Here is a 56607-nt window from a genome sequence, read left to right as displayed (position 1 = left end):
TCAATCACGTTGCCTGCGTACATCACCACGACACGGTGACACATTTCCGCAACGACCCCAAGATCGTGGGTAATGAGGAGAATGGATGTGTCAGCTTCCCGGTTGAGTTGGCGCATCAGGTCCAATATCTGCGCTTGAATCGTCACGTCGAGCGCAGTAGTAGGCTCGTCTGCAATCAAAAGCGCTGGATTACAAGCCATTGCCATCGCAATCATGACACGCTGCCTCATGCCTCCAGAAAGCTGGTGCGGGTATTCATCGACAATCGCCTCCGCTCGAGGAATTCCGACTCTTTTCAACATCTCAATCGCACGTGCTCTTGCGTCCTTTTTGCTCGCTTTCGTATGTAATCGGACTGATTCTCCTATCTGGTCTCCAATCGTAAACACCGGATTTAAAGACGTCATCGGCTCCTGAAAGATCATCGCAATTTCATTTCCGCGGATGTCTCTCATTCGCTTTTCGTCGACAGATACGAGATCCTCCCCCTTGAATTTAATCGAACCTCCCACGATTCTCCCTGGGGGATTGGGTACTAACTTCATGACGGAAAGGGAGGTAACGCTCTTTCCGCAGCCGGATTCGCCTACGATACCGACTACTTCTCCTTTTTGTACCGTGATCGTCACGCCATCAACGGCAGGGATTTGGCCGCGGTCCGTGAAAAAGTGCGTTTGCAGGTTTTCAATTTGTAGGACAGGATGTGACACGTGGCTCACCTCTCTCACCGAAATATACTTCCAAAATAGACCTATCCATAGACATTATGTCATTTATTCAATTTTTTCGCAACACAATAAATTCTAACTATTACCTTTTTACTGACTAAAAAGAATATTTGACTCTCGCTTGAAAATTATGTAAAGGAATTTTATGATAACCCTTTCATTGTTGATGTAGCCTCACTTGCACTGTTTAAGCAGATCGCATGAAGCATCAGTGGTCACATGCAAAAGACCCGCCTGTACGGGTCTTTTGTCACTGGGGCTTTCTGCACCCCTTCTTTTTGCGCGTAAACCATTTTCACGGTTCAAAAAAACTCCCTACCCAATCGACAAAACTCTGCGCCCCACTTTTAATGCTTCCACCCAAAGTCAAACCAATCCGACTGACATAGTTGACCATTTCCTTCGGGTTGGCAGTCTGAACCTGCTTGCCCATTACCGCGATCTCCACTTGTCCTTGATCCACTTTTTTGATGGAAAAGGTTTGCGCCTGCCCCTCTGGCACCCCACTCACCTTGGATATTCCACGCTCAGCCGTTTGCAATCCCAAAACTACCCCGACCAGCAAGATGATTAATAGTCCAGTTAGCTTCATCGTCACGTTCATGCCCGTCACCTCTTTGCAGGCTCGTCAGAAACTGGTTTGCCTACTTTTTCAGCTTGCTGATAATAGGCTGCGAAAACATCTGCCAATGCTTCTGCCGTATTCCTGCTTTCCTGCACGCTGTTTTCCGTACCACCTATTTCTATTAACAGGCTTCCCGGGGAGAGTGACTGATTATACTCGCCATGATCCGTTTTTGCGCCTTTTTCCATCACGCCACGCGAAAGCTCTGGGTACATTTTTTCCATCAACTCATGCAGCTCTGTTGCAAACGCCTCATTTTTCTCGTAGCTTTTGTTTCTTTTTCCGATGACGAACAATACTCTTCCATACGTTTTTCCTTTGATCGTGACCGTCGTACGCTCTCGTGGCGCTGTGTCTCGATGCAGATCGAAAAAGTAGTACAGTTCCTTGTTTTTCTCTGTTGCCGCTTTGACCACTTGCAAAGATTCCGCGTAGGAAAAGGAGTAATGCATTTTTTTGTTCAATAGCTGTTGATAGATGTCGTCGGTGCTCACATCGGAACCAATGCCTCTGTCATTCAACGCTTCTGATAAGTACTTGCTGATTAACGATATATTTCTCGTAGGATGATCGACCGAGGTTCCCACTGACTTCGTCTCACTAAACCACGATTCCCGGTTGTGCGAGTTATAGATGTAGACGATTTTTTTACCGTCCGTGATTGAATTGGGCACAGGAGCTGGCTTTGCTTCACCAGACTTGGTGGTATCCTCAGGCTTTGGCTCTACGATTGGAACTACTTGCGATTGATCTGCTACCTGTTTTGGATGGGCGGGATACTCCAAATAAAAATCTGCGAGAGAAGCCCCCTTTCCCTGTACGACAAATCTGGCATCCTCTGTTGTCACCATCCCAGGCAGCTCCCTGCCTAGCAAGCTGCGCAAGTCTCCCGGCTGTATATTGGTTGCCAAGCGAAAGAGAAAACCCGTTACGCTATTCGTGCGATCATCAGCCTGTGCTTGCACGGTTTCGGACAAAACCGGAATTTCCTGCCCCATCCATCCCAAAATCGCCAGACTGGAAATATGAGAAGCGGCCTGTTGAATGGCGGAGGACGAAATTGCGATTCGATTCCCGCCGAGCGAAAGCACTCCTGTCATGACAAACAGGAAGGCGGTTATAAATGAAAGAACAACGAATTGGCGTTGAATGAGGGTCGCCATCAGTCTCACTCCTCTAGCTGTAGCATGGTTGCACGTCGGGAGAACTTTCCCTTTCCCTCGCGCTTGTCTATGCTTTAGCTTATGAGGCTCATAGAGACGATAGAACCCTTTTCTAGCTTTTCTCTCTCACTCTAGCTTTTCATGACTTAGTGGGTATACGAGCCGCTATTTTCTTCATTTACGGCACTGTGCAGGGCGCGATTCAGGCCTGTTGCGATCACATTTGCCACACCTTCAATAAAATCGTCAATTTCTTTTGGCGTGACGACCAGGTCCTGTCCAAGCGGCCGGAGGACCTCATGAATCAGTTGCCGTTTCTCTTCTTCCGGCAGTGAGCCTACCAATCCCATGAATGTCTTACGGGATTCCAAGTCAGGCAAATCCTCTTCGGTATACGGTTCCTTACGCTCTGGCAGCGTACTCAATGCCAGTTTGTTAAACGCCCGCTTGCTCTCCACCATGGATTGTCCAAAATGCCCCAGCAAGTATGTAATCGCATCATTTACAATCGTGGAGGCAAAAACGACCGTAGGGACTCCTATCGCAATCACAGGAACACCAAGTGTCTCCTGATCAATCGCTTTGCGCTTGTTTCCGACTCCTGATCCGGGATGTATCCCTGTATCCGATATCTGAATCGTCGTGTTGACCCGGTGCAGCGCGCGGGACGCAAGAGCATCTATACAGATGACAAAATCGGGTTTGCTTTTTTCCACGACGCCAAAAATAATCTCACTCGTCTCTATACCCGTAATCCCAAGGACGCCCGGTGATAGCGCACTGACTTCCCGATACCCTTCTCCAACGGTTTCAGGCGCCAGCGTGTACAGATGGCGTGTAATCAACAAATTTTCCACAACCATTGGTCCAAGCGCATCGGGGGTCACATTCCAGTTACCCAGACCAACGACGAGAGCCTTTTTGTCCTCTGTGATCCCCAGTTGTTTGAGAAACATCGCAAATTCGGCGGAAAAGCGCTTGGCCACCTGCTCCTCAATCGATGTATCGTTATCTCGCAGCTTGGGCACTTCAATGGTTAGGTAATGCCCCGGGAGCTTGCCGATTTCCTTTCCCGCTTCCTCTGTTTCCACATGCAATCTCGTTACTTTCACATTGGGCTCGCTATCGTCAGCTTGCAGCCAAATGCCTTCAATATCACTCTGGTTTTGCTGCTGAGCAAGCTCGTGGGCCTCCAAGGCCAGATCCGTACGAATGGAATAACCAGACAAGTCAATGTTATGTGCCATGTTCATCAGCTCCTTTGATCCGAAGTGAAAAAAGTACTGACCATTTTGTTCCTGCTACTAGCTTGCTTGAATCCTGCATTTTTATTCCGAATCCTTTCTTGCAAATGGGTTCGCCCCATGCTAGAATTACTTTGTTGTATGACTGTATGTCTATGGTCGTATTAAGGAGGTGACACACATGCCAAACATTAAATCCGCGATTAAACGCACCAAAACAATCGAAAAGCGTCGCGCACACCGCGCTTCTCAAAAGTCTGATCTGCGTACTTCCATCAAGAACTTTGAGAAAGCTGTCGCTGCTTCCGATGTAGCATTGGCGAAATCTACTCTTCTGGTGGCTGTGAAAAAGCTGGACAAGGCCGCTTCGAAAGGTCTCATTCATAAAAACGCAGCAAACCGTCAAAAGTCTCGTTTGATGAAAAAGCTTAACGTTCTGAGCGCTCCTGTAGCGTAAGAGACCAAGCGCCAAAAAACCCCGTGAACATCTTGTTCTAGGGGTTTTTTACTTTGAAAAATCGTCACGACCGTTTTGTTCGTTCGTCGTGTGCACGTGCAATAAATAATTCGAGGGCGAGGCGCTTGTCCACTTGCCCTGACTTCATCCGGAAATCTTCTTCGGCCAAGATCCCCAATAGTTTTTTCAACGACTCCTCAGAAAAATGACGCGCTTGCTCCATTGCTTTTTTCACCGCGTAGGGATGCATTTTAATCATGCCTGCCACTTGTTGCTGTGAATAACCACGCGGGGCCAATTGCTTGACATGCAACAGCATGCGGAACTGCCTCGCCAAGAGAGCCAGAAGCTTGATCGGCTCCTCTCCTGTTTTCATGCAGTCGTACATCATCCTGAGTGCCTTGTCCAATCTTCCCGAAGCGACCTGTTCAATCAGCGCGAATACATCCTGCTCCAGCGTACGTGCTCCGAGCAGCTCAATGGCGTCATCCGTGATGCTTTCCCCCACCCCGACAAACAGAGCCATCTTTTCGATTTCCTTGTCCAGTAGACGCAGCTCGGCTCCTACTCGCTCCACAAGCTTCATGGTCTGCTGACGATCAATTTTCGCCTGGTATTTACCCACTTGCCGCTCTACCCATCCGTATAAATCCCCGTCTTTTAGCAACGGAAAAGGGATCACTTTCGCTTTTTGCTGCAACGTTTTAACCAGCTTTTTTCGTTCATCGAGCTTGTCCGCTTCTGTATGTAGAATAAGCGTGGTGTAGGGAGGCGGATTTTGCAAATAATCCAGCAGAGCATCTGGGTCACTTTCTACCTTCGTCGAAGGCTTACTTCCTGTTAAAAAGTAGGCTTGTCTGGCAATCACTAATCGATGCTCGCCCATAAACGGCAAGGTTTCCGCATCCTGCAGAATTTCACTCAATCCTGTTTCGGTGCAATCATACACGCTCATATTCAAATCCATAAATTCTGGATCAATCATTTCTTTACGAGCCAACGCCAAAAAATCTTCGGCCAGAAAAGACTCTGGACCGTATAAGACGTAGATCGGCGAGAATTGTTTTTGCCGTATTTCGCGAATAGCCGATAGGAGTGGCATACGTTTTCTCCCCTTTCCTTCTTCTTACCTGCGTTATTATAGCACATGTTGATGAGAGCAACGCGAAAAAAAAGCCGCTACCAGTGAATCGGTAGCGGCTTTTTCATCCGTTGGCACCTCTATGTAAACGTTTAGGGAAAAGCCCCGGGATTCCTCCTCCCCAAACGGTAAGCAGGGGGTGCTTGATAATGTACTATACGCAGAATCCCCGCAAGCGGTGCCGGTCCATACGCGGAAAAAAGTTAGTCATTATCTTTATTTTTTTTCTTCTCTTTATTTTTTCCCTTGTCTTTCTCCTCTTGCTTGTCCCCGCCGTCGTCCTTTTTGTCATTAGCAGGTTCTTTGTCTTCTCTGTCCGGATTCTCATCCAGTCCGATCGGCCAGCCCGATGGTTGATCATCTGTCATTACTGGCGGTGGAGGTACAACTTTCTTCGGTGGCTGTGGCGGATTCGTTTTCTTCGGTGGCGGCGTCTGCTTTTGAACGTTCTTTGCCGGTGGCCTTTTACTCTTCGTCGGAGTAGCCGATTTAGTAGACTTTTTAGTCTTGTCCTCTTCCTCTTTTGAATTCGATGATATTGGATTATTGCTTGGAGGAGTGGGAGCAACTGGCTCGAGGGTTTTAGGTTGTTCCACGACCGCTGGCGTCATGTCCGTTCCGTTCTGGAACGAATCGACTTCTTGCTTTTTACCATCACCGCCCGAGAAAAGCATGCCAACCAATAAGCTGGCAGCGACGGCTGTACTACCAAGACTAGCCATCCACACTTTCATCCGCTTCCACTTTTTTGATTCCGGCAGCGAAGACGACTCACGCTTAACTTCCAGAGTGGGCAGGATTTCCTCGTTCACCGTAGATTTCACCGCAGCAGGCTTTGCAGCGGCTGACTCCAGCTTGGGCAGGATAGAATCTACGATGCTGATCGGAGGTACGACAGGGGGTAGATGTTCTAATTGTTGTGACACATCTTTCAAACGGTTGTACATAAGCTGCAGGTCAGTATCTTTCTGGATCAAACGATGGAGTAGTTGCTGCTCTGACTCCGACAAATCTCCATCCAAATCCCGCTGCATGAGTTCAAAAATCTCTTCGTTGGTCATCAACCGATCCCCCCTTTCTGGTAGTCGTACAACAGCTCCTGTAACTGTTGCCTAGCCCGAAATAAGTACGACTTTACCGTGTTAAGCGGCAAATCTAGTGCCTCCGCTATTTCTTGATAAGATAAATCCTCCAGATAGCGGAGTACTACAACCATCCGATATTGCTTTGGCAATCTTCCGATGGCTTCCTGGATGTCATTCGACAGCCCGGTGAGAAGGATTTCTTCTTCTACGTTGTTACGATCAGGAATGATCAACTCGTGCTCGTCAATTGAGACCGTTTCCTTCTTCGCGCGAAATTTATCCATACAGACGTTGCTGACAATGCGTTGTACCCAGGTAGAGAACTTTGCTTTTTCCTGATAGGTGTCCAACTTTCGATAAATTCGAATGAGGACTTCCTGGGAGGCATCGAGCGCGTCTTGTTCGTTCCCTAGAATGTAATAAGCGCTTCGGTAAACGGAGGTCTCAATAGATCGAAGCAGTTCGACTAGCGCATCATGATCCCCGGATTGCGCCATCCTGATCAACTCTGCTTCATGCATATTCTCTTCTCCCCCCTACAGACGGTTCGCTCATTGAAAAAGTTGCAAACAGATTATGTATCCAATATTTGGGGCTGCCAATATAATCCCGTAGGTGTAATAACCAGCGTAATCGCTCCATGAGCATCAGTCCTGTACACGGCAGAACCCGATTTTTTTAGGCGATGCAGCACTTCGGGCGAAGGATGCCCGTACCGATTTTTCAACCCGGCAGAGATTACAGCAGCTTTTGGTGCTGTGACTGCAAGGAGCTCTTCGGTACTCGAGGTATTGCTTCCATGATGGGCTACTTTCAAAACATCCACAGAAGTCAAACCGTTTTGAACAAGCTGACTTTCCCCGTCCTTTTCAATGTCACCTGTAAACAATACAGTCTTGTTGAAAGCAGTCAGCTGGAGTGTTACGGATGCATCATTTCCTGAAAAAGTCGATTCACCCGGGTGCAGCCACTTCCACTCGATTCCTGGTGCATCTGACCATGATTGACCCGGAAGCCCGGTTAGTATCGGAACTCCTTCTTGTTGGAAAAGTTGGACAATCTCACCCTCCAATTCCGAAGGTGCTGTTCCATTCACCAATACCTCTCCAAAAGAAAAATGAGGAACAAGCGATTTGAATCCCCCGATGTGATCCAGATCGCCATGCGTCATGATGACACGATCGATTTTCTCGATTCCTCTGGCCATCAGAAACGGCAAAACGACGTCTTTCCCCACCTCAAATGGGTCACGTTTTTCCATCCATGGTTCAGCAGCTGGGAATCGCATTGTCCCACCCGCATCCATTAAGTATACCTTCTGATCACCAATTTCGACAACGATGGAATCCCCTTGTCCGACATCAAGGAAGGTAATTCGCACTTCTTCGACTCCTGAAAACGGCTGTCTGGCCGCTACAATGAACGAGAGAAATATAACGAAAGTAAGCATTATATCACGCTTTCGATGATAGCCCAACCTCCATGAAATGGGCAGAGCACCCAAAAATAAGGTATACAACGCAAGCCACCACCACGAAGGATGCGGCCAATAGGTAAACGGAAGCCTCATTTTTTCAATAGCAAACAGCGGGAGATGAATCCATTTCAACATTGCCGTCGATAACCAAACGGGAATCACCGCCAAAAACGGGTGGACGAAATCGAGGACAACGGCAATATACCCGAATGGTAGCGCAATGGCCGAGAGAATCGGTGTCACTATCAAATTGACCAGCCAAGACACAGGTGAAAACAAATGAAAATGGTAGATGAGAAACGGAAAAGAAACAAGCTGAGCTGACAAAGTAACCGCCAGCAGTGTACGAATCCAGACAGGTACCCGAACAAACACATGCAAGCTGTATGGCACAAAAATGATTAGACCAAGTGTTACCGCAAAAGAAAGCTGAAAACCGACATGCCACAGCTGATACGGATTCATCAGCAGCATTAGGATGAGCGCCCCAGCCCAGACGTCTTTGCCATCCAACTTCTTTCCAAATACCTGGCAGAGAAGCCCCACACTTCCCATCAGTCCAGATCGGATCGCGGACGCGCTGGCTCCCACCAGAAGCACATACCCGATCAAGAACAAAATCGTTACAACAAATGCTAGTCGGCGTCTGATTCCAATCCGCTCCAAACACCACATAAACATAGAGCTGACCAATGTCACATGCAAACCGGAAATCGCGAGGATATGACTTAAGCCCAAATTCGAATACATCGCCGCAAGCTCGGGGTTCACCTCTTGTCCAAGACCAAGCAGGAGCGACTTCATATAACCCGCTGTTTCTGGATCTGTAAATAATGATTCAATTCGCCTTGCACCCGAGTCCTGCCAATCTTGGAAGCTCGCCCAAACAGAAAAAGCAGGTGTCATCTCAACCGCTTGATAGCTTGTTTCCCCTGTGACATGGACACCTTGCCAATACAAATAGCTGGCGTAGTCGAAGGCATGAGGATTGCGCGCAGGAGCTGGTAAGGATAGTCGGATCGGAGCCGCGATAACACTCCCACGTCTCCACTGCTCTATTTGTATGGCTTCCTGGAAAGAGGCAAGTTTAACACGAAGCGCGATTTTCTCGAGAGACCAATGCTCGTTCTGATCACGCTCGTTTTCACCCCATGATGTTATTGTGACAAAAAATCGTGCTGCATCCCCGTCACGTCTCACAGGAGAATCAATGACACCTTCTATCCAGATGGTCTGCTCCCTTTCTGCTAATGGTTTCACTTCAGAGCTGTGGAGATTCTCGTACCCATAAAAAAAGAGACCTGCTAGAATAGAAATAAGTGAGTAGCACGCAACCCATTTGCGGTATGGTAACGGGATACATGCAACGAGTGCCCACAGTAAGCCTGCGGCCAGTAGCAGCCAAGCAGGATGCAAATAGGCGGACAGAATGAGGCCGATCATCATCGCTAGGCTTGCTATCCATACTGACACTGTAATTCCCCCGTCCTGTTCTTTCATGAACCGTTATGTCGAACGATTCATGGTCTCCTAAGGGAGTATATCTAACCGAATGGGGACAAAAATAGAAAAGAAGAAAGGCTAATTCCCTTGTAGAATCAGCGTTTTCGAGGTCAATCACTGGCATTCATAAGAGATTGCGTTGATTGTCGATACATGATAGAGTTAGCAGGAGCAATCCAGTGAGAGGAAGAGTCATTTCTTATGTGCGGAATCGTATCACTCTATAACAAGCGGCAAAAGCCTGTTCAACAAGAAGCGATTAGTGCAATGACGGGTGTCATCCTGCACCGTGGTCCAGATGACGATGGTTTTCACCTTGAAGACAACATCGCCCTGGGCTTTCGTCGTTTAAGCATCATTGACGTGGAAGGCGGACATCAACCGCTGTTTAACGAAACACGTGACATCTGGATTATTGGTAACGGCGAAATCTACAATTACAAAGAGTTACAGCAATGGTTAAAGGACATCGGTCACGTTTTCCACACCGATTCTGATATTGAGACCATCCTCCACCTTTATGAAGAGGTAGGAACAGATGCACCTAAGCATTTACGCGGGATGTTTGGCTTTACGATCTACGACTCCCGTAAAAAACGTCTGTTTGGGGCACGCGACCATTTTGGAATCAAGCCTCTCTACTATGTTGAGACGAATGATTCGATCGGGGTTGCCAGTGAACTCAAAAGCTTGCTGGAGCTGCCAGGCTTCAAGCGTGAAGTGAATCCAACCGCTTTTTATCACTATTTGACGTTCCAATATGTACCTGATCCTGAAACGATGTTTGCTGGCATTTACCGTATACCTCCTGCACACTCGTTCGTGGTTGAAAACGACCAGATCAAGTTGGAAAGATACTGGGATGTAGAATTCAAGCCTGATGAAAGCAAGCCGTTCTCTTATTTTGTTGAGGGTACGCGCAGTGTCATGCTTGAATCTGTCGACAAACACCGGATTAGCGAAGTTTCTCGTGGAGCCTTCTTGTCTAGTGGTGTTGACTCTAGCAGTATCGTTGGGATGTTGCGTACATTCGAGCCAGTCAAATCTTTTTCTGTCGGCTCGGATATTCCTGGTTATAGCGAGCTCGATTATGCGAAGCGAACCGCAGCATACTTGGGATCGGAGCATTTCGAGCGCGTGATAAACGCCAAGCAGTACATGGATGAATTGCCAAGACTGATCTGGCATCAGGACGAACCGGTAGCAGACCCATCTGCCATCTTGCTCTATTTCGTAGCACAGATGGCGAGTGAACACGTAACCGTTGTATTGTCCGGTGAAGGTGCAGATGAATTTTTTGGCGGATACAATATTTACAGAGAGCCTCATTCTCTCAAAATGTTTTCCGGAATGCCTGGCTGGATGCGCCAATCCATCGGATACATGGCAGAACGCCTCCCTGATCAGGTAAAAGGGAAAAACTTCCTCATTCGCGGGTCGAAAACGGTTGAGCAGCGCTTCTTCGGAAACGCGCTGATTTTCAGCGAAGAGATGAAAAAGCGCGTCGTCATGGAGGATATTACCCGTTCGGAATCGTATGTATCTCCTTTCACCATTACAGAAGAGATTTACAAACGCGCTTCCGAATATGATGATGTGACCAAGATGCAATACTTGGACATTCACACTTGGCTCAGAGGCAACATTTTGATGAAGGCCGACAAGATGACGATGGCCAATTCTTTGGAGTTGCGAGTGCCTTTCATTGATCTGAAGGTATTTGAATTCGCCGCTACCATTCCAACCAAGTACAAAATTGCCAACGGCACGACCAAGCACGTGCTTCGTGAAGCGATGAAAGACTTCTTACCACCTGAGATCCAATCGAGAAAGAAGCTGGGCTTCCCTGTTCCGACTCGTCATTGGCTCAAAAACGAATTTTACAAATGGGCAAAAGAGATCATTTTTGAATCCAAGGTGGATAATTTGATCAATAAGGCCTATGTGCTCTACATGCTCGATGAACACCGCGAAGGCAATGCGGATTACAGCCGCAAAATCTGGACGATCCTGGTCTTCATGCTGTGGCATCAAATCTTCATTGAGCAAAAGCACAATTTTGAGCCTTATGTCAGCCCGAACGTAGACCTTCGCCGCAAGAAAAATTCTTCGCTGCAGCATATCGGCTAACAGCGAGAACACACTAAATAGATTTGCAGACCCTCTCTTACTTTTCGTACCATCGTTCATAGAGAACAAGTTCTCTTTATGAACGTATCGCTACGTGAAGGACGGGAGGGTTTTTTGTTATGGTGTTGGAATGGTGGGAGCGTTATCGCCGTATCCTCTTGCTGACTGCAGCTGTTCTGTTTGTCGGTTGTAGCTATTGGCTCTATCAACGCGACCAATCGCATAAGACTGCCGAACTACCGTTGCATACTCCAGCTTATGCAGCATCAGATGTTGAAACAAAAGAACGAACAGATGATTCAGTAGCTGCTCAACCTACCAAGCCGGTAAAAGCAACGCCGGAAAAAGATAAGGATAAGGAACCACTCCCCCCTCCTCTCTATGTCGATGTGAAAGGGCAAGTGAAAAACCCCGGTTTATACCAATTTGAACCAGGTACGCGTGTCGCAACTGCCATCGAAAAAGCAGGAGGAGCACTGCCTGATGCTGATCTGGTCCAGATCAATTTGGCAGCGCCGCTCGCAGATGGAGCTGCTCTTGTCATCCCGGCTAAAGGGGCAACCGTGCCAGTCTCCGCATCCATTGGCCTTGTACAATCTGCTGCAAGCGTATCCACCATTGGTGCCTCTACTGTCATAAACCTCAACACGGCAACTACCGAAGAGCTCATGAGCCTTCCCGGAATTGGAGAAGCTCGTGCAAAGGCAATCGTGGATTATCGGTCAAAACAAGGGCCATTTCGTTCAGCGGATGACCTGAAACAGATTGAGGGAATTGGCGAGAAGATGTTTGCACGGATAAAGGATCGGCTGGTGGTACAATGAGATCCGGTCATGATCATAGGTGCTTCTACATAGAATGGGAAAAGAATATCGGAGGGAGGTATGCCCATGAATAGAATTGGGTTCATTGGTACGGGCAGCATGGGCAGTATCTTGATTGAATCATTACTGTCAGCCAAGGCGCTGACCCCTGGTCATGTCATTATCAGCAACAGAACCCCTGCGAAGGCGCAAAAACTGGCAGAAAAACATCCCGGGCTCATTGTCGCGCACAGCAATGCCGATTTGGTCAAAGAAGCTACAACGATCGTGCTGTGCGTCAAGCCACTGGAATATAGCGTGATGCTCGAACAAATCGCTCCTGCCTTAACGCCAGACCACCTGTTGATTACAATCACCAGTCCGATCAAGCTTGCGGATTTGGAGTCTCAAGTTCCTTGTGCCGTTGCCAGAGTCGTTCCTTCTATAACAAATGCTGTCATGAGTGGTGTCAGCTTGTGTGAATTCGGATCACGAATTCAAGAGGAACAGCGTCAATTCATACGAAGTCTGTTTGCGCATATTAGCTCCCCTATTGAGATTTCAGAGCCTTTTTTACGAATTACTTCTGACATTGTCAGTTGTGGGCCAGCGTTTATCAGCTATATTTTGCAGCAAATGATTAAAGAAGCTGTTGAAGAGACGGGTATTTCCACAGAGGCTGCTACCTACATGACTACGCAAATGCTAATTGGGATCGCAGATCTTTTGCGGGAAGAAGCGTTCACCCTCCCTAGTCTCCAAAAAAGGGTCTGCGTGCCCGGAGGAATTACTGGGGAAGGACTGATTCCTTTGCAAGACGGTATTCCTGGTCTTTTCGCCCAAGTATTTCGCCGCACACAAGCGAAGTTTGCCGAGGATCAGGAACTGGTTGCACGAAATTTGAACAATCAGCCGCATTAGCGTATGACGAAATAATCGTGGATTGACGAAAAAAGGAGTGGATACCTGTCACTCTCAGGTTCCACTCCTCTTCTTATTTCTTGTCGCCCTTTTCTTAACGAACGACGATATTTACCAGTTTGCCTGGAACAGCGATGACTTTGACGATCGTTTTTCCTTCGATCAGTTCGTTAATCATCTCGTTGTTTTTCGCCATCTCTTCCATCTGTTCTTTCGTCGAATCAGAAGCGATGAGCAGCTTTTCTTTGTTTTTGCCGTTAATTTGCAGGACGATTTCTACCTCGTCTTCAACCAGCTTCGCTTCGTCATACGTAGGCCATGCTGCGTATGCCACGCTCTCGCTGTGACCGAGTTTTTCCCACAGCTCTTCACCCAAGTGCGGAGCGATTGGAGACAGCATTTTTATAAAGTCCTCCATGAATTTCTTCGGCAGAACTTCTGCTTTGTACGCTTCGTTTACGAATACCATCAATTGAGAGATACCTGTATTGAAACGCAGGCCCTCGTAGTCTTCTGTTACTTTTTTCACAGTTTGGTGGTACACGCGCTCCATGCCAGCCACGTTGGATGTTTCCACGATTTTTTCGTTCAGCTCACCGTTGTCACCCACAAACAGACGATATACGCGATCCAGGAAGCGGCGTGCGCCATCCAAGCCTTTTGTCGACCAAGCGATCGATGCATCCAGTGGTCCCATGAACATTTCGTACATGCGCAGTGTGTCGGCACCATGGCTGTCGATGATATCGTCTGGGTTTACAACGTTGCCTTTGGACTTACTCATTTTCTCATTGTTTTCACCCAGGATCATCCCTTGGTTAAACAGCTTTTGGAATGGTTCCTTGGTTGGTACGACACCGATATCGTACAGGAACTTGTGCCAGAAACGAGAGTAGAGCAAGTGCAGTACCGCATGCTCTGCACCACCAATGTAAATGTCGATTGGCAGCCATTCTTTCAGTTTGTCTGGATCAGCCAATGCCTTGTCATTGTGTGGATCGATGAAGCGCAGGAAGTACCAGCAGCTACCCGCCCATTGCGGCATCGTGTTTGTCTCACGGCGTGCTTTCATGCCTGTTTCCGGATCGACAGTGTTGACCCACTCCGCGATGTTTGCCAATGGCGATTCACCTGTACCGGATGGTTTGATTTCTTTTGTTTTTGGCAACATGATTGGCAGTTCGGATTCTGGAACGACTTTCATCGTGCCATCTTCCAGGTGGAGAATCGGAATTGGTTCACCCCAGTAGCGTTGACGGCTGAACAGCCAGTCGCGCAGACGGTACGTTACCTTGCGATTTCCTTTGCCTTCTGCTTCCAGCCACTCAATCATTTTGCTGATCGCCTGTTCTTTGTTCAAACCATCGAGCATGCCGGAGTTAATGTGCTCTCCGTCGCCTGCATACGCTTCTTTGGAGATATCTCCACCAGCGATGACTTGCTTGATTGGCAGATCGAATGTTTTCGCGAACTCATAGTCGCGTTCATCGTGCGCTGGAACCGCCATGATGGAGCCTGTTCCGTAGCTGATCAGCACGTAATCTGCAATCCAGATTGGCAGACGCTCGCCGTTAACCGGGTTGATCGCATACGCTCCGGTAAATACTCCTGTCTTTTCTTTTGCCAGATCAGTACGCTCCAGATCGCTCTTGCGCTTCGCTTGATCCAGATACGCTTCTACTGCTTCTTTTTGAGCTGGTACGGTAATTTGTTCAACCAGCTTGTGCTCAGGAGCCAGTACCGCATAGGTTGCCCCGTAAAGAGTGTCTGGACGAGTCGTAAAGACGGTAAAGGATTCATCATGACCTTCGATACCAAAGGTTACTTCTGCCCCTTCAGAACGACCGATCCAGTTGCGTTGCATTTCCTTGATGCTCTCTGGCCAATCCAGTTCATCCAGGTCAGCGAGCAGTCTTTCCGCATACGCAGTAATTTTCAAGACCCATTGCTTCATTGGGCGGCGTTCTACTGGGTGTCCGCCACGCTCACTTTTTCCATCAATGACTTCTTCGTTCGCCAAAACCGTTCCCAAAGCAGGGCACCAGTTTACAGCTACCTCGTCAATATAAGCCAAGCCGTGCTCATACAGCTTCGTAAAAATCCATTGTGTCCACTTGTAGTATTGCGGATCAGTTGTGTTAATTTCACGATCCCAGTCGTAGGAAAATCCGAGCGACTTAATTTGGCGACGGAAGGTGTTGATATTGTGCTCGGTGAATTCCGCCGGATCGTTTCCTGTATCGAGCGCGTATTGCTCCGCTGGCAAGCCAAACGCATCCCAGCCCATTGGATGGAGGACGTTATATCCTTGCATCCGCTTCATGCGGGACAAAATATCAGTAGCCGTATAGCCTTCCGGATGTCCTACGTGCAGGCCAGCTCCAGATGGATACGGGAACATGTCGAGTGCGTAAAACTTTTTCTTGCCTTCATCCTCGGAGGTTTTGAAGGTCTTGTTCTGCTCCCAATATTGCTGCCACTTCTTTTCGACATTGCGATGACTGAATACCATGGTAAAGCACTCCCATCTTAAAATAGGTAAAAATTAAAGAAAACCTCACATCCCAGATCGCTCTTGCGAAAGGGACGAGAGGTTGTTTACATTCCCGCGGTACCACCCAGATTGGCAAATGACAAGCATTCACCCACTTGTTTCATCCGTATCGGGGATAAGTCGCTCACCCTTACACAGTCATGACTTGGATGACCTTGGGGGCAAGTGCTGGGAGGTGAGTTCAGATAGATCCGGGTTGACTTGCACCATCCGTCAACTCTCTGTGAATGCTCGAATCCGATTCCTACTATTCCTCTTAAACGCGTCGAAATCTGTAGTTATAACGCCATTATAGTCAATCCGAACCAATCATGTCAAACTTTTCGGCTTGCGGGCTGAGAAAAATAGGCGCTCACTCGCTTCTTGTGGTGGCAAATCCGAGTAATCAGCGGTGATGATGATATCTGTGAAGCCAGCATCTGTCAGCCAGCGCATCAGTTGGACAGGCTGATAAGCCCTTTGCCAATGCTCCTCTTCCATCCGCTCGTACAAGCCGTTTGGCTGACGAATGAAAAACGTTAACTGATGCTCTACCTCTAGTCGCAGTGGGTCGCAAAAACATTGCCAAATGTACGAAACTTCATCTTCCACATGTGTGAACGTCTCGTCTCCGAAAATGTGCAGCATCTTGTACGGACTGTGCACATCAAACAGAAAGCTCCCACCAGGCGCGAGATGGGCGAAAACGCGCTTGAACGTTTCCTGCACATCCGCTTCCTCTGTAAGATAGCTCAATGAATCACACAAGGAGATGACCGCATCCGCTTCTGGCAAGGACAGCTCCCGCATATCCTGCTCCACCCACGCTACTTCTACTTGCTCCTGCCTCATTTTGTCATAGGCGATTGCAAGCATTTCTGTTGAGAGATCCACTCCCGTAACACGGTATCCCCGCTTGGCGAGTGGGATCGCAATCGTGCCAGTCCCACAGCCAAGATCAATGACCCGCACAGGCTTCTCTCCCTTTTTCCAAAGACGCTCGACCCAATCCAGCCACTGGTCATAAGGAGTATCCGCCATCAGCCTGTCATATACAGCGGCCATATGTGCGTATGCCATCTGTCCTTACCCTTCCGTGCTGAAGGAAACTTCCTCTGCGTCCTTCCACAGGCGCTCCAGGTTGTAAAACTCGCGATCTTCGCGATGGAAAACGTGAATGACGATATCGCCCAGATCAACCAGTACCCAGCGACCTTCATCTGCTCCCTCGATACCGCGGACGTCAAAGCCGTTTTTGTGGGCTTGGTCACGAATTTCGCGAACAATTGCCTGTACTTGACGCTCGTTGTTTCCGTGGCAAATCATGAAATAGTCTGCGATCACAGACAGCTTTCTAATATCGAGCACCTTCAAGTTCTCTGCTTTTTTGTCCTCTGCTGCCTTCACAACCAACTGGGCCAAATCTTCTACTGTTTTAACCATCAAAACCCTCCTTCTCTCCCTTTGCGGGAAACCAAATCGTTATAGGCCGTCAATGTCAACGGGAAAACTGTCTTTTGCTTCTCTATCAAAAATTGAATGGTGCCTCCCAAGGCAAGTGCCAGGGCGGCATCCAAATCATGCATGGCTTTGGCGCGAATAAAATCGACACCGGGGTAAACCCGGTTTGGTTCTATATAGTCTGCCACACAGACGACTTTTTCTAACAGGGACATGCCAGCCCGCCCCGTCGTATGGTAGCGAACAGCTTGTAAAATATCTGCATCCGTTACACCTAGGTCAGTCTGGATCACAATCGCTGCTGCAAAGGCGTGCCACAGCTCTTTTTCCCCTTCCAAAAGCTCTGTAGGCATATCGTGGCGAACCAGAATCTCAAACATTTTTTCCACGGGCCAGCACTTACAGTAATCGTGCAACAGACCTGCAAGCTCGGCTTTGTCAGGATCAGCCCCGAATCTCTCTGCCAGCTCGCGAGCCGACGCAGCCACCCCTAGCGTGTGATTGTAGCGTTTTTCATGCATTTGTTGCCGTACGCGAACGAGAAGCTCTTCCCGATTATCCAAAAGTCTCATAGATTCGGTTCTCCTTTATATAGCGCTCCACGGCATCAGGTACAAGATAACGAATGCTTTTCCTGGCAGCTGCCTTCTCGCGAATCATCGTGGAGGATATGTCCCAAACAGGCATCTCCACAAATGTGACGTCCTCGCTCGATTTTAGGTCCAGTTCGGTTCCTGGTCTCGCTAGACCTATAAAGCGTACCATATGAATCAGCTCTTGGTACTGGTACCATTTGGGCAAGATTTTTACCATATCTCCCCCCATGATAAAGGAAAACCGGCAATCCGGGAACTGCCTAATGAGCTGAGTCATCGTATCATAGGTGTACGATGGCCCTTTTCTTTCAAACTCTATATCTGTAACACGAAACACCTGGTGATCAGATACGGCCAGCTGAACCATTTGCAAGCGGTGATGCGCCAGCGTCAGACTCTCTCTTTCTTTGTGTGGGGGAACGTGTGTAGGCATAAACCAGATTTCATCCAGGCCCGCTTGCTCTCTGGCTTGTTCGGCCGCCAGCAAGTGCCCACAATGAATCGGGTCAAACGTTCCTCCCATGATCCCTACTTGCTTGATTGTCTGTCTCATTGCATGCGGGTCACTTACGGAAGCTTGATCGTCTTGTTCTCCCGAGACTCTTTGTACAAGACAACTGTATGGCCAATCAACTGCACAAGCTCTGCTCCAGCACCTGCAGCGAGATCTTCAGCCACTTGATGTTTATCGTCATTATTGTTTTGCAAAATCGCTACCTTGATCAATTCGCGTACTTCCAACGCTTCTTTGATCTGCGTGATCATGTTTTCGTTTACGCCGCCTTTTCCAACTTGGAAAATAGGGGTGAGATGATGTGCTTCTGCGCGCAAAAAGCGCTTTTGCTTGCCGGTCAACATCGGCAATGCCTCCTTTTATATCCTGCCAATCAGGTTGTTTTCTTTAATTGTTGCAAGACGACCTCACGCATAACCCCAGTTGGTGCTCGCTCGCCCGTCCACAGCTCGAATGCCAGTGCCCCTTGATTCACGAACATACCGATTCCGGAATGAACAGTGGCTCCGATGGCACGCGCTTCTTTGAGCAGACGTGTTTCGAGCGGGTTATAAATCAGATCGCTAACAGTTAAACCGGAATGAAGCCACTCTGCTGGCACAGGTGTCTCCTGCACGTTTGGCAGCATTCCGATTGATGTCGTATTGATCAACAGCGAAGAGTCCGCGATAGCTGCTTCCCCTTCGCCCTGTTCTACGATTTTCGTAGGTACAATCGTTCCGACATGCTCAGCCAATACCGCGGCTCTTTCCCGGGAACGATTGATGATGCGAATTTCCTTGACTCCTTGTTCAGCCAAGGTAAACGCCACAGCTCGCGCAGCGCCTCCAGCCCCTACCATGGTTACCACTTGCTTTTCAAGAACGATTCCCGTCTCTTCCACAAGCGAACGAACATAGCCCATACCATCTGTGTTATAGCCGATCAAGCGTCCATCACGAGAAACGACGGTATTAACGGCACCGATTCGTTTGGCTAGTGGATCGATTTCATCCAGCAACGGCATGATAGCGACCTTGTGGGGAATCGTGACGTTAATCCCTTTTAGGCCTAACGCGCGAATACCCGCGACTGCATCTTCCAGATTTTCCGGTTCCACATCGAACGCAGCATAGGCAAATCCCAACCCGGTCTCTACAAAAGCTGTATTGTGCATCATCGGTGATTGTGAGTGGGAAACTGGATGCCCAAACAGGCCAACCAGTTGTGTTTTGCTTGTAATCATGGAGCTTTTCCTCCCCGGACGTCTCTCTATAGCATATGGCAAGGGGCAAGGCTAACTCGACTTTTCTTGTTTAAGCTAGATCAGCCCTTTGCGCATCCCAACACTTACGCCTTTAGGTGCATGCACGACAACACTCGCTTCGTGTTTTCCTTGGATGCTGACCCAGCCCAAACCGGAAATTACGATGTCAGTGGTCGTGGTGGACTTGTTGATTTTAAAGGTGTGCTTCACAAATGGTGGAAGTGCTTTCGCAGCTTCCTCCCCTGTTGGTGGTACCAGCAAGGTTCCATGGTGCTTTTGCATCACTTCGTCTGCTTTCTCCAGCTTCGTCCGGTGGATGTACAGATCGTTGTCGACATAGACGATGAACGGCTGTCTCTCTCCGCGTACGAAGTCGATACGGGCTAAACCACCCAAAAAGAGCGATTGTTCATCATCGAGCTGATACACCTTGGAGTTGATTCGGCTGGTCGGGGTAATCTTTCTCAGATCAGTCGGGGATACCATATGTCCGATCTGGTCGCGATTAATGATTCCCGGCGTATCAAAAATGGAGCGGCCATCCTCGAGCGGAATCTCGATTTTGTCCAGTGTCGTACCAGGGAATGGCGAAGTGGTAATCTCCAGCTCAGCCGCACCGTAGTCATGCAAGATGCGGTTGATCATGGTCGACTTTCCTACGTTGGTCACACCGACAATGTAAACATCGCGGCCTTTGCGCAGCTCTCCAATGCGATTCAACAGTTCATCGATATGAAGCCCTTTTTGCGCGCTGATCAGTACAACATCCTCCGGGCGCAGTCCGCGTTCTTTTGCTTCGTGCTGCATCCAGTTGCGTACACGGTTCAGGTTGATGTTTCTCGGCAGCAGATCAACCTTGTTACCCACGAGCAAAATCGGATTCTTCCCGACAAAACGTGGCAAACCCTTGAGCCAGGAGCCCTGGAAGTCAAAGATATCGACTACCATTACGACAAGAGACTCCGTAGAGCCGATGCCATCCAAAATCTTGAGAAAGTCGTCATCGCCCATTCCTACGGGAGCTACTTCATTATAATGCTTGATGCGATAACAGCGCTGACAAATGATTACCTTTCTGCCAAGCGCGGATTCAGGTGCATAGCCAGGCTTTTTTGCATCTGCTGTCTGAATGGCAATCCCACATCCAGCACAAGAGCCATGCGTTTGTTCCGTCATGCTTTTCTCCTCCACGAAACCATTCCTTTCCTCTCCATCCAAATAAGGGCCACACGCTCCATCTGACGATTAAAGCGCGTCCAAAAACCATCCGTCTGGGCTACAGGAACAACCAGGATCGTATGAAATCCTAATCGATTTCCTCCCAGCACATCGGTAAACAATTGATCGCCAATGACAACAGTCTCAGCGATGGTTACATTCATCTGCCGCACTGCCTGCAAAAAGGCACGGTTTGTCGGCTTTTTGGCCGCATAAATAAACCCGAGATTTAATGGGGCACAGAAGCGGTCTACACGCTCCTTTTTGTTGTTGGAGACAACAGTGACCTGTATGCCTGCCTCATGCATGCGAGCAAGCCAATTGATGACCTCCTCGGTTGCATGTGGCCTGTCCCATTCCACCAAGGTATTATCCAAGTCTGTAATCACCGCACGGATGTTATTTCGTTTCAATTGATCTATGTCAATGTGATGGATTGATTCGACGAACTGACTAGGCATCAGCTTCTCTAAAAACACGGGGCACCTCCAAATGATGTGAAGCAATCAACCGCGATTTCGGCACTTACTATACCATAATCGACCACTTGGTTGCAAAACAAAAAGCATGATCACCACTTGCATTGCACTCTCATCCTGTGTAAAATGGCGTTACCAAGAAAACTATTTTTGTTTTTATGGTTTTCTATTCCGTTGTTTTGGCTGGGGGTCGGTTGCAATGAAAAACCGGATCATGAAAGGTTTCATTGAAGAGATTCGCGATAAAGGCATGAAATTCTCCATGGATGATTTGGCGAAGCGGCTCGGTATTAGCAAACGCACGTTATACGAGCACTTCTCATCCAAAGTGGAAATTCTGGAAACAATCATTCAGCAGTCCTTTGAAGAGGGCGATGAAAAAACACAGCAAATTCTCGCAGACGACAGTCTCTCTCTTATCGATAAAATCAAAGGCGTCATGATGGTTTTACCGACACACTATGAATTTTATGATTTGCGCATCCTCGAACAGATGAAGCGCTATTATCCTGAGCAATATGCCCAAGTCGAGGCTTCTCTATCCGAGGATTGGCAAACGCTTCGCGTCCTTCTCGAGCAAGCGATTCGAGAGGGACTCATCGTCAATATGGACGTCACGCTCATGCTGAAGGTCATTGTCGATGCGCTGAATTCAACACTCGACCAGCGCTTTTACATGAAAAACCAGATTACAGTCTCAGAAGCGCTTTCCGCTATTGTAGATGTCCTCTTGTTTGGATTGGTACCAGCGGATAAAAGGTAACAAATGACTCGTGGTCATCCCATTAACATCGGAAGACCACGAGATCGTTCTTTGTAAGAAAACCAATAAAACAAAAATAGTTTTTATAGTTGAGAGGTGTTCCATCATGTCCATTTTTACACAAATGACTAAACAACAACGAATCGGACTTTTGTTTGTCATCCTGATCCTTTTCATCGATATGTTACTGTATAGCTTATTGATTCCGATTGTTCCTTATTTTACGGAAAAGCTACAGCCATCCTCTACAATGATGGGCGTGCTGTTTAGCAGCTATGCGATCGCAATGCTGATTGCCACTCCTATTTTCGGGCCAATATCCGATCGGATCGGCAGACGGAGCATGCTTTTGATCGGCTTGCTCGGCCTTGCTGCTTCCACGTTATTGTTTGCTTTCTCAGAAACAATGGCCTTGTTGATTACCGCACGTTTTGTCCAAGGTATCGCTGCTGCGGCTACATGGCCAACTGCCCTTGCCCTCTTGGCGGATTTGTTCCCATCCAAAATGCGCGGAACTGTAATGGGAATTGCATTGACGGCGATTTCGACCGGTACATTGCTCGGAGCGCCGATTGGCGGATGGCTGTTTGAAATCAGTGACCATCGCATGCCTTTTCTGGCAGCAGCAGCCTTTACCGTAATCAACATTGTGCTGGTCTTCTTGTTCTTGAAGGAAGACGCGACGAAAACTGTCAGCGAAAAGCTTCATGTCGGTGGATTCATCCGCAATCCGCAAGTCATCTTTATCGCTGGGATCGTCCTGTTGGCTGAGATCTCCCTTTGCTTGCTGGAACCGACGTTACCCGTATTTTTTACAGAGAAACTCAGCATGACGCCGACAACGATTGGTCTTTTGTTTGGGGTCATGACACTCGCGTACGGAATGATCGCCCCAGTTGCCGGCTCTCTTTCTGGCCGCATGAATCCGTATAAACTCATGTTTGGTGGAATCATGACGTTGGCTGTGTTTCTGCCATTTTTAGCGTGGGCCGACTCCCTCTGGCAGGCAATGCTCGCAATGGCCCTGATTGGAGCCAGCATTGGTTTCACCTTATCGCCTACCTTGGGTACGTTAGGGGCCATTATTGACCAAGGAGGCAGCGGTGCATACGGCACAGCCTACTCTCTTTTTAATATGTTTCACGGGATCGGAATGGTTGCAGGCCCACTGGCAGGGGGAATTTTGACGGATTTACTTCCTGTATCGTCTGCCCTCCTAATCGTCGCAGCATCCATACTTGGCTTCGGCATTTTACTATTTGTCCAATTAAAAGCAAGCAAATCCACCAGCCTCAGTATCAAGGAAAGCGAGATGAAATTTTGAGCTTGTCGATTCGTGAAATTACGAAAGAAAATTGGCGCCAAATTGCCAGCTTGACTGTAACAGAAGGTCAACACTCCTTCATCGAAAGCAACTCTTTTTCCATCGCCCAATCAGGGTTTGAACCGGAATGGATATCATGCGGTCTGTATGACATGGACATCGCTGTCGGTTATGCCATGCACGGGATCGACGTAGAGAATAGCCGAATTTGGCTGGATCGCTTTATGATTGATGGTCGCCATCAGGGGAAGGGTTACGCCAAAAAGTTTCTGCGCATGCTCGTTGAAGAAATGGGCAGACGCTACAGCTGTACGCGCATTTACTTGAGTATTCATCCTGAAAACGAGTTCGCTCGAAAGCTGTATGAGTCGTTAGGCTTTACCTCCAATGGCGAAATGGATGGACCGGAGGAAGTGATGGTCCTCGACTTGACAATGGAATAGAAAGGCACCTCCTCTGTCGATACGGACGAAGGGGGTGCCTCTTGTCGTTATCGTTGACTTTTCCGTGCTTCCATCAGTCGCTTGACCTTCTCAGTCGGAGTCCAGCATTGAAATCGATAGTCCGGACGCGTCTCATAGGTCAGACGAGAACATCGATAGCTGACTCCTCCCGTACCTTTCTCCACGCGAAAATGGATACAGGTCGCACAGCAATGAAAGGCATTCTCTGTCTCCACTGTTCTCCCTCCCTTACCTCCCCAGCTTCCACGAAAACATCGAGAGCTGTTCGTACCGCTCCCCTTGCTGCTCGGCAAAATTCGAAAAGCCTACACCAACTAATCGAACGCCCGCTGTATAGTCAAAAGCGTCGAGCAAATCGTCCAACAGCTCCTGCCAATTAGCCCCAGCCACAGCCTTGTGCTGCTTGGTTCGTTGGGTAAAGTCCGCGTACTTGATTTTTAGCGTAATCGTCTGGGGCTCGACCCCTTCTTCTCGGATATCCTCTTCGACCTCACGCAAAAGGGAGGTAGCAATCGGCGCAATCGCATCTCTGTCAAACAAATCAAAGGGCAGAGTCGTTTCGCGGCTCGATGATTTCGGCGCGCGGTCCATCTCAATTTCGCGATTGTCTTCTCCCCTCGCCCGGTAATAGAGGGAACGACCGAACTTTCCAAATAATGTAGTGGCCTCATCGAGTGAAAGCCGCCAAAAATCCTCTACCGTCTCAATCCCCTTTTTCGCGAGCAGCTCTTGTGACTTTTTGCCGACTCCATGCAAAGTGCCAATTGGCAACGGCCGCAGCACATCCAAAGCCTGCTCTGGTCGGATGATGACAAAGGCATCCGGCTTTTTCAAATCACTGGCAATCTTAGCCAATGACATATTGTAGGAAAGTCCGATGCTGCAAGTAAGTCCGGTCTCTCGTTTGATTCGCCTCTTGATATCGCGGGCGATGGGTACCGCATTCTCATAATGGGACACGTCCAAATAAGCCTCGTCTAGACCCACTGTTTGATAACGTTCTGTATAAGAAGTAAATATCTGTCTGACTTCAGCAGATTTTTCGATATAACGGCTATAGCGGACAGGCAAATAATAGCCTTGCGGACATTTCTTCCTCGCCATGGCGACAGGCATTGCGGAGCGAACACCGTATTTTCGTGCCTCGTAGCTACAGGTCGATACGACACCTCGATTGCCAGTTCCCCCGACAATGACCGGCTTCCCCCGAAGTTCAGGACGATCTAACTGCTCTACACTCGCGAAAAATGCGTCAATATCCAAGTGAAGAATTTTTTTCATAGGGATAACCACCAAACATACATTCTCATTTCTATTATCCCTGTTTTGGTCCATTGACGCAAGCGAGAACGTCCTAGGCTTGGTTTTCGATTACCTGTAGCAGCTCTGATACTGGAGGATTTCCTTTTTTGGCGTAGATGATCGTTCCGTTGTTGCCTATGATATACACAATACGTTGCTGGAAAAACAATCCGAGAACCTTGCCGACATCATACGCTTTTCGAATGGATTCGTCTTCATCCACGATCAATGGAAATTCATAACGGAACTTATCAGCAAACGAGCGCTTTTTGTCCATGCCACCGGGATTGACACCAAAAACGAGGGTATTTGCTTGTTCGATTTTCTTGTAGTGATCCTGAACCGCACATAGCTGCTTCGTGCAAATCGGGGTATCATCGCCCGGATAGAAGATGAGGACAATATTTTCTTTGCCGATGTGATTCCTAAGATCAATGGTTCCTTTTGTGCTCGTCGCCGTAAAGACGGGAGCCGAGTCTCCGACCTTTAACATTTCTCTCACCTCTATCCTCAGTATACAGGGGCTTTCGGAATGTCAAAATTCATTCGCCCATCCCGATACTTTGTGAACGGATCTTTCTCCTCCCCCATAATCCATACCTTTCCTTCCCATACATGTACGGTTTCAGCATGTTCAAATCTTTGTCCACCCTGCTCAACTTCAAACTTCATTTCAAGAAAGGCAGTATGCCCATCTTCGTATCTAATCTTTGTGATCTCAAAGTCTTTCATTTTATACTGTTGAGCTTGTAAGAAGGCGACCTTTTTCATATAAAATTCTTTCGCTTCCTGGTTACTTAACGTTGTCCCATCAACTGGGTGCCTGCCGTTAGCATCATAAAGATAAAGCATCTCGAAAGCCGTTGCGTAGTCTTCATCGATTAGCGCTTGATAATAATTTGTGGTTATCATTTTCATTTCGCGTTCAGCAAAATACTCTGCGAAAAGAAACCTTGGAAAAACGAGTAGAAAAAGCAAAATAACAACAATTATTTTCTTCAAATACTCACCTCACGAAAATCCAGTCTCTTACGTGAAGTTCGATTCTGCTTGTCATTTATCCTTGTTTCCCTACACTTCTACGGGGAAGCCCTCCCACACGCAAAAAACCGCTCTGGGCAATCCCAGAACGGTTTCTCTCATTACGACTCTAGTTAGTCGCTTGCAGCTTCAACTGCTTTATCCGAGCAACAAATGCCTCGGCAATCTTCAACATGTCGTCGTCGTGTGCCCACATCCGTTCTGGATGCCACTGTACGCCCACATGTAGCCCGTCGAGGCTTTCCATCGCCTCAATCACACCATCAGCCGCGCATCCTGTGACTTTGAAGCCCGGTGCTATGTCTTTGACTGCTTGGTGATGAGAGGTGTTCACGAGCACCTCTGTCTTTCCGAGGGCATCCGCTACAAAGCCAGGTTGCAGCGTAATCTTGTGCGCCCCGTATTGCCGTGACCCCTTCTGTGCATGCTGTAATGCTCCTGGTACTTGACTCGGGATATCTTGAATGAGGGTGCCGCCACACGCCACATTCAAAATTTGCATCCCGCGGCAAATGCCCAGGATTGGCTTTTTCAGCTCCAACGCAATCTTGATAATCTCAAGCTCTGTGATGTCTCTTTCGTAATTGATATCGCCCAGCCCTTGCAGCGGGTCTTCGCCGTACAAATGCGGCGCAGGATCTTCACCACCGGACAAAATCAAGCCGTCCAGCGATTCGATCATCTCACGAAACGGAGCATCCTGAATCGTCAGCAGTGGCAAGATCAGTGGAGTACCGCCACTGCGCGCAATTCCGTTCACATAGCCTGAACCTACATAGAAAAACTGGTCGAGATCGTTCTTCGGAAAATACATTTTCGTACATGCCACACCAATGATCGGACGCACGCCAGTCACTCCCTCATAGACTCATGATTACTTTTGATTGGAAGCGTACTTGAAATCGATGAACCCGAGTGCATCTACTACCACATCTTTAACGCTATCCTGCTTCACCCACGCATAGGTGAAATAGTAGATGGGCAACGCAGGCATTTCATCCATGACGATTTGTTCAGCTTTCTTGAGGATTTCCTTGCGCTTCGCTACATCCCCTTCTTTGGCAGATTGCGCGAGCAAATCGAGGAACTCCTTGTTTTCCCATTTGGATGTATTCAGTCCACCCTTGAAGACCTCCAGGAAGTTGATCGGATCGTTGAAATCGCCAATCCAGCTACCACGACCGATGGTGAAGTTCCCTTGCTTCATGTCCTCACGGTGAACCTTGTTCTCTTTGTTAACCAATTTGACTTCGATGCCAAATGCTTTGCGCCATTGATCCTGAATGACTGTCGCAATACGTGAGTTGACCTCTGATGTATTGTATGCAATCGTGATCGGTGGCAACTCTTTGATCCCCGCTTCTTTCATACCTTCTGCCAAGAGCTTCTTCGCAGTCTCTACATCGCCGTCTTTGATGTAGCCCTCTGGCGTGAGTGCCATGGTCGGCGGGAGAATACCCGTCGCAGGCGTGCTCTTGTATGGTACGACATTATCGGAAATTTCCTGACGATTCACTGCCGTAGCAAATGCCTGACGAATCTTTTTGTTGTCAAACGGCTTTTGCTTCGTATTAAAAATGTACCAGTACGTACCCGCTGTTGCTTGAGCTTGCATCTTTCCGGATTCTTTCAGCGCATCCAGTGCATCCAGTGGCAAATCGCCCAGTGGTGAGCCCGCCCAGTCCAGATCACCTTTTTCAAACATCGACAGCTCTGTATTGGCATCCTCGATCATGTTCAACGTCAGCTTGGACAATTTGACAGCGTCCTTATCCCAGTAAGAATCGCTCTTTTCGAATTCGATCTTTGATTTGTGCTCCCAATTTTTCAAGCTGAATGGCCCGTTTGAAATGTACGTCTCTGGCTTCGAAGCCCACTCTTTGTTGCCCTCAACTGCTTTTTTGTTGACCGGAAAATAGGTGACAGACGCAACCAGTCCCGGGAAAAACGGCGCCGGGTTTTCCAGCGTAACCACGAGTGTCTTGTCGTCTGTTGCCTTCACGCCGACATCTTCTGCTTTTGCCTTGTTGGCGTTAAAGGCTTGCCCATTTTTCAAATAGTACATCTGATACGCGTAACCGGAAGCGGTTTTCGGGTCGAGAACCCGTTTCCATGCGTATTCGAAGTCATGAGCCGTAACCGGATCTCCATTGGTCCACTTGGACTCCCGCAGATGGAAGGTGTACGTGAGACCATCAGCGGAAACCTCGTACTTCTCTGCGACCGCCTCTTTTAGCTCGCCTTTTTCATTCAGGCGCAGGAGGCCATCAAATGCTGCACGGGCAACAGACATCGAAGGGATATCTTCTGCCAGTCCAGGGTCGATCGTGCTTGGCTCACCTGAATTCAGGTTGACCTGCATTGTTTGGGGGGCGCTACTCTGCTCCTGCTTCGCACCTGTCGTCTCCCCCGTGTTGCTTGCTTGCGGTGTTCCACAACCAGCGAATGCTAAACTGGTTAATAGAACAGCACAAAATGATAGTTTCTTCCACGTATGCAACAGCAAAACCCCCATCTTCGAATAATTCTTCTTGATTGTTAGGAGCATGACTAAATAATATTATCTTGAGAAAATTTTGTCTACATCGAAACAAAAGGAGATGGGTCTACATGTTATCCAGTCTTTTTGCCCAAATATCCAGTCTGATCAAGGACGCTGGCGGGGAATGGGGAATCTTTTTCGAAGATTTGCAAACCGGCGAAACATTATCCATCAACGAAGATCAGCGCTTCTATGCAGCCAGTGTGATCAAAGTCCCGATCATGACAGCTGTTTTTGCAGAGGCGTATGCAGGCAAGTTTGCCTTCGAGGACAAAATCAAGCTGCGTACAGAGGATCTCGTTGGGGGTGCAGGTGTTCTTCAGCATATGACTCCCGGCACTGAATTTACGATTCGCGACCTGGTTACCCTGATGATCATCCAAAGCGACAATACGGCGACGAACATAATGATTGATCTCGTGGGAACAGAGAGCATCCGCAACGCGATGCAAAAAACCGAAATGACAAACAGTCGCTTCTACAACAAGCTTATGGTCGTCCCAGCCGAATTGGAAGGATACAATGAGGTGACGGCAAAAGACATGGGAAGCCACCTCCGCTACTTGGCAACAGGAAAAATCATCTCCTACGACAGCTGTTTAAAAATGGTCGCCATCTTGAAGACTCAACAGCACCGTGAGCGCATCCCCTTCCTTTTGCCTGACCCGGACGGTAATGTGATCGGGACGATTCCGAAATGGGAATTCGCCAACAAGACTGGCTCTGTAACCAAAATCACGCATGATGTCGGAATCCTCTACGTCGGTTCACACGCTGTCACTTTGTCCATTTTAAACAAGGGACTCGAGCAAAAGGACGCCGCCAACGTCATGGCGCAAATCGGCAATCTCGTTTATCACATATATAGTCAGAAAGCGTAATCCATGTGGCCTGCCATCTCCATTGGCGGGCTTTCTCTTTCTAACGTTGAATGAGAAAAAACAAGCAGGCATTCCTTTCTCCAAGGAACACCCGCTCGTCATTGACTTATTCTTTTTCCAAAATCAGCTTGGCAACGTTCATCGCGCTAGAGAAAGACAGCTCAGACAGTTGGCCTTGTCCTTCACACCAGTCACCCGCAAAGAACAGGTTGCGGTAATCCGGCATGAAAATCGGCATTGGCTTCTGATTCATGGTCCATTTGATCTCCTGTACGACTGCACGAGCAGAAACGCGCGGCACAACCAGTTGCTCACGCCAGCCTGGGAAATGCTTGTCATACAGGTTTTCAATCTCTTGTTTGCGGATTTCGGCCGCTTCCTTGTTTCCTACTTCATCCTGACGCATGTAAGCAGTCGCCTGCAGCAACTGCCCGCCTTCAGGTACACAAGTGCGGTCATAATACGAGATATCGGTAATGAAAATATTGTTTGCTTTTTCGTAGATGTAGGAGAACGGTACGTCAATTCGCTCTTTCAAGCCAATGTCATACACCATAACAACCGTTGGCTCGTATTCAGCATGCTGTGCAACCGCATGTTCCAGGCGCGTCTCCGCAAAGACCTTCGCCATTTCCTTCGGCGGAATACAGCAAATAAATTCATCCGCCGTAAATTCGCCCTCCGGTGTCACCACTCCAACCACACGGTCATTCTCTACTTGGAACTTTTCTACTTTGGTTTTGATCAGAATCGTACCCTGATTTGCTTCAATCACACGCACGAATTCATTGATCAGTGCTTGCCAACCGCCACCGATATACGCTACCGGTTTATTCGTTGTGAACAAACGGCTGTAGTAAGAAAAGAAAACGTCAGAAGGAATCTTTTCAGGCTCACGCGTGAAGAAGTTGGAAGAAGCAAGCGTCAACATCATTTCTCGCACTTCTTCGTTGACTTGCTTTTTCTCCATCCACTTTTGAATCGACATATGTGGATGGCCTTTCTCCATTTTTAGCATCGTTTTCAAAATCTCAAACGTGAACAATACTTTGTCCATACCTTTTAAGAGCTTCGTTTGGAAAAGTCCTTGTACATTCGCCGGAACTGCAGTCAGATCGCTACCAATATCGTACTTGGCTTTTGTCGGATTGAAATCCTGCCAATCGATGTTCAGACCCAATTCTTTTTCAAACGTTCTCAAAACGGAGCTGTCGCGAGCATAAATGGCGTGGGCACCGAAGTTGAAGTTAAATCCTTTGATCTTCAGTGTAACGGCACGTCCACCCAATTGACCGCGTTCCAAAACTGCAACTTTTTTGCCTTTCGACGACAGGTAGGCAGCGCTGGAAAGACCAGCAAGTCCTCCACCTACAATAACAACGTCATAGTGATTGGTTGTCATACACAATCTCCCCTACGCACTAGCGATGTTGAATACATAAACTAAACCCTATCCTAGTCTAAGGGATGGATAAGGTGGAAGTCAACTATTATTGAACTGTGTCTATTTTTATACTGTCTTATACCAATATTTACCTAATGAACCAGCTTGTTTACCGCTCTTCTTGAAGCAGTATGCCCCGCTATCCGCTGTATATCCAACCAACGAAAATACCATAAAAAAGCCCTCTCAGCAGGAATCTGCTTGATAGAGGGCTCAAACGCAACGGGAAGGAGCGAACTAATCGTTTCGCCGAGTCATTTGCTGCCAAACGGTTCCGCTTGCCGCCTCGCCGCTTTCAATACGCTGGACGGCCATTTGGACTTGCAAGCTGACCTCGAACTCGGGATCGTTCTGTGCGGCACGCAAAGCATCCAAGGCCGTTTCGTCCCCCACCTCAAACAAGTAACGAGCGGCACGCCAGCGTACCAGCTTGTTTTTATCCTTCAACGCCTCACACATCGGCAGAATTGCGCGTGTGTCACCTAAGTCAGACAAGGTATCTCCCGCTGTGCGTCGTACAGAGACGGAATCATCGCGGAGCGCTTCAAACAACAACGGGAAGACGTCATCTCCGCCAATCATGCCCAAATACACAACGGCCAGCCTGCGAATCGACGGCTTGCTATCACGAAGCGCTTTTTCTAAAACAGGCAAATCCTCTTCAGTAGGCTCCATTCGATCCAGCGCCTCATATCTTTTTTGCCAATCCGGATCATCGAGCATCTCCAGCGTAACGACTTTCTTTTCGCGCACGACTGGCTCTGGGGTTTCCCCGGGACCAAGCGCCATGGCCTGTTCCACTATTTCTTCCACGCGGCTCTCCGGATAGGAGGCATCGACTTCCAGTGCGACCTCCTCACCAATCTCGCGCAAATCGCCATAGCGTACGCCATGCTCGACCCATTTTCGCTCCATGATGAGGTTAGGCGACGCAGATCCCGCCCGCACGGCTGCCTGTCCAAAACGCTCTGGCAACGCTGCACGAATCTGCTCCGTTCCCATGGTCACCTTGACCTGCATCGGAACTCCACGGAACATTTGAATGTACACTTGCGCCTCTCCAAATGCCCCCGCATCTTCGGCAGACAGGTCAGGAACAGCTGCTCCTCCACCTGCATGCAAAACCTCGCGCGCAACCGTCAAAATACGTTGCCAATCTGCATTGGACTTTCGCTCCAGCGCAAGAAAATCTGCCGTATGAAAAATGGAGGTAACCCCTTCGATCTCCAAGAGCTTGTTCATGAGTTCTGGTGCTTTACTCGTATCTTTCTTTGTATAGACATGTTGGACCCCATCCGGCAAACGCTCGTCTACATTCAGCTTCATGACGTTTGGACTCGGCGTCGGTTCGATGGACAACAGCTTCATAATGAGTCACTCCTTTTTACAGCACACTTGCTTTCTCTTCTATCGTAGCATGGAACTTAATACGTTTTCCAACCCGAGAGATAGAGAAGTGCAGTTTGCCCCCTACAACGCCAGCTTGTAGTAATCATTGGCCGACTTTACGAAAAAGCCGCATGATTCATACAGCCCCAAAGCATTGCTGTTTTCACAGGCTACCTCCAGTGATACGTTCTGGTATCCTTCTTTCCCCAGCATCTCGATCGTTTGCGCCAAAGCCTGGCGTCCATATCCTTTCCCTTGGTAATCCGGGTGGACACAAAATCCATAAATAAACGCCTTGCCCTCATCCTTGTTCACGCTTATTTTGCCAATGGCCTTATCATCGACAATCATCAAATGCGTGGTGGCCTTTGGATCACCCGCCATGTTTTCGGCCATTTCCCTTGCACGTTCTTCCTCCATTTGAAAGCCATGGACGTTTAGCCAAATCAACGTTTCGTAGTCACTGGCGATCTCCGGTCGAAGCAGCACGTTTCCAGAAACCGTTGCTCTTTGCTTCTCCCCCAAATCCATCCAATATTCCGAGAATTGATATTCCCCGCCGATTCGCTCCATAAATGACTTACCGTTCTCCGATTCTCGCTGCACGATAAACAACTGCGCCGGAATGCCTCTTCGTCTGCATGCATCTGCGGCTTGTGCTTGCAACGCTGTGAATATGCCTTTTCTTCTGTAGGCTGGGTGGACCATGCCGCTCACTTCTGCCTCACCGCCATGAAACACGTAGAGCCCGAGAAAGCCAACGAGCTTTCCGTCCGCATAACAGACAAAGTCCTCTTCATGCTCTCCCGAACGCTTTTCCAGCATCCCCGGGTTTACTTTAAGATCAATCCCATCCTGCTCATTGCAAATCCCAACCAATTCCTTAATTTGTGCCAGTTCCTCTGAGGTGAGTGTTCTTCTTGCCGAGATCGTATACGTCATCGTGTAAGCACCCTTTCTGATTAGAAGTATCGTCGTTGCAATTGGGCGACGATATCCTCCAAATTATTAGCGACCTGCGGAATCGAATAGCCTACGTAAAGAGGCGAGGTAACAAATCTCGGAACCACTTTGGCGATCAGTTTTTCTCCCCAATGGTAAAAGAAAAAATTATAGCTTTGATGACGAGGATTGACATGAGTCAGTATCCAATGTGCTAAAATTTGTAAGTAGTCTGCCATTTTTGGCAGTCGATCGAAGTCCGAAAGAATGACATTGTATTCAAAAAAACCTGCACGCGGATGCGTAGACAGATTGCATTCAACCCCCGCCTCCTGATCGATGGTCATGCCAATAAAATCACTGTCTTTTACTTGATCCAGATAGTCATAGTCGTTTAATCCGACGATTTGCATGTGCGGATGGCGAATGCTCCCTCCGGAATACGGACCGTGGTTCTTGAAAAACAGAACGGAACGATAAGACTTGCTTTGCTCTATTTCAAGCCACTTCTCTACCCCGAATGCCAGCAATGCACGTACATGCTCTTTGGAATAGACAGACCAATCCCCTTGGCATTCATCCGTCTCAATCAAAACAGTCTGATGTGTATCCTCCAGAACAGGGAATTTGTTCATGAGCCAAATCATGGAGCCCCGCTGCTCCAAAACATCGGTGAGACTGTTTCGATCACAAAAAGGACAGGCCGTTTCCGTGTTGTTTACACTCACTGGCTTTTTTCTGCCGATTTGCATGTTAAAGTGCAAGTGCGTCTGCTTCATTCCCTTGTCCCTCCAGTTTGTGCTTACTTCCACTTTACACGCATTTTCTGGGAAAATCATGACGTTTTTTGCCTAGACGACACTTTTAAAAACGCAATTAGGCTGCCTATTTTTCAATGACTATGGCGTTTGTTTCTTTTTTTATCTCAAATGTTTTACATACAATGGGAAGCAGTGAAACCTGGAAAGGTGTTGGAATTGGATGGAGAGATCATTTTATTATCCTGTTAGCTGGAGTGAGGCTCAACATTACAAAGCGTTGCTTGATCAAGAAGGAGTCCCTTATGAAATTCAATCCCCGCTCGATTTGCCTGTCTTGGAAGAAGGTAAGCTCGCCATCGTCTTTCCTTCCATTCCATTACGTATGTACGTCTGGGTGCGAACCTTGTTCTATCGTGACGGACTACGCTATCCAGATACGTTTTCATTAGATTTCAAACTCCATTAATCATCAGAGAAAAGGTACCGGTTCCGTTGGTTTTCATAAGATGGTAAAAGCGGCATTTCGTATCGTTTGTGGGGGAGGTGAAGAAGCTGCCGTCCTACAACATCCGCATCTCGATTGCGAAGCTACGGCTCGACCTGTTCGATGGGAACCGACTCATCCGTTCTTATCCTGTTGCCTTGGGCAAAATTGCCACATCGACACCTCGAGGGGATTTTACCATCATCAGCAAAGTCCCCTATCCGAATTCCTACCCGGGAGGTCGTTTGAGTGCTTTCGGCACCTTATGGATGGGACTAAGTAAGCCACACTATGGCATTCACGGTACGAACGATCCTTCTTCTATTGGCAAATATGTATCTCACGGCTGTATTCGCATGTTCAATGAGGACGTGAATGCGCTGGCAAAAATCGTGCCCATAGGTACGCCCGTTCGAATCAGACAGCAATAAACAGAAACAAAGACCCGCCCTTTTAAACCAAGGCGGGTCTTCTTCACATAAGATGAGTCTTTTTCGTTCTTTCTGCTTCCGTTCCATCCGATTCCAAGTATACAAGAAATCTTCTCGCTTGCTTGTACATGATCGATAACGTCATTTCCCTGATCTTGTTCATGATCACTTCTTTATCCTCTGGATGAACTTCGGAAGAGAGCTGTTGTTCTTGCAGCTCTAGGTAAGACATCACCCATTCCGGGTCTAACTTATAGGCAGGCAACGACAGCGACTCCTCTACTCTAGTAATCTACTCTAGTCTACAGGTGGATGCGTCGCATTCCCAGCCCTCAATTACTGGCTACGTCACTAATTATTTCCCTTGCTCCAATTCCTCTACCATTGCAGATAATTCCGCCCAACGCTCAATAGTGGCTTCCAGCTCTGCCGCCACTTGCTGCTCTTCTGCATAGAGCTTTTCAATTTTGCCGTAATCGCTGCCAGATGCTGCAATCTCTTGCTTTAGCTTGACGCTGCGGTCTTCCAAAGCGGCGATCTTGCCTTCAATCGCATCCCATTCCTTCTGATCCTTGTAGGACAGCTTGCGCGTGCGATTGTTGCCGCGATTAGCCCCGCTGTTGCTTTGCGCCTTTTCTCCCTGTTGATCCGCTTCTTGCACTTGTGTTGCCTTTTCCTGGCGTCGTTCTTCCAGGTACTCGGAGTAGTTGCCGTAGTAATGACGAATGTTTCCTTGCCCCTCAAAAGCAAACAAATGATCTACGGTACGATCGAGGAAATAACGGTCATGCGATACCGTGATGACTGCGCCGGGGAACTGCTCGAGATAATCCTCCAAAATACTGAGTGTTTGAATATCCAAATCATTGGTCGGCTCATCTAAAAACAGCACATTCGGCTCTCCCATCAGCGTCCGAAGCAGATACAGACGTCTGCGCTCTCCCCCAGACAGGCGGGAAATCGGTGTCCATTGCATATGCGGCGAAAACAGGAACCGCTCCAGCATTTGCGATGCCGTAATCGATTCTCCGTTGCTCGTCTGAATGACCTCTGCGGCTTCCTTTACATATTCGATGACGCGCAGCTTTTCGTCCATCTCGACACTATCCTGCGTGTAGTAGGCAATTTTTACGGTCGTCCCAATTTCCAATGAACCGCTATCTGGTTGAATTCTTCCTGCAAGCATGTTCAAGAGCGTCGTTTTTCCGCTTCCATTTGGCCCGATAATCCCTACACGATCACCCGGCAGGACGATATAGCTGAAATCGTTGATCAGTTTTCGCTCACCGTACGCTTTATGGATGTTTGTAAGCTCGATCACCTTTTTGCCGAGACGACTGGCCCCAAGTGCCATTTCCATCTTGGCAGCCGGTCCATCTACAGCTTTATCTCGTAACTCCTCTGCCCGTTGCACACGCGCCTTTTGTTTGGTCGTCCGCGCTTTTGCTCCACGACGAAGCCATGCGAGCTCGCGTCGAAGTAGATTTTGCCGCTTGCTCTCTACGGCCGCTTCATTTTCTTCACGCTCTGCTTTTTTCTCCAGGAACATCGCGTAGTTGCCTTCGTAGCTATAGAGGTTGCCACGATCCAGCTCAAACGTGCGGTTCGTCACGCGATCCAGGAAGTAACGATCATGGGTAACGAGCAGCAAAGCGCCCTTGTATCGGGACAAATACTCTTCCAGCCATTCGACTGTCTCATTGTCAATATGGTTTGTAGGCTCATCCAAAATAAGCAGGTCTGCTGGTTGAATCAAAGCACGTGCCATGGCTACACGCTTTTTTTGCCCACCAGAGAGCTCGCCTACCTTTTGTGAGAAATTGTGGAGGCCAAGCTTGGTCAGGATCATTTTGGCTTGCGTATTGCTCTCCCACGCATCAGCCGCATCCATCCGGTTTTGAACAGCAAACAATCGCGCCTGCTTTTTCTCGTCGTCAGGTGATTCCTGAACAGCCTCTAGTGCTGTTTCATAATCACGTAAAAGCTGAATGAGTGGAGAATCGCCGTAAAATACTTGTTCCAGGATGGAGGAGTTTTCGTCAAAATCAGGATTTTGCGGCAAATACTCCACATGGAAATGATTCGCGTGAACAATTTTTCCGCTATCCGCTGTATCCAAGCCTGCCACAATTTTCAGGAGCGAGGATTTTCCCGTACCATTAACACCGATCAGACCAATACGCTCTTGCTCGGCAATATGAAAGGAAATGTTATCAAACAATTCTTTTTCTCCATAACCTTTAGAGAGGTTTTCTACTGATAATATTTGCATGAACGTCACCTGTTCTTTTCTATTTGCTTATCGAGAAGCCATATGAATCTTACACTCGATGGTATCATGTTTTTCGCGCAAGCTCTAGGGTGATTCAAATGGATAGACCAAATATTGGAAAACAGCCTCATTAATGGTAAAATAATGAATATTAAGTAATAATGACTCGTAGACAAAAATACAATAGGAAGCGTCACCAGCAGTAAGGCAGGTTAACGAGCCCAAACAGAAGAGGCGTACTCTTTTCATCGAGCACGCCTGCTTTTATTCTCCTAATGACTGCCCTACTCTTTGCAACACGTCGCCGATCCGTTCCTTTTGGATGACCTCATCTGCCCACGCATCCAATGGGGTGGGTTCCTGATTGACAATGACCAGTTTGGCTCCTCTTTCTTTTGCATGCTGCGGAAACCAATTAGCTGGACTCACGGTTAGTGAAGAACCTAACACGATGAACAAATCGGCTTGTTCCGTCCACGCGATGGCCTGATCGACTTGGGCTTGCGGCAAAGATTCGCCAAACAGGACAACACCCGGACGCAAAAAGCCTCCGCATGCGCAAATCGTCCCTTGATCCTCCAGATAACATGTATGGGCATACTCGGTCCCGCAGTCTAGACAGCGGATTTTCGCAAGGGAGCCATGTAGTTCGGCTACTGCCAAGCTTCCCGCCGCTTGATGAAAGCCATCAACATTTTGTGTAATGATCCCATGAACGAAGCCACGGCGCTCCCATTCTGCTAACCATTCGTGCCCGGCGTGTGGCTTGCAAGACAGTAGCCCTTGAATGCGCATCTGATAAAATTCCACAAACGCTTCCCGATTCTCCATCATCGCGCGTGTACTCGCGAGTTGCATCGGATCTTTGCCACGCCATAGCCCCGACTGTGAACGAAAATCAGGCAAGCCACTCTCTGTCGACATGCCTGCTCCGGTGAATACGACGGTAAAGGAAGATGTCCGTAACCAGTGTGCCAGATGTTCCATCATGGTCTCCCCTCTTCTTTGAAAATGTTCTTCTTCTGATTGTAATAGAAGAATACCAGATTTAGGAGACCTGCCCATCAGAACACGATTTTTCTTTCTCTTTAATAGGATGGATAAACGGGCTGTGGCGGATATCCGGTATGGGAGGGATTCGTGCCATATTGCGGATAACTGGTCTGCTGTTGATAGACTGGGTGCTGTCCATACCCACCCTGCTGCATGTAGTTGGTATCGTAATAACCGTAACTGTCTGGCAAATGACTCGAGTAACCATAGTACGGGTACTGGCTTGAAGTAGCTCTATCTGGCAACGGCCCCTGCTGCTGACATCCTACTGGCGGACCAATCACAACTGTTTGGGTAAGAGGCGCAAATGTTTCTTGTACCTTTGCTTCGTCTAAACAATACGTATGTGCCCACACACTCGCAGGAGTCAATCGTAATATATCGGAGCCAAAGATCACCTCAGGTACAGGGGCATCAAAAATAGCCAGTAGATGCGTATCGTCTGTCAAGGCCATTTCATAATGCCACCAGCCCTGCGGGATATTGGCAACTTGTCTCGGTTTTATATGGTAGTTGAGCAATTGATTAGTAAAAGGATTGATCAAGGACACAATGGCCTCACCAGCGATGCAATACACCAGTTCTGCTGCATTTTGATGAATGTGTGGCTCGACAACATTTCCGGTTGTCAGGTAAATATCTAGCAGCGAACTGTTGCCCAATGTATTTAATTGGGCGATCCCCAAGGCATCGATGAAATTCCGATCGTCCTTTTTGAAAAACAGATTATTTCTCATATCGTACGTGAACTGCGTATTTGGCGATGTATAGTCGCGATAAGAAGTAGCCATCTTTCGTTTGTTCCTCCCACCATATGGGTATTTGACTCATTATGCATCTTTATTCCCATTCACAAAAGATGTGCACCCATTTATACACCTTGGAAAGAGACACACCCTTTCACCCTCCACTTTGCACAAACATATCCTACTAATAGGCAAAACGGGCAATCGAGGAGGGTGATCTTGTTTGGCTACTTATTTGGTCTCGGACATACATGGTCAGTATCAGGCCTTTCAAAAGGCGCTACGGGACGTTTCCTTCTCCCCTCAAGCTGGTGATCGTCTGTTCGTATTGGGGGACATGATCGATCGAGGACCTGAATCAAAGGAAGTATTGCTCGATTTACTCGCTCTTCGGCAGACGTATCCGAACCAAATCTATCTCATAAAAGGCAACCACGAGCAAATGCTTGTAGATTGGCTATCCGGCAACGGCAATCCGGAGTTATACCTCCGCTACAACGGCGGCGATGCCACCATTCGTTCTTTCTTAGAGAATCACCCGCTTCGGCGAGCTTTTCTTAATCGGGTGCCTTCTTTGCAGGAACAAGAAGAAGCACGGCAAATTATCCTTTCCCGCTACCCAGCAATTTTGCCAGCCTTGTCGTCTCTTCCTTTGTATATAGAGCTGCCAGCCGATCCGCGAACAGGAGCTCCAGCTGCACTTTTGGTACACGCAGGCATTCGACCCGGCGTCCCCTTGCAGGAACAAAATCCGCATGATTTATTATGGATTCGCGAGCCTTTCTACCTGAATTATGATGGAGATCTCCCAGTCATCTTTGGGCATACCCCTGTCCCAGGATTACCTCAATACGCTGGCAGCGGTCCATGGCGCAGAGACAATATGGTCGGCATTGATGGTGGCGCAGGATATTGGCGAGGCGTCATGCTCGTCGAGTGGCCATCGCTACAAACCACTTTCGTACCGATTCGGGAAAGGCAATCCTCTCCACACGTACGGGTCTACTGATTATGCTCGGGAAAACGGAGAGCTTTCGCACTGGTTTCTACCTGCTGCAAGCGCATCGGGTAGTGCAACCAGTATGATGCAGGAGACAAGCCCATACTTTCAACAAATTATTACTTTTTATAATCTACTTTCGATTTGTAATATGTTAAGATATGGACGAGGTGTTTATATGAAACGTCAGCAAATCGTTGAACAAGCCATGTTTGCCGCATGGGGAGTCTCCCTCATCGCAACAGGGGGCAGTTTGTTTTTTTCAGAGGTGTTAAAGTACATACCGTGTGACCTGTGCTGGTACCAGCGAATCTTGATGTACCCGCTCGTCATCTTACTCGGGGTTGCCTCCGCGAAGAAAGATGACAAGATCGCGTCGTACGCCTTGATTCTCTCCATTATCGGAGGACTCACATCGCTGTATCATTACTCCATTCAAAAAATACCTGCCCTTCAAGATCTCGGCAGCGCTTGCGGCATTGTGCCATGCAACACGGATTATATTAACTGGCTAGGGTTTATCACGATTCCGTTCCTTGCTCTCATTGCCTTCACCTTGATCAGCATCCTGCTTGTCATCGTTATGAAAAATGCAAAGGAGAAATGATTCATGAAGAAAGTCATCGCTCTATCCATTCTTGTGGCTGCGCTCCTGATCGGTGCGATTGTGTACGCTGACATATCGAACCGTCAGCTTGCGGAAGGAAACCCTTATGGTAAAGCCAATTTACACCCCGCTACTCTCGAACAATTGAGTGACCCACTATATGATAATCTCATTATGCCTAATGAACTTAAAGGTAAGCTCGATAACCAGGAGGACGCGTTTGTTTACTTTTACAGCCCGGTTTGTGAGCATTGCAAAGCAACTACACCCGTCCTTGTACCGATCGTGAAAAGCTTGGACATCGATATGAAAAAGCTCAATTTGCTGGAATTTAACGCCAGCTATGGTGAATACAACATCGAATTCACTCCGACCCTCGTTCATTACAAGGGCGGCAAGGAAGTAGCGCGACTCGTCGGTGGACGCGAAGCAAGCGAATGGAAAGCTTGGTTGGAAGAACAGAAAAAATCATAACGTGTGGTAGCCTCCCTCGATTTGCGGGAGGCTCTTTTCATATTGGACATACGTGACAAATATGTGAAGAATTCCGTTCCCTTGGAAGAAATAGCCCGAACGAGTCATTAGGCTTTTCCAGTTATTTGCCTATAATGGGTACTGGGGATAATCCTTGAAAACGGAGGTAATCGAATGACCCTCACCTATTTCACTGAAACCTTTGGCTTTCGGGCGACATGGAATCCAGAGCTGATTCTTTTGACTTTCTTGATTGGTCTGGCTTATTTCTCGCTGACTGGACCATTACGCCAAACCTTTCAAGATTCCACACCTGTCACACGCAAGCAAAAGACCTTTTTCACTCTCGGCTTACTTGGTTTTTACTTTAGTTTGGGGAGTCCCTTGAACGTAGCTGGGCATTTTTTGTTTAGCGCCCACATGCTTCAACAATCATTGCTTTATCTCGTCATGCCCTTGCTGCTCTTGGCAGGTACCCCGTCATGGTTGATTCGCTCCCTGTTCTATCGCCGGGGGCTCAAGCTTTTCATGCGCATAGCGAGCCATCCGATCCCTGCTATTCTCATGTTCAATGCCCTGTTCTCGTTTTACCATATGCCTGTTATTTTAGACTTGGCAATGAACAACCTGGCCCTACATAATTTGATTCATTTACTGCTTCTGGTGACAGCGATATTGATGTGGATGCCTGTTATCGCACCGATACCGGAAATTCACCGTCTGTCTGAGCTGCAAAAGCTTGCCTACATCTTTGCTAACGGCGTTTTGATTACACCTGCTTGTGCACTGATTATTTTTTCCGCAACCCCTTTGTATACGACATATGTAGACGGTCCTTCCATGCTCTGCGCTCCATTCTTTTCCGCGCCGATCGACAAATCGATGTTCGCCGTTCCCCTTCTCCCTCTGGATGATCAACGACTGGGCGGAATCGTGATGAAACTCATGCAGGAGCTGACGTACGGAGTCGTCCTTGCTTACATTTTCTCTACCTGGTACCGAAAAGAAAAGAATCAGGAAGAGGACGGCCTCATAACGCCATAGCCAAAAAGAATGAGAAAGGAGGCGCTACTCACACGTGAATATCGCCCCTGCTACCGCTATCCGAATCAGACGGTTGCTCTTGTTGTTACCCGTCCTCGTCCTTGTTGCTCTTGTCGTTTCTTGGGTTGGGTTCGGGCCCAAAAACGCCCAGGCGAAATTGCCAGATGTAACTTTGCAAACCATCGATGGACAACCCTATTCGCTAGCACCGCAAAAGAAAACATTTCGCTTGGTGGAGCTAATTTATACCCGTTGCCCGGATATTTGTCCCACGACAACTATCAAAATGGTTCAGCTGCAAAAGCGCTTGCTCGAAGCAAATCTGATGGGGCAAGACGTTGAGTTTTTGACCATCACGATTGATCCGCAAAACGACACTCCTGATGTCATGCGCTACTATGGCAAACAGTTGGGGATTCAAGAACACGGCTGGACCCTGCTTCGGGGTGATGACGAAACGATCAAAACGGTTACAAATTCGCTTGGCTTTTTTGCCAATAAGATGGATGATGGATTTATCTCTCATACATCGAGTACGTATCTCGTGGATGATAACAATGCTGTCATTCAAAAATTCGGCATGGGTGACGATTTCGATCCCGATCAAATTTATCAGGAACTGTTGAAATTAAAAAAGGAAGGGTAATCCAACATGAAACGAACGATGATTCTGCTCTTATCCATGCTTCTACTCCTCTTAGCCGCTTGTGGAAATGAGAACGAGCAACAAGCTTTTCAACCCGGGGCTCCCGTTGAGGCTGCCTTTACATTGGAACCAAAGGAGCTTGTAGCGGGCGACACCGTTACCTTCTCTGTTAAAGTCACACAAGATGGCCAACCCGTGGATGATGCCAAGGAAGTGAAATTCGAATGGTGGAAAGATGGGCAAGAAAAGCATGAAACGATCCCGGCTTCGCTGCAAGGAGACGGTGTCTACACGGCCCAACAAACCATGAACGAGCCTGGTTCTTATTTTGTCTACTACCATGTAACGGCACGAGATTTCCACAATATGCAGAAGACACCTTTTACCGTAACCAACAAAGCAGGTGAAACTCCTGGCCCTGGGGCGACCCCTGCGCCGGAAGCTGGTGCAGATCAGTCACACGATCATGGAGCGACAGGCCACGCGAATGCCGAAACGGTAGATTATCATTTCTCCCCAGCCGACAATATCAAAGTAGCAACACCAACTGCCCTCACTGTTCATCTCATGAAGGACAACAAAGCGTTGGACAAAGCGACAGTCAAGTTCGAGTTCTGGAGGGGAACTGACCAAAAGCATAGCTTCGTCGATGCAACGGAAACTGCGGCTGGTCAATATGACGGCAACGTACAGTTCCCTACTGCTGGGGATTATACAGTCAAGGTCCATGTGGAAAAGGGAGAAATTCATGATCACAAGGATTTTTCACTTTCAATAAAATAAGAACACAAAATAAAGCGGCCATCCTCCCAAGGAATGGCCGTTTTGCTTGTAATTTGGTTAGCAAGTAAAATAAGCGATTCGATGCAAGTCTGTCCCGTAATATTCCCAACGGTATCCAGTCCAGCGGTATCCGGATACAGAGTTACGACTGACATAGACGGGGTAAAACCAGAAAGAACGACCATTTCGCAACCATACGTACGTGTAGCGATATAAGCAGGGATAGAATCCGCCAGCATCAATCCGGCGTGTTCCCCCATAGCCTCTTGCTCCTGGTGCACTTGGCGTCCTGCTGGGTGGAGGACCTGGTGGTGGCGGGGGGAAACCTCCCGGTGAACCGGGGGAACCAGAGGATTCTGGAAAACCTGGGGAACCATCTCGGCCGCCAGGGGGAAATTGATATGACATGACGTGTCACCTCCTACTAGTCTCCCTATAGGAAATGCAGCAAACGCACAGATGGTATGTGCGTTTGCCCGCCGTCATTCACCTATTTTTTCCGCAATAGCCTGTATATAAATCCGTAGGCGCCTCCACTCTTTCATCCTTTCCGAATGCCTTGATTGGCAGTTACCCTGCACAAAAATTGTACAGTCTCTCCCATTTTCAACCGATTCGATCCTTTTACGAGAAAAGCTGTATCTGGCTTCAGCTGTTTTGCTAGACGCCGATGTAAGCCTGCCTTACTCAAACAATGCCTCACCCGATTTGCCGGAAATCCGGAGCGAATCGCTGCTCTTGCAATGTACCTCGCACTATTTCCCAGCGTATACAAGTAGTCTACATTTTTTTGACTCAAATATATCCCGACATCCTCATGACCTTTCACGTCGTATTTTCCCATTTCTAGCATACTGGCGAGCACGGCGATCTTTGTGGTATGCCCGACCTGGCTTAACACATCAAGCGCTGCCTTGGCCGCATCGGGATTCGAGCTGTAGGTATCATCCAGCACCTGAATGTTATTTGCGAGTCGATAGCTGGTAAGGCGTTTTCTCTGTCCGCGAAACTGGCTTAACCCTTGACGAATGTCATCGACGGGAATCCCCATCGTATGGGCGACTGCTATAGCAGCTAATGCGTTGTATAAATTATGCTCGCCAGGAATAGGAACAAAAAATGACTCCTTTTCTCCACGCAAAGAACATTCGAATCGAAACCCATTGCCTTCTATTTTCGTTCGCCCCGCCTTATAGTCCGCCTCCTGCTCCTTGCCAAATGTCACGATTTTTCCCGTGAACGCCCCCAGGTAAGGCTGTTGATTAAACTCGCGAGAATAGGGACAATCCCTATTCAGAAAAACGGTTCCCGTGGGTTTCATATGACGAATTAACTCCGTTTTTGCTAACGCCAGCTGCCTGCCATCACCGCCAAAATTTCCGATGTGAGCCGTGCCAATATTCGTGATGACTCCCATAGACGGCTGAATGATTTTGCAATGCTGTCGCAAATGACCGCTTCGATAAATTCCATATTCAAGCACTGCGGCTTTGTGCTCGTCCCGAATTCTTTTGGTATGCGCTCTTGTATTTCCCAGGAAGTTCTTGTTATACATCGATTTATATGTGGGCATCCGTAGATTTAAGATGCTGTAGATCATTTCCTTTGTCGTGGTCTTCCCTGCGCTTCCTGTCACAGCGATAACCGGCTTGTCGAGAATCAGCGTCTTTACAGGTACAGCAGCTCTTCTCTTCTTTTTCACGGGCATCACCCCTTTGCCTCGTTCTTCTTCTCTCGATCAGCTTTCCTATTGTATGAACGGCATAGACAGCCTGTATAGACCATTATCTATGAAAACGTTCCGCTACTATCCAAATCAGAAGGACGACTTCTGGAATAGAGTAGGAGGGGAGGTGAAGCGCATGAAAAAGAAGGCTACGATCGCCGCTGTAGGCGACATCCTGATGTGGAAAGAGCAGGTGGCAACTGCCAGATTGCCTGGTACAGATCAATTCTCTTTTACCGATATGTTTCATCCCGTGGCACCGATTCTCTCAGCGGCGGATCTCACGATTGGCAATTTAGAAACCACTTTTTCCGGGAAAACACAGCCCTATCAAATCGGCTCGGCAAAAACCGGTTACCCTCGCTTCAACTGTCCAGATGAATTGGCTCGGGACTTGAAAACATCTGGATTTGACGTATTGACTACAGTGAATAACCACTGTCTGGATGGCGGAGTAACCGGACTATGCCGAACCCTTGATGTTTTGGATCGATACAAGCTTGCTCATACCGGAACCTATCGAAGCCCCGACGAGGCAAATACCTACCTGATCAAGGAGGTAAACGGCATTCGCATCGCCATGCTTGCTTATACCTACGGGACAAACAAGCAGGTGATCCCCGCTCATACACCATGGATCGTCCGACTTCTTCATCTTGACACGATATTATCCGACCTGAGAAAAGTTCGTCCTCTGGTCGATGTCGTGATCATCTCCCTTCACTTTGGGATTGAATTCCGCTATACACCAACGACGCGCCAGCGGCAGCTCGTACAAAGACTGCTCGACAATGGTGCTGATGTCATCCTCGGGGCTCACCCACATGTTCTGCAGCCTGTTGTCACTCCGAGTATCATGACTCCTCACGGGACAAAGAGACAAACATTAGTCGCATATTCTTTGGGCAATTTTACATCTGAGAAAATGCTCTCGTTTGATCAATCCCAGTGCGGGGCAATCCTGCGATTTACTGTCGAAAAAGATGAGAGGAATCAGATTTCACTCGAGCAAATTTCCGTCATCCCGACCTTTTCGCAACGCTATGTAAGTCAAGGACGTATATGCTTTCGTGTCATCCCCATGCGTCCCTATCTGAAAAGCCCTGATCTGTATGTGCGACCCCTGCAAAGAAAAAAGCTCCAGCTGCTGTGGAGTCGGGCCATCCGCATCATAGGCAGGTCGCGGGGTGTATTGATTGAATAACACAGGAGCAAATGAGGGAGCGGGCAGTTTGCTCCTCCCCTCCTCTTTTCCTACATAGACCACGATTGACGATTTACAGAACATTTTGGTAAAATCCCTTTGTAACTAACAAAATAAATTTAGATAGTTACAAAGGAGAGATACCTTGCATGATCACCGTTCGCCGTATCGACTCGGAGGATTTACCTGCATTTTTGGCCTTCCCGGATCACCCTGCTTCCGTTCGGGATGATATAGCTGCTTATCTCGATAAAATGTTTGCACAAGGAGCCATGCGTCAAGACTGGTGCTTCGTTCTGGAGGTACAAGGTGAGATCGCTGGTCGTCTTGCCTTCTGGACATTGCCTGGCAGTAAGCAAGCGACTGATTTGGTTTTGTTGGAGCTTCCCTGGAAAGAAACAGAATGTCCCTCGCTCGGAGCTCATTTTTTACGCGAAGTCTTTGCACTCATGGCTGGGAATCTATCTGAGAAAATCGGCTATGTTCTGGATTCCCCTTCCTCCTCTCCCCAATGGCAAACGGATCACCAAGAGCAAAGAAATGTTCTGGAAGCGCTCGGCTTTCGGATTAGCCGGGAAACAAACCGATTCGAATGGCATACCTCGAACGAGGCAACTGCTATACCGTCAAAAGGAACGCATGATCTGATCGTGTACCGCAGTCTTCCTGAGGTTGGCGAGGCTGCATTTGTGGATGCCATCCTGCGTGTCTCGCAATTCACCCACGATCAACAAATAACAGAACAGCGCTTGGAAAAAGGCTCTCAAGTCCAAGCCCAGGAAATGTTCCAAGATTTGCAACAAATGAAATACGAACCGGAATGGTGGCAGCTTGCCTATACTGCAAAAATTGAGCTCATTGGATTTTTGATGCCTACGGTCAGCCCTACCTTTGCTACGATTGGATACATCGGTGTTCTCCCCGAGCAAAGAGGACACGGCTATATTGATCGATTGCTGAAGCAAGCCACAGACGTTCTTGTACAAGCAGGCGAAACATACATCCGCGCAGATACCGATGTAAAAAACACGCCAATGGCCAAAGCCTTTTTACGTGTTGGTTACCACCAGTTTGCCAGTCGCCAAGAATTTTCTCTCGATCGCGGCTTGTTGCTCTAACAGACAAACAAAAAAGGGGGCGATTGTAGTAACAATCACTCCCCTTGCTTCCCTTGTATAGACAATATTTATGGGACAATTTCAGACATTTCTTCTGGGCATACAGCTTGCTTTAGCATTTCTGTTGCCTGTTCCGTACCTACATCTTTTACCAATCCAATCTCACTAATGAGGAGCTGCTGTGCATTATCCAGCATCACTTTGTCACTCGTTCCCAATACTTTTTCTTTACTCATACCAACCAAATCGCGAATGACCTCAGATTGCTCGTAAATATCGCCACTCTTCATTTTTTCTGTATGAAGCTTGTAGCGCTGTGCTGCATTCAACGCGGTGTCGCGTTGCCCCTCTAGCATGGCGGCCAAAACATTCTCTAGAATGTCTGCTTCGACCACCTTTCTGATACCAAGAGCGGACATCTTTTCAACCGGGACCATGATGTTTAACTCTTTCAGCGACATGTTGAGCACATAATAGAGGTGTTTTTCACCCAGAAATTCCTTCTCCTCCATCGCCTCGATTACGCCTGCTCCGTGCATCGGATAAAAAACCTTGTCTCCAACTTGAAACATACGTCCACCTCCTTCAAAGCAATCTATAGCCATTATAACACAAATATTGAATTTAAAATTTTTTATTTTATCATGACGTTTAAAAATAAGTCAACAAAAAAAATTACATCTTACTCTCGGAGCGTTTCTGTTGCCATTCACCACCTAGTTTAAATACGATCACACCCCCGACAATGACCAGAACCCCAAGCAATTGCGTAAAGGTAATCGGCACTTGAAGCAGCCCTAACCAGCCGATTGAATCCGACCATAAAGCAAAACCGAGCTGGGCAGTGAGAACGATGGAGATGGCATACGTTGGGCCAAGCAGTCTCATCCCTTGCACCAAACAAAAGACCACCCCAACGCCGATCATGCCGCTGAACCAGTACCACGGCTGCATAGTTTGAGGTGAAAACAACTGACTTCCTTCAAAAATGAGACCCATTGTTAAAGACGACAGAAACCCCATCCCAAGCACAAGAGTCGTCGTAGACCATGTCCCTGCCTGTTCACTTACTTTCCTGTTAAAAATATTTTGCAGGCTGACCAACAAGCCAGCCAGTAACGCGAAAAATAGCCCGACTACCATGTTTTTGACACTCCTGTCTCCTTATTCGTTGGGAGTCTCGCTCGCCATTTTAGCTAAACCTTCCCTATCCTTGATTAGAAGGTATCCATTGGCACGCTCAATCAGCCCCTCCTTGCAGAACTGTTGAATGACCCGATTCAAATGTCTGTAGCTCGTTCCAATCATATTCGCTGCATCCAAGAGATAGCTCGTACTGATCTGTTCTCTGTTGGCAGAATTCCACTCCTCTATCGAAACGGACAACAAATAACGCGCGAAACGTACTTCTACTGGGTACAAAAGGTTGATGCTTAAGGTGTTGGACTTCACACAAAACTTATTCGTAATGATTTGCAGTAAAAATTGCAGGAGTGGAGCGTAGTCTGTCCCGTATTTTTTCAACCAGCGATAATGAATTCCGATCATCTGAACAGACGAGGCCGCTTCTACCGAATTCTGGTAAGAAATTCCTCTTACATACTCAATATCTCCGATCACTTCAAGGGGCTTTTTAAAGGATAGGATCAGCGTCTTTCCTTCGGGGGAAGTCGTAAAAACCTTTACTTTTCCCTTCACTAAAACATACAGGTGACAGGCCGCTTCACCCTGGGCACAAATGAGCTCCCCTTGATCAAATTGGTACAAGGACAAATGCGGCAGAAAAGGCTCATAAAAAACAGACGCTAACTGATGTTCATGGAGATATTGTTGCAAAAGCTCACGATTTTCGATTTCCTTCATCCCTCTGTTTCACCCTCTCGCTATCAGGATCGCAGTATCAGCACACCCAGAATCATCATCCCGATCCCAATAAAATGCGGTAGCCTCATCTTTTGTTTATCAACACCGAACCACCCATTGCTATCAATGAGAAAAGTCAGGCTAAGCTGCGCAATCAAGACAGCAGAAATCGTCATGGTTACTCCGATATGCTGGATAGCCGTAACATTGCTAAAAATGATAAACGCTGCGAATGCCCCACCTGTCAAATATAACGGTTTCACTCGCCTATATGCCTGCCATTTTCCATCTCGAAAAAACAACAGGAGTAAAAAAGCCGTGAGAAAGCCCGTTAACTGCGTAAGTGTCGCGGTTTGCCAAGTACCAATATCTTGACTGATTCTTGCATTCGCTACCCCTTGCAAGGTAATGAAAACACCGCCCAAAATAGCAAAAATAATTCCTTTCATCCCTCTCACCTCACACTGATCTGTTCCTAATTAAAAAGGATGGTAAGGTGGATAGGGAAGGACATATGTCTTCATGATTTTCGTTGCAAAAAACAAAGAAAAGGCCCTTTCCGTTAGAAGGACCCCTCGCTCACTCTTCTCATTGAATCTTTTTTTGTTTCACGATTCCTATCACAAGCAAAACGATCATCCCAATGATCGTGATCGGCAGAAACCACTTCCCAAAGCCGCCTCCCCAGCCTAGAGCAATGGAAACCGACTCCAACAAGATTACGGAAAAAATAATTAAGCAACTATTTTTTATTTGGTTCACGATTTTTCGACTGTGCAAATAAAACTGCTCGGCATTCGATTCAGAGAAGCGTGCTGGGTAGTTATGTAGCTCCGGATGTTTTTCGAGTACCTGCATGAGGAAAATGATAAAGACGCCAATCCCAGGCAAAAGAAGCAACTCCCATTTTGAGCCCCAGCGATCTACTTCCCCCAAGGAATCGTAATGGGCAGGAACCTCGTCAGGAAGCTTATTCCATACAAAGACTAAAAAGAGTAGTGATCCCACAAAAAATACACAACCAACTACATCCCATAACCATTCGCTGCCTGTCTTTGGTATATTTTTGATTGGTCTCTTCATATTCTCCCCCCTACTGCTGCTCCTCCTACAAGTATTTTACCATTTATGTCCATTTGTGAGTCAAGGTCAATCCGTCACACACTTCTGGGCGTTTTTACATATCTTGATGTGGAGTAAGGAGGGAACAACAGTGAATGCTCCTTTAAGGGAAAGTATGTTGTTTGAGCACCGTTTCTGGCTGCAGATTCTGGGCGATCATGCCCGCTTTATTTTTCAATCACTCGCTCCGAATGAAGAGGAGGAGATTGAAAAAGCTGTATACTTTATTGTGTCATTTGATAACTTACTGGATATCGCCAGGCAGAATCTGTCTTCCGATGAACTAGACGCACTTAACCAGCAGGCAAGTGAACTCACGCAACAGCTACGTGAATTTAAACTCCACATTCTGGAAAGGCATCTCATCAGTAAAATATCCATTAGTCTTCCTCCAACGTTTATAAACCACATGGTCAATGAACTAGAAGAGTATGAACGAATTTTGCATGCCTTCCTGTCCGGAAGCTTGCCACCTGCCAATCACCCGGTTGAACTGCACCTTCTGTGGCTATCCGATGCGGTCGGGCATGCAGCCACCATCACTTCCCTTTTGGACATGGTGGAAAAAGATTATCAGCGTAAAAGTGAACAATTTACCAAACAGTTCGAGCATTTTTACCTAAAAGCGGTGGAATTAGCTGGGTATCTCCGAACGAACTTGGATAACTTCCCGGCACTACGCCGTTTTAACCATCAAGCAGAAATGGAAATGAAGCTTTTCCAGGTATTCTTACATGAATTGGAAGAGATGCGGATGCGCGATGAATTGCTTGGAGTTTTCTCCCCGCTCATGGCCGACCATATGTCCCGGGAAGAATGCTACTATTTGATGAAGCTATCTGAGGTTTCAGACGTGCCATCACCAGACTGTTTCCCGACCAGACCGCGAACCGAGTAAACGATTAACCTTGTTCAGAACTGGGCGAAAGCTATAGGCTTTACGCCTCTTTTTCATTCTTTCTTCGCGATATCCACTCATGCATAAGCAAGCAGAAAGCTGTCCTCATATCCTATCAGTACCAACGGTTAAGGGGGGTAGTGTTATGGATCCAATTGATCATCATAGACAGCGTATGCATCACCACATGAGGCAAGCAGAACGTTTTCGCTCTTTAGCTTTTGAACATCGTCATGACCGAATGCGTCATCATACCTTTAGAGAAAGAGAACACTTCCATCGCATGAGGGCCCATCACCACAGAATGCAAATGCATTCGATGCGTCGTTTTTGACATGGGAAAACTCCCTTTACCGGGAGTTTTTTTGTGGGACAAGCCAGAATTTTTTATTTCTGTGCTCATGCCCATTCACGAAACTGGGTAAACGCATAGTCATACATCATGTGTGATCAAAAGTGGAAAACGGGCTTTGATCCGCCCAAATCCTTATGCGGAGGTACAACATGGCAAATGTTTTTGTTGAACGATCATTAGAGGAAATACGATTTTGGTCTCGCATCATGAAAGAACACTCCCTGTTTCTCAAATTGGGCTTTAACTGCGAAGACACAAAATTGATTGAAGAAGCGAATCGCTTTTACAGCATTTTTGAAGAAATCGAAAGCCAAGCACTTGCTTTTCCTTCTGACGTAGACCCTCAACGAATCTATGACTTTAATCAACTCGTCCATAATGCCGTTTCCTATATTTGGGCTTTTAAACGCAAAGTACTCGGACTCATTATTCAATGCAAAATCGGTGGTAACAACTTTCCTCTGCTGGTCGATCATGTGAGCAGGGAAGCTGCCTATTTTCGGAATCGATTAGAACAATTGAATACAGGAACCCTGGATCCCTTACCTGATGCGGTGATTAATGAAAACGTCTTTTTCCTGCGAATCATGGCTGACCATGCGAAATTTATTAATCATTTGCTCGATCCTTCCGAAAGAAAGCTAGTGGACCAAGCTAGAGAATTCAGCCATGATTTTGATCAATTATTGTTTCAAGCTCAGGACCTTGATTCCATGCGTCCCCAGTCTCAAACGCAACCACTACTGAATCAGTTTGTGGATCAAAATCGCGTATCCGTTCGTCAATTGCGCGACTTCAAAAAAACAGCTCGTGATTTGATTGAGGAATGCAAAATTAAGAGCATAATCCCCCCATTGCTCGCTGACCATGTATTTAGAGAAGCCTCGCATTTTCTTGAAATTTTAGATGCCTTTGAAATATCCCTTACACACGCAAAGTAAAGAAACAGGAGGAACATCTATCGGATACTTTTAAACCCGTCCCAATAATGCGTCGAAGAGGCACCTCCTATCAGACAGGATGGTGCCTCTTCGCATTGATAACCATGAAGCAAATGATTAACTCAGAGAGTCTCTTTAGAATAGGGACAAGTTAAGCAGCAATCCAAGCAAAAACATAATAATTACATACCCTGGTATTACTGCAAGTTGTATATTCGTCTTTCTATCGGTTATAAAATGCGCCCAGTAAAAAGATATTGACCCCGGCACTGACAAACATAAATAAAATCCAAAAGAACTTCCCTGCAATAAAAACCTATCTACCAGATATGAATACATGATGCCCGTTACTACAAAGATCAACGTTACAAGAAAACGGTTTTCTATCTTGGATGTAAAAGAATAGACCAATTCCCCTATCAAGCATCCAACATAGCAAAACGGTAGTAAATAAAAACTCAACATACCTGTCAAGAAAGTGAAAACATTAACCACTCCTTCACCTTGATAGGATAGGAAGGAGAGCATACTAATGATATACAACATGGCACTGACAAGAAACGCTACACTTGCTGCACTAAAAAAACGTAAAATCCGCATAGACACCTCATTAAATTGAAACTTGACACTACAACCACCTCGATAAAAAAGCACACAGTCTATCAATTCCGTTAGCCATTATTTTAACATATGTTATATCCAATACATTAGGGGCAGAGACTTTTGGTTTTCTCTTCAAAAGATCCAAGAAATTACAATTGAGGTTTCCCAAAACGCCAAACTGTGGGACGTTGGAACCTTATTGAGGTGCTTTTTCATTCCATCCTCAATAAGGCGAGCACACGGCCGTGACCATCCTAACACTATTTTATCGTCCATTTTCGTCACTTGAGAACACTCGTACAATCAAAAGGAAAATTCTGTTAATACCTTATTTTAGATCCATCCTAAAGGAGAAGAGATCCCATGAAAAAGAAGAAATCTCATTCTAAGAAATTCAAGAAAGTAAATGGACAATTGGTGCAACATTCATCTTATTATCCAGTACAATCTGGAGGCTGTATCTGGCTATGCATGCGTCATGGGTGCGGTTGGTGGTGTCCAGAACGCGAGATGTAATGTGACCTTGCTTCAAGAAACATCATGCTAACCACATTGGTTGTGTTTTTACCACTCCCTGTTTATTAGGGAGTTTTTCTTGTTACAATTCCCGGAGCCATTTTAATGTTTCTAGATCGCCTATCTGTTAAAATTATTTTAAAAAGGGAATTGTTGGTGATCATTTATGAAAAATAGACCTCTTTGGTTCAATATCTTTTCAGTAGTTGCTCTTGCTATTGCAGTAGTGAATATTTTTACACATGTGGCTTTCTTAAGAATCGTAACGATGATATGCCTTGCCGTTGTCATGGCTTCTTTAGGATCATTTGAATTGAAGAAAAACCGTAAGATGGCCTTTATTCTATTTGGTGTGGCCGCTTTTCAAGTTTTCGTGTCGGCAGAGATGATTTATGTCGCCGTTACAAAGTAACTATCTGGTTGAAATACGGTTTACAAGGTTTTCTTGTCAGATACTTGTAAAAATCGTTTTAGAGGTGGAGCTTCTTGATCCGCTAGTAAATAGAAAAGCCACTCGGCATCCGAGTGGCTTCATTCTATTTACTTGTCTGTATCACTTCTTTTTCGCACTCATCAAGGATATGTATAAGCTTTGGCCTTATGAAATAGGCTTACAGAAAATTATAGGCATTCACAACTCCTCGACATAATCCTTGGCAGTGTTATTATTGAACAAGAACTTATATTGGAGGACAAAAGCATGACACAGAAAAAAATGCTGATGTTGATTGTGGTGCTGCTGATCGGCGCCGCCTATCTCTTTGGACTTGTTCCAATAGAAAACAAACCAGTCAACAACGGGAACGTAGACCATACGATTGTTTTTCCGTCTGATCGATACCCTCAGACCGCAAAGCATATCAAAGAAGCGATTGCCTCCGGGAAGTCAGCTGTATGTACAATTGACCGCAGTGGGGCAGATGGAAATCGCGAAAAATCACTCAAGGGTATTCCGACAAAAAAAGGATATGATCGAGATGAATGGCCAATGGCTATGTGTGCTGAGGGAGGCACAGGGGCACATATTGAATACATATCACCTTCAGATAATCGAGGCGCTGGATCCTGGATTTCCAATCAACTAGAGGATTATCCCGATGGAACCAAGGTTGAAATCTTGGTCAAATAAAGTTGCCCGCACATTCTGGATACGAATAAACATATCTCAGTAAAGAACCCGTCTCCGTAAAAACAGGGACGGGTTAGCTGTGGAATTTGCAGGATTATAACATTTTCCCTCACGTATTTGCGGGACCATGTCGCTAGTGTCATTCATTTTAATCAAGTCCTAATTGACTTTCGTTATTTACCTGCAATCCTTTAGCCACTCCATTAGGAAACTGCAACTTACCTTCTTCTTTGAGGAATTTCCCTTGATATACCCCTTTAATTACGTACGCGTCTTCGGCAACGGGACCTTCATATTTTTCTAAGTATACATACGCTTTTTCACCTGTTTTGAATACCTCATTACCTTCAAAAGTATACTCTGTTCCATTTTTATATCCGCCGGTCTCTAGTATTTTGATCTCATTTTCTGATTGTACATCCCCCTTATACACTTGTTTGACTTTTGCATCACTTAGGTTAAATACGACGTTTTTATACTGAAAGCTCTCCGATTCATTGATTTCAACCTCGGCAATCACTTCAGCGCTTTCATGAAGCTCTTTGATACTGTCGAAGCCCTCTACTACCTCTCCCGATACATCTACTTTTTTCAAAGTCTGCTTATCACTTTTTGCTGGTTTATGAGAGGTTTGGTCGTAAGCACGACTCGTTTCGATTGTATGTGAATCTAAAAATAGATAGCCTCCGCCACCAAGAAAACCTAATGCAAGTGTTGATATTATAATTTGTCTTGTGTTCTTCATTACATTTTTCATCCTTCCCATACCACAATATCATCGTCAGGTGCTTTTTTAATGCTTTTCAATTGTAAATATATGGAACCCCCCTTACTTTGACGAACGATTCTCGCTTTTGTTTCGCACGTGCAAATAAAAAACCGCCACATGATTCAAGACGATTATTGGCTCACATAGCATCAGGATGCTAATAGTACCGTTCTCTTCTGTTGGGTATTTACTGCATGTCATTACTTACTTCTTGTTTGGACTAATGATTGACTTTGCTTTTGATCATTTGAAAAATTCCTAGTGTGTTAGATAACATCATAGATGGAGAGGATAACTATCGTTACTCTTGAAAAACTCTTCAAGGAGGGAACGAATTGGAGAAATATCGCTGTTATTACTGTGAATGTGAAACGGACAGCGTTCGCCAAATCACGTTTTTCCAAGGTAAGCAGGACCGCAATGAGCTATTGTGCAGTAGCTGTCATGCTGATTGGATTGAATCCCTAAAGAGTGAGCCATAGGCAGGGTAACGATTCCCACTCCACCCTTAGTGAATGTGCTATAGTGCTATAGGGTGGGGTTTATTTTTGGCCGATGCTATTCGCACAGCAATCACCCGTAAGACGGCTGGCTTAAAGCATGCCTCGCTTACGGGTGATCTTTTCCCAAATGATTTTCCTTTATT

At 47.1% G+C, this 56607-nt stretch carries 63 protein-coding genes (1 of these 63 only partly in view); 23 read left to right on the top strand and 40 right to left on the bottom strand.

Translation table 11 applies throughout. The features are described from left to right. The 4 genes from HPY31_RS25850 to gpr all read right to left on the bottom strand — a co-directional run. Nucleotides 1-710: the 5' portion of an ABC transporter ATP-binding protein gene (locus HPY31_RS25850; RefSeq protein WP_172142996.1), read on the bottom strand. Its footprint begins 259 nt before the window's first position; only the first 710 of its 969 coding nucleotides appear in the window; the start codon lies at nt 708-710; its stop codon lies off the left edge, out of view. A 313-nt stretch (nt 711-1023) separates the two neighbouring features. After that, the gene (locus HPY31_RS25845; protein ID WP_007727739.1) at nt 1024-1332 is read right to left on the bottom strand and encodes a YqxA family protein; all 309 of its coding nucleotides are present in this window, start codon (nt 1330-1332) and stop codon (nt 1024-1026) included. A gap of 5 nt (nt 1333-1337) precedes the next feature. After that, nucleotides 1338-2516, bottom strand: coding sequence for a stage II sporulation protein P (gene spoIIP, locus HPY31_RS25840; RefSeq protein ID WP_012685716.1), 1179 nt, complete (start codon nt 2514-2516; stop codon nt 1338-1340). A 146-nt stretch (nt 2517-2662) separates the two neighbouring features. Next, nucleotides 2663-3763: a GPR endopeptidase gene (gpr, locus tag HPY31_RS25835; RefSeq protein ID WP_064200857.1), complete on the bottom strand. Its 1101-nt coding sequence runs from the start codon at nt 3761-3763 to the stop codon at nt 2663-2665. Nucleotides 3764-3941: 178 nt separating this feature from the next. On the opposite strand from gpr, the gene rpsT reads away from it, so the two are divergent. Beyond that, nucleotides 3942-4217 carry a 30S ribosomal protein S20 gene (rpsT, locus tag HPY31_RS25830; RefSeq protein ID WP_012685714.1) on the top strand — a complete coding sequence of 92 codons (276 nt, stop codon included), beginning with the start codon at nt 3942-3944 and terminating at the stop codon, nt 4215-4217. Between the two features lie 64 nt (nt 4218-4281). Here rpsT and holA read toward each other — a convergent pair whose 3' ends face one another. The 4 genes from holA to HPY31_RS25810 form a co-directional block, all read right to left on the bottom strand. Further along, nucleotides 4282-5319: a DNA polymerase III subunit delta gene (gene holA, locus HPY31_RS25825; RefSeq protein ID WP_172142995.1), complete on the bottom strand. Its 1038-nt coding sequence runs from the start codon at nt 5317-5319 to the stop codon at nt 4282-4284. A 242-nt stretch (nt 5320-5561) separates the two neighbouring features. Beyond that, nucleotides 5562-6419, bottom strand: coding sequence for an anti-sigma factor family protein (locus HPY31_RS25820; RefSeq protein WP_172142994.1), 858 nt, complete (start codon nt 6417-6419; stop codon nt 5562-5564). After that, a complete protein-coding gene (locus HPY31_RS25815; protein ID WP_012685711.1) occupies nt 6419-6964 on the bottom strand; it encodes an RNA polymerase sigma factor in 546 nt (181 codons plus the stop codon). The genes HPY31_RS25820 and HPY31_RS25815 overlap by 1 nt, the downstream gene beginning before the upstream one ends. Before the next feature lie 53 nt (nt 6965-7017). After that, nucleotides 7018-9420, bottom strand: a complete 2403-nt coding sequence (locus tag HPY31_RS25810) for a DNA internalization-related competence protein ComEC/Rec2 (RefSeq protein WP_172142993.1) — start codon at nt 9418-9420, stop codon at nt 7018-7020. Nucleotides 9421-9624: 204 nt separating this feature from the next. Between HPY31_RS25810 and asnB the strand changes: the two genes are divergently transcribed. From asnB to comER, 3 genes are all read left to right on the top strand, one after another. Then, nucleotides 9625-11553: an asparagine synthase (glutamine-hydrolyzing) gene (gene asnB / locus HPY31_RS25805; RefSeq protein WP_016742586.1), complete on the top strand. Its 1929-nt coding sequence runs from the start codon at nt 9625-9627 to the stop codon at nt 11551-11553. A gap of 119 nt (nt 11554-11672) precedes the next feature. Continuing rightward, a complete protein-coding gene (locus tag HPY31_RS25800) occupies nt 11673-12377 on the top strand; it encodes a helix-hairpin-helix domain-containing protein (protein ID WP_172142992.1) in 705 nt (234 codons plus the stop codon). Between the two features lie 66 nt (nt 12378-12443). Then, entirely contained in the window at nt 12444-13277 is an 834-nt protein-coding gene (comER, locus tag HPY31_RS25795; RefSeq protein WP_172142991.1) for a late competence protein ComER, read from the top strand. Between the two features lie 94 nt (nt 13278-13371). Here comER and leuS read toward each other — a convergent pair whose 3' ends face one another. The 9 genes from leuS to HPY31_RS25750 form a co-directional block, all read right to left on the bottom strand. Then, nucleotides 13372-15789 (bottom strand): leucine--tRNA ligase, encoded by a 2418-nt coding sequence (gene leuS / locus HPY31_RS25790; protein WP_172142990.1) that lies wholly within the window; start codon nt 15787-15789, stop codon nt 13372-13374. A gap of 351 nt (nt 15790-16140) precedes the next feature. Then, nucleotides 16141-16890 (bottom strand): class I SAM-dependent DNA methyltransferase, encoded by a 750-nt coding sequence (locus HPY31_RS25785; RefSeq protein ID WP_172142989.1) that lies wholly within the window; start codon nt 16888-16890, stop codon nt 16141-16143. Nucleotides 16891-16896: 6 nt separating this feature from the next. Beyond that, entirely contained in the window at nt 16897-17253 is a 357-nt protein-coding gene (gene rsfS / locus HPY31_RS25780; protein WP_016742581.1) for a ribosome silencing factor, read from the bottom strand. Continuing rightward, nucleotides 17253-17843: a bis(5'-nucleosyl)-tetraphosphatase (symmetrical) YqeK gene (gene yqeK / locus HPY31_RS25775; RefSeq protein WP_007727774.1), complete on the bottom strand. Its 591-nt coding sequence runs from the start codon at nt 17841-17843 to the stop codon at nt 17253-17255. Before yqeK ends, rsfS begins: the two co-directional genes overlap by 1 nt. After that, nucleotides 17827-18420, bottom strand: a complete 594-nt coding sequence (locus tag HPY31_RS25770) for a nicotinate-nucleotide adenylyltransferase (protein WP_172142988.1) — start codon at nt 18418-18420, stop codon at nt 17827-17829. Before HPY31_RS25770 ends, yqeK begins: the two co-directional genes overlap by 17 nt. A 14-nt stretch (nt 18421-18434) precedes the next feature. After that, nucleotides 18435-18725: a ribosome assembly RNA-binding protein YhbY gene (gene yhbY / locus HPY31_RS25765; RefSeq protein ID WP_007727776.1), complete on the bottom strand. Its 291-nt coding sequence runs from the start codon at nt 18723-18725 to the stop codon at nt 18435-18437. A 29-nt stretch (nt 18726-18754) separates the two neighbouring features. Further along, the gene (locus tag HPY31_RS25760; protein ID WP_172142987.1) at nt 18755-19606 is read right to left on the bottom strand and encodes a shikimate dehydrogenase; all 852 of its coding nucleotides are present in this window, start codon (nt 19604-19606) and stop codon (nt 18755-18757) included. 75 nt (nt 19607-19681) lie between these two features. Then, nucleotides 19682-20803: a ribosome biogenesis GTPase YqeH gene (gene yqeH / locus HPY31_RS25755; protein ID WP_172142986.1), complete on the bottom strand. Its 1122-nt coding sequence runs from the start codon at nt 20801-20803 to the stop codon at nt 19682-19684. Then, on the bottom strand, nt 20800-21324 hold the full coding sequence (locus HPY31_RS25750) for a YqeG family HAD IIIA-type phosphatase (RefSeq protein ID WP_016742577.1): 525 nt from the start codon (nt 21322-21324) through the stop codon (nt 20800-20802). The genes yqeH and HPY31_RS25750 overlap by 4 nt, the downstream gene beginning before the upstream one ends. Nucleotides 21325-21523: 199 nt before the next feature. On the opposite strand from HPY31_RS25750, the gene HPY31_RS25745 reads away from it, so the two are divergent. The 3 genes from HPY31_RS25745 (at nt 21524) to HPY31_RS25735 (ending at nt 23854) form a co-directional block, all read left to right on the top strand. Beyond that, entirely contained in the window at nt 21524-22087 is a 564-nt protein-coding gene (locus HPY31_RS25745) for a TetR/AcrR family transcriptional regulator (RefSeq protein WP_142064592.1), read from the top strand. A 106-nt stretch (nt 22088-22193) separates the two neighbouring features. Continuing rightward, the gene (locus HPY31_RS25740; RefSeq protein ID WP_172142985.1) at nt 22194-23411 is read left to right on the top strand and encodes an MFS transporter; all 1218 of its coding nucleotides are present in this window, start codon (nt 22194-22196) and stop codon (nt 23409-23411) included. Further along, nucleotides 23408-23854, top strand: a complete 447-nt coding sequence (locus HPY31_RS25735; RefSeq protein WP_172142984.1) for a GNAT family N-acetyltransferase — start codon at nt 23408-23410, stop codon at nt 23852-23854. Before HPY31_RS25740 ends, HPY31_RS25735 begins: the two co-directional genes overlap by 4 nt. 47 nt (nt 23855-23901) lie before the next feature. On the opposite strand, the gene HPY31_RS25730 is transcribed toward HPY31_RS25735, so the two are convergent. The 6 genes from HPY31_RS25730 to HPY31_RS25705 all read right to left on the bottom strand — a co-directional run bounded on the left by HPY31_RS25730 (nt 23902) and on the right by HPY31_RS25705 (nt 28733). Beyond that, nucleotides 23902-24090 (bottom strand): hypothetical protein, encoded by a 189-nt coding sequence (locus HPY31_RS25730; RefSeq protein WP_048032230.1) that lies wholly within the window; start codon nt 24088-24090, stop codon nt 23902-23904. A 13-nt stretch (nt 24091-24103) separates the two neighbouring features. Then, nucleotides 24104-25156: a DNA polymerase IV gene (locus tag HPY31_RS25725; protein ID WP_012685695.1), complete on the bottom strand. Its 1053-nt coding sequence runs from the start codon at nt 25154-25156 to the stop codon at nt 24104-24106. A gap of 73 nt (nt 25157-25229) precedes the next feature. Beyond that, nucleotides 25230-25670 (bottom strand): peroxiredoxin, encoded by a 441-nt coding sequence (locus HPY31_RS25720; protein ID WP_012685694.1) that lies wholly within the window; start codon nt 25668-25670, stop codon nt 25230-25232. Nucleotides 25671-25687: 17 nt separating this feature from the next. Further along, on the bottom strand, nt 25688-26179 hold the full coding sequence (locus HPY31_RS25715; protein ID WP_172142983.1) for a hypothetical protein: 492 nt from the start codon (nt 26177-26179) through the stop codon (nt 25688-25690). 148 nt (nt 26180-26327) lie between these two features. Further along, nucleotides 26328-27065 carry a gamma-glutamyl-gamma-aminobutyrate hydrolase family protein gene (locus tag HPY31_RS25710; RefSeq protein WP_026134203.1) on the bottom strand — a complete coding sequence of 246 codons (738 nt, stop codon included), beginning with the start codon at nt 27063-27065 and terminating at the stop codon, nt 26328-26330. Nucleotides 27066-27092: 27 nt separating this feature from the next. Beyond that, on the bottom strand, nt 27093-28733 hold the full coding sequence (locus tag HPY31_RS25705) for a peptide ABC transporter substrate-binding protein (RefSeq protein ID WP_371811792.1): 1641 nt from the start codon (nt 28731-28733) through the stop codon (nt 27093-27095). Between the two features lie 95 nt (nt 28734-28828). Here HPY31_RS25705 and HPY31_RS25700 point away from each other — a divergent pair, with 95 nt between their 5' ends. Beyond that, the gene (locus tag HPY31_RS25700) at nt 28829-29641 is read left to right on the top strand and encodes a serine hydrolase (RefSeq protein WP_172142981.1); all 813 of its coding nucleotides are present in this window, start codon (nt 28829-28831) and stop codon (nt 29639-29641) included. 106 nt (nt 29642-29747) lie between these two features. Here HPY31_RS25700 and HPY31_RS25695 read toward each other — a convergent pair whose 3' ends face one another. The 4 genes from HPY31_RS25695 to HPY31_RS25680 form a co-directional block, all read right to left on the bottom strand. Next, complete coding sequence (locus HPY31_RS25695) at nt 29748-31043, bottom strand: phytoene desaturase family protein (protein WP_016742568.1); 1296 nt, start codon at nt 31041-31043, stop codon at nt 29748-29750. A 279-nt stretch (nt 31044-31322) separates the two neighbouring features. Further along, a complete protein-coding gene (locus HPY31_RS25690; protein ID WP_172142980.1) occupies nt 31323-32453 on the bottom strand; it encodes a virulence factor in 1131 nt (376 codons plus the stop codon). 102 nt (nt 32454-32555) lie between these two features. After that, nucleotides 32556-33416: a GNAT family N-acetyltransferase gene (locus HPY31_RS25685; RefSeq protein WP_172142979.1), complete on the bottom strand. Its 861-nt coding sequence runs from the start codon at nt 33414-33416 to the stop codon at nt 32556-32558. Between the two features lie 20 nt (nt 33417-33436). Beyond that, nucleotides 33437-34195 (bottom strand): DUF4931 domain-containing protein, encoded by a 759-nt coding sequence (locus HPY31_RS25680; protein ID WP_172142978.1) that lies wholly within the window; start codon nt 34193-34195, stop codon nt 33437-33439. Nucleotides 34196-34397: 202 nt separating this feature from the next. On the opposite strand from HPY31_RS25680, the gene HPY31_RS25675 reads away from it, so the two are divergent. Together HPY31_RS25675 and HPY31_RS25670 are read left to right on the top strand one after the other, a co-directional pair. Beyond that, entirely contained in the window at nt 34398-34643 is a 246-nt protein-coding gene (locus HPY31_RS25675) for a hypothetical protein (RefSeq protein ID WP_016742564.1), read from the top strand. Between the two features lie 77 nt (nt 34644-34720). Further along, complete coding sequence (locus tag HPY31_RS25670; protein WP_012685684.1) at nt 34721-35092, top strand: L,D-transpeptidase; 372 nt, start codon at nt 34721-34723, stop codon at nt 35090-35092. A gap of 43 nt (nt 35093-35135) precedes the next feature. On the opposite strand, the gene HPY31_RS25665 is transcribed toward HPY31_RS25670, so the two are convergent. The 4 genes from HPY31_RS25665 to HPY31_RS25650 form a co-directional block, all read right to left on the bottom strand. Next, on the bottom strand, nt 35136-35357 hold the full coding sequence (locus tag HPY31_RS25665; RefSeq protein WP_016742563.1) for a hypothetical protein: 222 nt from the start codon (nt 35355-35357) through the stop codon (nt 35136-35138). Between the two features lie 90 nt (nt 35358-35447). Beyond that, a complete protein-coding gene (locus HPY31_RS25660) occupies nt 35448-37364 on the bottom strand; it encodes an ABC transporter ATP-binding protein (protein WP_172142977.1) in 1917 nt (638 codons plus the stop codon). Nucleotides 37365-37628: 264 nt separating this feature from the next. After that, the gene (locus HPY31_RS25655; protein WP_012685681.1) at nt 37629-38351 is read right to left on the bottom strand and encodes an NAD-dependent deacylase; all 723 of its coding nucleotides are present in this window, start codon (nt 38349-38351) and stop codon (nt 37629-37631) included. 101 nt (nt 38352-38452) lie between these two features. Continuing rightward, nucleotides 38453-39208, bottom strand: coding sequence for a cupin domain-containing protein (locus HPY31_RS25650; RefSeq protein ID WP_172142975.1), 756 nt, complete (start codon nt 39206-39208; stop codon nt 38453-38455). A gap of 178 nt (nt 39209-39386) precedes the next feature. On the opposite strand from HPY31_RS25650, the gene HPY31_RS25645 reads away from it, so the two are divergent. The 6 genes from HPY31_RS25645 (at nt 39387) to HPY31_RS25620 (ending at nt 43717) form a co-directional block, all read left to right on the top strand. Further along, nucleotides 39387-40172 carry a metallophosphoesterase family protein gene (locus HPY31_RS25645; RefSeq protein WP_172142974.1) on the top strand — a complete coding sequence of 262 codons (786 nt, stop codon included), beginning with the start codon at nt 39387-39389 and terminating at the stop codon, nt 40170-40172. Nucleotides 40173-40341: 169 nt separating this feature from the next. Beyond that, the gene (locus HPY31_RS25640; protein ID WP_047072664.1) at nt 40342-40770 is read left to right on the top strand and encodes a disulfide oxidoreductase; all 429 of its coding nucleotides are present in this window, start codon (nt 40342-40344) and stop codon (nt 40768-40770) included. A gap of 3 nt (nt 40771-40773) precedes the next feature. Continuing rightward, complete coding sequence (locus HPY31_RS25635; RefSeq protein WP_016742557.1) at nt 40774-41244, top strand: thioredoxin family protein; 471 nt, start codon at nt 40774-40776, stop codon at nt 41242-41244. Between the two features lie 174 nt (nt 41245-41418). Continuing rightward, a complete protein-coding gene (gene ctaG, locus HPY31_RS25630) occupies nt 41419-42288 on the top strand; it encodes a cytochrome c oxidase assembly factor CtaG (RefSeq protein ID WP_012685676.1) in 870 nt (289 codons plus the stop codon). A 34-nt stretch (nt 42289-42322) separates the two neighbouring features. Then, nucleotides 42323-42934 (top strand): SCO family protein, encoded by a 612-nt coding sequence (locus tag HPY31_RS25625; protein ID WP_172142973.1) that lies wholly within the window; start codon nt 42323-42325, stop codon nt 42932-42934. 6 nt (nt 42935-42940) lie between these two features. Beyond that, nucleotides 42941-43717, top strand: a complete 777-nt coding sequence (locus HPY31_RS25620; protein WP_172142972.1) for a FixH family protein — start codon at nt 42941-42943, stop codon at nt 43715-43717. Here HPY31_RS25620 and HPY31_RS25615 read toward each other — a convergent pair. Both HPY31_RS25615 and HPY31_RS25610 read right to left on the bottom strand, forming a co-directional pair. Beyond that, entirely contained in the window at nt 43687-43977 is a 291-nt protein-coding gene (locus HPY31_RS25615; RefSeq protein WP_172142971.1) for a hypothetical protein, read from the bottom strand. The two genes, HPY31_RS25620 and HPY31_RS25615, sit on opposite strands and share 31 nt — an antisense overlap. Before the next feature lie 281 nt (nt 43978-44258). Next, the gene (locus HPY31_RS25610) at nt 44259-45425 is read right to left on the bottom strand and encodes a UDP-N-acetylmuramoyl-tripeptide--D-alanyl-D-alanine ligase (RefSeq protein WP_172142970.1); all 1167 of its coding nucleotides are present in this window, start codon (nt 45423-45425) and stop codon (nt 44259-44261) included. Nucleotides 45426-45579: 154 nt separating this feature from the next. On the opposite strand from HPY31_RS25610, the gene HPY31_RS25605 reads away from it, so the two are divergent. Then, nucleotides 45580-46647, top strand: coding sequence for a CapA family protein (locus tag HPY31_RS25605; protein ID WP_253901953.1), 1068 nt, complete (start codon nt 45580-45582; stop codon nt 46645-46647). Nucleotides 46648-46796: 149 nt separating this feature from the next. Next, nucleotides 46797-47765, top strand: a complete 969-nt coding sequence (locus HPY31_RS25600) for a GNAT family N-acetyltransferase (RefSeq protein WP_172142968.1) — start codon at nt 46797-46799, stop codon at nt 47763-47765. A gap of 68 nt (nt 47766-47833) precedes the next feature. Here the strand turns inward: HPY31_RS25600 and HPY31_RS25595 are convergent, their stop codons facing one another. From HPY31_RS25595 to HPY31_RS25575, 5 genes are all read right to left on the bottom strand, one after another. Next, nucleotides 47834-48337: a CarD family transcriptional regulator gene (locus HPY31_RS25595; RefSeq protein ID WP_172142967.1), complete on the bottom strand. Its 504-nt coding sequence runs from the start codon at nt 48335-48337 to the stop codon at nt 47834-47836. A 103-nt stretch (nt 48338-48440) separates the two neighbouring features. After that, a complete protein-coding gene (locus HPY31_RS25590; RefSeq protein ID WP_016742547.1) occupies nt 48441-48908 on the bottom strand; it encodes a DMT family transporter in 468 nt (155 codons plus the stop codon). 21 nt (nt 48909-48929) lie between these two features. Continuing rightward, the gene (locus tag HPY31_RS25585) at nt 48930-49628 is read right to left on the bottom strand and encodes a Crp/Fnr family transcriptional regulator (RefSeq protein WP_016742546.1); all 699 of its coding nucleotides are present in this window, start codon (nt 49626-49628) and stop codon (nt 48930-48932) included. A gap of 23 nt (nt 49629-49651) precedes the next feature. Next, nucleotides 49652-50077 (bottom strand): DMT family transporter, encoded by a 426-nt coding sequence (locus HPY31_RS25580; RefSeq protein ID WP_087349577.1) that lies wholly within the window; start codon nt 50075-50077, stop codon nt 49652-49654. Between the two features lie 139 nt (nt 50078-50216). Beyond that, complete coding sequence (locus HPY31_RS25575; protein WP_172142966.1) at nt 50217-50711, bottom strand: DUF1648 domain-containing protein; 495 nt, start codon at nt 50709-50711, stop codon at nt 50217-50219. Between the two features lie 130 nt (nt 50712-50841). Here HPY31_RS25575 and HPY31_RS25570 point away from each other — a divergent pair, with 130 nt between their 5' ends. Next, complete coding sequence (locus HPY31_RS25570; RefSeq protein ID WP_172142965.1) at nt 50842-51648, top strand: DUF2935 domain-containing protein; 807 nt, start codon at nt 50842-50844, stop codon at nt 51646-51648. 214 nt (nt 51649-51862) lie between these two features. On the opposite strand, the gene HPY31_RS29070 is transcribed toward HPY31_RS25570, so the two are convergent. Then, a complete protein-coding gene (locus HPY31_RS29070) occupies nt 51863-51985 on the bottom strand; it encodes a hypothetical protein (RefSeq protein ID WP_256434433.1) in 123 nt (40 codons plus the stop codon). Between the two features lie 167 nt (nt 51986-52152). On the opposite strand from HPY31_RS29070, the gene HPY31_RS25565 reads away from it, so the two are divergent. The 4 genes from HPY31_RS25565 to HPY31_RS25550 all read left to right on the top strand — a co-directional run bounded on the left by HPY31_RS25565 (nt 52153) and on the right by HPY31_RS25550 (nt 55192). Continuing rightward, a complete protein-coding gene (locus HPY31_RS25565) occupies nt 52153-52944 on the top strand; it encodes a DUF2935 domain-containing protein (protein WP_172142964.1) in 792 nt (263 codons plus the stop codon). A 1009-nt stretch (nt 52945-53953) separates the two neighbouring features. After that, the gene (locus HPY31_RS25560; protein ID WP_172142963.1) at nt 53954-54094 is read left to right on the top strand and encodes a hypothetical protein; all 141 of its coding nucleotides are present in this window, start codon (nt 53954-53956) and stop codon (nt 54092-54094) included. Between the two features lie 135 nt (nt 54095-54229). Then, complete coding sequence (locus HPY31_RS25555; RefSeq protein ID WP_142495722.1) at nt 54230-54475, top strand: hypothetical protein; 246 nt, start codon at nt 54230-54232, stop codon at nt 54473-54475. A gap of 288 nt (nt 54476-54763) precedes the next feature. Next, nucleotides 54764-55192 carry a NucA/NucB deoxyribonuclease domain-containing protein gene (locus tag HPY31_RS25550; RefSeq protein WP_172142962.1) on the top strand — a complete coding sequence of 143 codons (429 nt, stop codon included), beginning with the start codon at nt 54764-54766 and terminating at the stop codon, nt 55190-55192. Between the two features lie 148 nt (nt 55193-55340). Here HPY31_RS25550 and HPY31_RS25545 read toward each other — a convergent pair whose 3' ends face one another. Next, nucleotides 55341-55937, bottom strand: coding sequence for a hypothetical protein (locus HPY31_RS25545; protein ID WP_172142961.1), 597 nt, complete (start codon nt 55935-55937; stop codon nt 55341-55343). Nucleotides 55938-56607: the final 670 nt, after the last annotated feature.

The organism is Brevibacillus sp. HB1.3, assembly GCF_013186635.1.
GTDB lineage: Bacteria > Bacillota > Bacilli > Brevibacillales > Brevibacillaceae > Brevibacillus > Brevibacillus brevis_D.
The sequence above is the reverse complement of the archived record's forward strand: the minus strand, read 5'-3'. Positions and strand labels throughout refer to the sequence as shown.

Excerpts from the sequence above, each read along its gene's own strand:
- yqeK (WP_007727774.1), bottom strand. The coding sequence starts at position 17,843 with ATGAGACTTTTGGATAATCGGGAAGAGCTTCTCGTTCGCGTACGGCAA.
- comER (WP_172142991.1), top strand. The coding sequence starts at position 12,444 with ATGAATAGAATTGGGTTCATTGGTACGGGCAGCATGGGCAGTATCTTG.
- HPY31_RS25760 (WP_172142987.1), bottom strand. The coding sequence starts at position 19,606 with ATGATTACAAGCAAAACACAACTGGTTGGCCTGTTTGGGCATCCAGTT.
- HPY31_RS25650 (WP_172142975.1), bottom strand. The coding sequence starts at position 39,208 with ATGGCTACTTCTTATCGCGACTATACATCGCCAAATACGCAGTTCACG.
- HPY31_RS25590 (WP_016742547.1), bottom strand. The coding sequence starts at position 48,908 with ATGGTAGTCGGGCTATTTTTCGCGTTACTGGCTGGCTTGTTGGTCAGC.
- HPY31_RS25565 (WP_172142964.1), top strand. The coding sequence starts at position 52,153 with ATGGCAAATGTTTTTGTTGAACGATCATTAGAGGAAATACGATTTTGG.
- HPY31_RS25605 (WP_253901953.1), top strand. The coding sequence starts at position 45,580 with ATGAAAAAGAAGGCTACGATCGCCGCTGTAGGCGACATCCTGATGTGG.
- HPY31_RS25640 (WP_047072664.1), top strand. The coding sequence starts at position 40,342 with ATGAAACGTCAGCAAATCGTTGAACAAGCCATGTTTGCCGCATGGGGA.
- HPY31_RS25845 (WP_007727739.1), bottom strand. The coding sequence starts at position 1,332 with ATGAACGTGACGATGAAGCTAACTGGACTATTAATCATCTTGCTGGTC.
- HPY31_RS25550 (WP_172142962.1), top strand. The coding sequence starts at position 54,764 with ATGACACAGAAAAAAATGCTGATGTTGATTGTGGTGCTGCTGATCGGC.
- HPY31_RS25610 (WP_172142970.1), bottom strand. The coding sequence starts at position 45,425 with ATGCCCGTGAAAAAGAAGAGAAGAGCTGCTGTACCTGTAAAGACGCTG.
- HPY31_RS25785 (WP_172142989.1), bottom strand. The coding sequence starts at position 16,890 with ATGGCATACGCACATATGGCCGCTGTATATGACAGGCTGATGGCGGAT.
- HPY31_RS25585 (WP_016742546.1), bottom strand. The coding sequence starts at position 49,628 with ATGAAGGAAATCGAAAATCGTGAGCTTTTGCAACAATATCTCCATGAA.
- HPY31_RS25660 (WP_172142977.1), bottom strand. The coding sequence starts at position 37,364 with ATGCAAATATTATCAGTAGAAAACCTCTCTAAAGGTTATGGAGAAAAA.
- HPY31_RS25575 (WP_172142966.1), bottom strand. The coding sequence starts at position 50,711 with ATGAAGAGACCAATCAAAAATATACCAAAGACAGGCAGCGAATGGTTA.
- HPY31_RS25815 (WP_012685711.1), bottom strand. The coding sequence starts at position 6,964 with ATGCATGAAGCAGAGTTGATCAGGATGGCGCAATCCGGGGATCATGAT.
- HPY31_RS25820 (WP_172142994.1), bottom strand. The coding sequence starts at position 6,419 with ATGACCAACGAAGAGATTTTTGAACTCATGCAGCGGGATTTGGATGGA.
- HPY31_RS25580 (WP_087349577.1), bottom strand. The coding sequence starts at position 50,077 with ATGAAAGGAATTATTTTTGCTATTTTGGGCGGTGTTTTCATTACCTTG.
- HPY31_RS25800 (WP_172142992.1), top strand. The coding sequence starts at position 11,673 with ATGGTGTTGGAATGGTGGGAGCGTTATCGCCGTATCCTCTTGCTGACT.
- HPY31_RS25635 (WP_016742557.1), top strand. The coding sequence starts at position 40,774 with ATGAAGAAAGTCATCGCTCTATCCATTCTTGTGGCTGCGCTCCTGATC.
- HPY31_RS25555 (WP_142495722.1), top strand. The coding sequence starts at position 54,230 with ATGAAAAATAGACCTCTTTGGTTCAATATCTTTTCAGTAGTTGCTCTT.
- HPY31_RS25700 (WP_172142981.1), top strand. The coding sequence starts at position 28,829 with ATGTTATCCAGTCTTTTTGCCCAAATATCCAGTCTGATCAAGGACGCT.
- HPY31_RS25745 (WP_142064592.1), top strand. The coding sequence starts at position 21,524 with ATGAAAAACCGGATCATGAAAGGTTTCATTGAAGAGATTCGCGATAAA.
- HPY31_RS25545 (WP_172142961.1), bottom strand. The coding sequence starts at position 55,937 with ATGAAGAACACAAGACAAATTATAATATCAACACTTGCATTAGGTTTT.
- yqeH (WP_172142986.1), bottom strand. The coding sequence starts at position 20,803 with ATGACGGAACAAACGCATGGCTCTTGTGCTGGATGTGGGATTGCCATT.
- leuS (WP_172142990.1), bottom strand. The coding sequence starts at position 15,789 with ATGGTATTCAGTCATCGCAATGTCGAAAAGAAGTGGCAGCAATATTGG.
- rpsT (WP_012685714.1), top strand. The coding sequence starts at position 3,942 with ATGCCAAACATTAAATCCGCGATTAAACGCACCAAAACAATCGAAAAG.
- HPY31_RS25740 (WP_172142985.1), top strand. The coding sequence starts at position 22,194 with ATGTCCATTTTTACACAAATGACTAAACAACAACGAATCGGACTTTTG.
- HPY31_RS25720 (WP_012685694.1), bottom strand. The coding sequence starts at position 25,670 with ATGTTAAAGGTCGGAGACTCGGCTCCCGTCTTTACGGCGACGAGCACA.
- ctaG (WP_012685676.1), top strand. The coding sequence starts at position 41,419 with ATGACCCTCACCTATTTCACTGAAACCTTTGGCTTTCGGGCGACATGG.
- HPY31_RS25680 (WP_172142978.1), bottom strand. The coding sequence starts at position 34,195 with ATGAAGCAGACGCACTTGCACTTTAACATGCAAATCGGCAGAAAAAAG.
- HPY31_RS25615 (WP_172142971.1), bottom strand. The coding sequence starts at position 43,977 with ATGGGGGAACACGCCGGATTGATGCTGGCGGATTCTATCCCTGCTTAT.
- HPY31_RS25725 (WP_012685695.1), bottom strand. The coding sequence starts at position 25,156 with ATGAAAAAAATTCTTCACTTGGATATTGACGCATTTTTCGCGAGTGTA.
- HPY31_RS25600 (WP_172142968.1), top strand. The coding sequence starts at position 46,797 with ATGATCACCGTTCGCCGTATCGACTCGGAGGATTTACCTGCATTTTTG.
- yhbY (WP_007727776.1), bottom strand. The coding sequence starts at position 18,725 with ATGTTGACCGGCAAGCAAAAGCGCTTTTTGCGCGCAGAAGCACATCAT.
- HPY31_RS25655 (WP_012685681.1), bottom strand. The coding sequence starts at position 38,351 with ATGGAACATCTGGCACACTGGTTACGGACATCTTCCTTTACCGTCGTA.
- gpr (WP_064200857.1), bottom strand. The coding sequence starts at position 3,763 with ATGGCACATAACATTGACTTGTCTGGTTATTCCATTCGTACGGATCTG.
- holA (WP_172142995.1), bottom strand. The coding sequence starts at position 5,319 with ATGCCACTCCTATCGGCTATTCGCGAAATACGGCAAAAACAATTCTCG.
- spoIIP (WP_012685716.1), bottom strand. The coding sequence starts at position 2,516 with ATGGCGACCCTCATTCAACGCCAATTCGTTGTTCTTTCATTTATAACC.
- HPY31_RS25620 (WP_172142972.1), top strand. The coding sequence starts at position 42,941 with ATGAAACGAACGATGATTCTGCTCTTATCCATGCTTCTACTCCTCTTA.
- HPY31_RS25685 (WP_172142979.1), bottom strand. The coding sequence starts at position 33,416 with ATGACGTATACGATCTCGGCAAGAAGAACACTCACCTCAGAGGAACTG.
- HPY31_RS25690 (WP_172142980.1), bottom strand. The coding sequence starts at position 32,453 with ATGAAGCTGTTGTCCATCGAACCGACGCCGAGTCCAAACGTCATGAAG.
- HPY31_RS25810 (WP_172142993.1), bottom strand. The coding sequence starts at position 9,420 with ATGAAAGAACAGGACGGGGGAATTACAGTGTCAGTATGGATAGCAAGC.
- rsfS (WP_016742581.1), bottom strand. The coding sequence starts at position 17,253 with ATGGTTAAAACAGTAGAAGATTTGGCCCAGTTGGTTGTGAAGGCAGCA.
- HPY31_RS25675 (WP_016742564.1), top strand. The coding sequence starts at position 34,398 with ATGGAGAGATCATTTTATTATCCTGTTAGCTGGAGTGAGGCTCAACAT.
- HPY31_RS25560 (WP_172142963.1), top strand. The coding sequence starts at position 53,954 with ATGGACAATTGGTGCAACATTCATCTTATTATCCAGTACAATCTGGAG.
- HPY31_RS25705 (WP_371811792.1), bottom strand. The coding sequence starts at position 28,733 with ATGGGGGTTTTGCTGTTGCATACGTGGAAGAAACTATCATTTTGTGCT.
- HPY31_RS25770 (WP_172142988.1), bottom strand. The coding sequence starts at position 18,420 with ATGAGACAGACAATCAAGCAAGTAGGGATCATGGGAGGAACGTTTGAC.
- HPY31_RS29070 (WP_256434433.1), bottom strand. The coding sequence starts at position 51,985 with ATGTCAAAAACGACGCATCGAATGCATTTGCATTCTGTGGTGATGGGC.
- HPY31_RS25595 (WP_172142967.1), bottom strand. The coding sequence starts at position 48,337 with ATGTTTCAAGTTGGAGACAAGGTTTTTTATCCGATGCACGGAGCAGGC.
- asnB (WP_016742586.1), top strand. The coding sequence starts at position 9,625 with ATGTGCGGAATCGTATCACTCTATAACAAGCGGCAAAAGCCTGTTCAA.
- HPY31_RS25695 (WP_016742568.1), bottom strand. The coding sequence starts at position 31,043 with ATGACAACCAATCACTATGACGTTGTTATTGTAGGTGGAGGACTTGCT.